Genomic DNA, 57,671 nt, shown 5'->3' with positions numbered 1-57,671 from the left:
GGTGATGGTTCCAACCCTGTCCTCACCCTGATCGGTCGAGGCATCGGGCATTTGCCGGGCTTTTATCGAGATTGCGTCGAGGCGCGCCAACCAGGGCGAGGTATCGTCCAGCGCTCCCGGCTTGGCGGCCAGTTCGCTGACAAGAGCCTGCAGTTCCGAGCGTACCGGGATGAGCGCCGCGTTTTTCGGAGCTGCATGCGAATGGAGCGCGCGCGCCGCCGAAAGGGCGGAGAGCAGTTGTCCGATGGTGCGCCGTACCGGATGCGCGCGCGGCGCGAAGCTCGGCGCTTCGAGCCTGGCATAGGCGCGCATCTCGCCAAGCGTCTGGGTGTCGGCGACAAGCTTCCGGTGCAGGCCGATCAGCGTTGCCCGATCGCCGCCCGAGAACGCGCCGCCGGCATAGGTGGCGAGGTCGAGAATGCAGCGTTTCAGCCGCGAGATGATGGCGTCGCTGGCCAGTTTCGGCAGGATCAGCCGGCTGGTGAGGCCGGCGCAGACGATGCCGAGCACGATCTCGGCACAGCGCGCGACCGCGAGATCGACGACCAGGTGCGGTTGGCCGAAGGCGGGAAGGCCGATGATCATGGCGGTGTAGCCGGCAAGGGCGGCGCCATAGGCTTCGGGATTGCGCAGCAGCGACGAGACGAAGGTGCAGATGCCAATCCAGACGGCAAGCACCGTCACCAGAATCCAGGGGCCGGTGCCGAACGCCGTGGTGATGCCGATTGCCGCGACACCCCCGACAAGCGTGCCGAGCAGCCGGTAGAAGCCTTTCGCCAGCACCATGCCGGCAACCGGCTGGGCGACGATGAACACCGTCATCATCGCCCATTGCGGGTGGTCGAGCTTGAGCGCGTAAGCGGCCAGCAATGCGATCAGGCCGGCCGAAACGGTGCGCAGCGCGAAAATCCAGTCCGAGCGCGTCGGTTGCGTCACCCCGGCCAGGCTCGTCTCGAAATTGGTTTTCAGCCGCGCCCAGGTCACATGCTGGTCTCCATGTCAGGCACGCAAGCTAAACTGGCCAGCGGCTAGATATCCAGCACTTCCGTCTCGGCGAATTCGGCACGTTCCTGGATGAAGCGGAAGCGGGCTTCGGGCTTCGTGCCCATCAGTGCGTCGACCGCATCCTTGGTCGCCGCCTCGGCGTCGATCACGTCGACCCTGAGCAGCGTGCGCTTTCTCGGGTCCATGGTGGTCTCCTTGAGCTGCGCGGCCATCATTTCGCCCAGGCCCTTGAAGCGGCCGAGTTCGACCTTGCCGCGGCCGGTGAATTCGGTGCGCAGAAGCTCGTCCTTGTGCGCATCGTCGCGGGCATAGGCGACCTTGCCGCCTTGCCTGATCGAGTAGAGCGGCGGCACCGCCAGGTAGAGATGGCCGCCGCGTACCAGCGCCGGCATCTCCTGGTAGAAAAAAGTGATCAGCAGCGACGCGATGTGGGCGCCGTCGACGTCGGCGTCGGTCATGATGATCACACGATCGTAGCGCAAATCCTCGTCGCGGTACTTTGACCGCGTGCCGCAGCCGAGCGCCTGGATCAGGTCCGATATCTGCTGGTTGGCGGCCAGCTTGTCATTGCCGGCGCTGGCGACGTTGAGGATTTTGCCGCGCAGGGGCAAGACGGCCTGGCTGGCACGGTCGCGCGCCTGCTTGGCCGAACCGCCGGCGGAATCGCCTTCGACGATGAAGAGTTCGGCACCCGCCGCCGCGTTCTGCGTGCAGTCGGCGAGCTTGCCAGGCAGGCGCAGCTTGCGCACCGCGCTTTTGCGCGACACTTCCTTTTCCTGGCGCCGGCGCACCCGCTCATCGGCGCGCGCGATCACCCAGTCGAGCAGCTTCGAGGCTTCCTGCGGATTGTCGGCCAGCCAATGGTCGAACGGGTCGCGGATCGCGGTCTCGACGATGCGAATCGCTTCGATCGTCGCCAGCCTGTCCTTGGTCTGGCCGACGAATTCCGGTTCGCGGATGAACACCGACAGCATGCCGGCGGCCGAGATCATGACGTCTTCCGATGTGACGATCGAGGCGCGCTTGTTGCCGACGAGATCGGCATAGGCGCGTAGGCCGCGCGTCAGCACGTTGCGGAAGCCGGCCTCGTGCGTGCCGCCTTCACCGGTGGGAATCGTGTTGCAGTAGGAATTGATGAAGCCGTCGCCGCCGAACCAGGTCACCGCCCATTCCAGCGACCCATGGCCGCCCTGTTTCTCGCTCTTGCCGGCGAAGATTTCGCGGGTGACCTGGAAGTCGTCGCCGAGTGATGCCTTGAGATAATCCTTGAGGCCGCCTGGGAAATGGAATTCCGCCTTGGCCGGCGTCTGGTCCTTTTCCTTGATCAGGGAGGGATCGCAGGTCCAACGGATCTCGACGCCGCCGAACAGATAGGCCTTGGAGCGCGTCATGCGGTAGAGCCGCGCCGGCTCGAAGGCGGTGCCCTTGCCGAAGATCTGCTCGTCGGGATGGAAACGGATCCTGGTGCCGCGGCGGTTGTGCACCTCGCCGAGGTGCTCCAGGCCGCTTACCGGAACGCCACGTGAAAAGCGTTGGCGATAGAGCTGGCGGCCACGTGCGACTTCGACCTCGAGATGGTCGGACAGGGCGTTGACGACGGAAACGCCGACGCCGTGCAGGCCGCCTGATGTCTCATAGACCTTGGAATCGAATTTGCCGCCCGAATGCAGCGTCGTCATGATGACTTCGAGCGCCGGCTTCTTGAATTTCGGATGCGGGTCGACCGGGATGCCGCGTCCATTGTCGGTGACAGTGAGATAGCCGTCGGCGGAAAGCTCGACATCGATGAAGGTGGCGTGGCCGGCAACCGCTTCGTCCATCGAATTGTCGATGACCTCGGCGAACAGATGGTGCATCGCCTTGTCGTCGGTGCCGCCGATATACATGCCCGGCCGGCGGCGCACCGGCTCGAGGCCTTCGAGCACCTCGATATCGGCGGCGCTGTAGCCCTCCGAACCGTCACGGATCGCGGCCGGACGCTTGGCCGCCGCTTGCACCAGCGGATCCGCTGGGCGCGCCGACGCGCGAACCGGCTGCGGCTGTTTCTCCAGATTGCCGAAAAGATCGTTGTTGTCGTCCATGCCTGCCATAGCGCCCAAGCTGCGAATCACCCCGTCGATACTGCCACGCTTTTCAGCGCCAAGCGACGGAGGTTCCTGTTACGTTCGGGGATTTAACCCCCTCTTATCCTAAAACCATTCGATAACCAAGCCGGCGGAAATCGGGCGTACCGGCGGCCGCAAGATTCCTGATTCTTTAACAATGCGGCCTAGCGTGAGCCCAACATAACAAGAAACGACGGGCATCAGGGGTTTCGGCGTGAGGGGCAAGGCCATAACGATGATCGGCATCGCCGCCGTTTTCGGCGCGATCTCGATCTTTGCCGCGGATTTCTGGGTCAAGAGCCAGGCCAAGGCGGACGCCGAGGAGAAAACGGCTTCGATCGCCGCTCCGGCCGCACCCAGGATCGACTTCAAGACGATCGTGGTGGCGAGCGCGCCGTTGCGTTACGGCATGGAGCTCGACCGCGCCAAGCTCAGCGAGATCCCATGGCCGCAGGATTCCCTACCGCAGGGCGCCTTTGCCACCATCGATGGGTTGCTGGGCGAGGGTGGCCGGGTCGTGCTGTCGCCGATCGACGTCAACGAGCCGGTGCTGCTCACCAAGCTGTCGGGACCGAACGGCCGCGCGACGCTGTCCAACATGCTGACGCCGGGAATGCGGGCGGTTACCATCCGCACCGACGAGATCGCCGGCGTCGGCGGCTTCGTAACGCCGGGCGACCGTGTCGATGTCGTGCTGACCCGTGACGCCGGCGAAATCCAGGAAGTCGCCAAGAACGCGCAAGGGGCGTCCGGTTCGACCATCACCTCGGAGATCGTCGTTGCCGATGCCAAGGTGCTGAGCGTCGGGCAGGGCGCCGACGAGCGCCAGACGACGCCGCAGGTGGCCAATTCCGTGACCCTGGAGGTGACGACCGAAGGCGCGCAGAAAGTGGCGCTGGCGCGCACCGTCGGTACGCTGTCGCTCTCGCTGCGCTCGGCCAGCGAAGGCGGGGACGGCAAGAACGGCGTCACCACCATCTCATCCTTCGGCGGATCGGTGGCTTCCAAGACCCAGGCCGCGGCCGGCTCCTTGTTCGATGCTATCGCCAAGGAGCCGGAGAAGCCGAAATTCAAGACGGTTATCGTGACACGGGGCACGCAGGCCGAGGAATATCAGGTTCCTTCGCGGGACCAGAAGTAAGGACCGGTGGGGACCGGGCGGGACGGGATCATGGTGATGCATACGCACTATCGAATGACGGGTCGGTTGCGTTTCGTGCGCGCTCTGGCGGTGGCGGTTTGCCTGGCCGCGAGCGGCATGCTTGCATTCGCCGGCGCGGCCAAGGCGGACAACGACATCGTCTATGTCTCGTCGACCAAGAACGCCTCGATCAAGGTCGCCAAGGGCAAGCCCAAGACGATCATGACGAGCGCCGCCTTCTACCAGATCGTCATCGGCGATCCGGAGATCGCCAACGTCAATCCGCTGACCGACAAATCCTTCTATGTGCTGGGCAATAATCTCGGCACCACCGGCATCGCGCTGTTCGACCAGAACAAGCAGCTTGTCGGCACCGTCGACATCGAAGTGACGCTCGACACCGACCAATTGGCCAGTACCATCCGTGCCAGCGTGCCTGACGCCAAGATCAAGGTCGGCTCGGCCAATGGCCGTGTCGTGCTTTCGGGCGAGGCCGATGACGCCGTCGCCGCCGAAAAGGCAAACAAGATCGCCACCCGCTTCTCCGGTAATGAGGAGGTGATCAATTCGGTCAATATCTCCTCGTCGCAGCAGGTCCAGCTTAATGTCCGCTTCGTCGAGATCAATCGCCAGGCCGGGCAGGACCTGGGCGCGAAATACAGCGCCAATTTCGCTTACGGCTTCGGCGGTCGCGATGTCTCTCTCGATCCGGGCACGGTGCCGGGGGCAGGGACCGGTGAAGCCATAGGCCGGCTGCTGTCCAACGGCGTTTCGATCGATATCGCGATCAAGGCGCTGGAGGAGCGCGGCCTTGCCCGAAGGCTGGCGGAACCGAACCTCATCGCGCGGTCCGGCGAAACGGCGAGCTTCCTTGCCGGCGGCGAATTCCCGATCCCGGTTTCGGAGGACAATGGCAAGATCTCCGTCAGCTACAAGAAATACGGCGTCAGCCTGGATTTCACGCCGACCGTGCTGAAGGACGGGCTGGTGAGCCTCGACATCGCGCCGGAAGTTTCCTCGATCGACGCGTCGGCATCCTACAATATCGGCAGCATCTCGGTGCCGGGCTTCATCGTGCGCCGCGCCAAGACCTCGGTCGACCTGAAGAACGGCCAGAGCTTCATGATTGCCGGGCTGCTGCAGTCGCAGAACGACATCACCACATCGCGCATTCCGGGCCTCGGCAAGATGCCCGTGCTTGGGGCGCTGTTCTCGTCGAAATCCTACCAGCGGCGCGAGACCGACCTGGTCATCATCGTTACGCCCTATCTGGTCAAGCCGGTCGATCCGTCGAAGAAAATGGCCGAGCCGACCGATGGGACGCAGCCCGCCAGCAATGCCGACTATTTCCTCAACAACACCGAGGAGGTGAAGGGGGCGGACACCAACCGTGCGCTGGCATTGGCCGACGGCGGCGCCGCGCGGGGCGCTTCCGCCACCAAGGTCGGTCATTTCCTCGACCTGCCGAAGGACTGAAGCCATGCGTCTGATCCTGAGATCGAGCATCGCCCTGCTTCTTGCCGGCCTGGCAAGCGGCTGCACCAGTGACGACTACCTGCGCAGCGAAGGGGTGACGTCCGGCGCCGGCGAGGCGCAGGCCGCCAACACCGTCAAACAGATGGTCGATCCGTGGAAGTACGGCGTCCAGAACACCAGGCTTCTCGTGCCTGCCAAGCGCGGGACCGCCGGGCCGGTCACTCCCGATCAGGCGGCCGGTGCCAAGGCAGCGCAAACGACCACGGGCAACTGATCCAGACGGCGATCGACCTCACAGGCGGCGAGAATGGCAAACAGCACCAAGAAGATCCTGCTCATATCGACAGACCGGACATTCGCGCAGGACACGAAGACGGCCTTTGCCGCCTCCGAGATCATCCAGATCGTGACGGTGGAGAAGAGCATCACCGAGCTGCGCGGCGAGGTCCAGGAGGCCGAGTTCGGCGTCGTCATCGTCGACATGGACGCGGCGAAACTGGAAGAAATCGAGTCACTGCAGCGTGTCATGCGCCGGCTCGAGGGCAAGGCGCCCGTGGTCGTCGTCACCCAGGAGTTCAACGCCGCCGCCGTGCGCATCCTGGTGCAGCTCAAGGTCGCCGACTTCCTGGTCAAGCCGATCACCACCGCCGATCTCGTGCGTTCGGTCGTGCGGGCGTTGCAGGGACCCGGGCGCGAGGAAAACACCGAGTCGCAGATCTATACCTTCATGCCCGCCGCCGGCGGCGTCGGGACCACGACACTGGCGCTGCAGACGGCGTTCCAGCTGCACCACTCGGTGACGCGCGGCGCGTCGACCTGCGTGGTCGACCTCAATTTCCAGCAGGGTGCCTGCGCCGAATATCTCGATCTGGAGCCGCGTTTCGATATCACCGAAATCGAGAACCAGCCCGAGCGCCTCGACCGGCAACTGCTCGATGTCATGCTGTCCAAGCACGCCAGCGGCCTTTGCGTGCTGGCGGCGCCCGCGCATCCGGCCGAGATGCGCTCGTTCAAGACCGATGTCGTTGTGCGCATGCTGGACCTCGTTTCGGCCTATTTCGACAATGTCGTCATCGATATGCCGCGCACCTGGTTTCCGTGGACGGAGACGGTGCTGCTCGGTTCCAACAAGCTCTACATCGTTGCCGAAATGACGGTGCCGTGTCTGCGCCACACGCAGCGGCTGATCCAGGCCGTCTACGAGACCGCCGGCAAGGAAGTGAAGCCGAACGTGATCGTCAATCGTTTCGAGCAGAAGATGTTCGACAACGGCATCAAGCAGGCGGATGTCCAGGAAATCCTCGGTGAGCATTTTGTCGGCGGCATCGCCAACAACTACCGGCTGGTGCGCGAAGCGGTCGACCGCGGCGTGCCGTTGCACGAGATCGATCCTAACGCCAATGTCGTCAACGACCTGAAGAGGATCATTCTTCCGGAAGAGGCGGTGGCGACCGCGAGCAAGTCGAAGTCGCTGTTCGGTCTCGGCAGGGGCCTCCTGAAGAGGAAAGCCGGATGACCAGCCGTTTTTCGACCCTGCAGAACCGCGATGCGCGTCCTCAACGTCCGGCGGAATCGACGCCGGTCGCGCATCATGCGGTGGTCATCCCGACCAGCCGAAAAGTCTTGCCGGCGAAGCCGGAAGCCGCACCGGCAAAGAACGCCAACAAGGTGCTCGATGCCCGCGTGCGCATCCACCGGATGCTGCTCGAGGAGATCAACCTCGTCGCACTGGAGCGCTTGCCCAAGGACGAGATGCGCCGGCAGGTGCATGATTTCGTCTCGGAAAAGACCCGCCAGGAGCGGATGGCGATCAACACCGCCGAACTCGACGCGCTGGTCGACGACATCGTCGACGAAATGGTCGGCCTCGGCCCGCTCGAACCGCTGCTCAAGGATCCCGACATCAACGATATCCTGATCAACGGCCACCAGAACTGTTTCGTGGAAAAGAAAGGCAAGCTGCAGCAGGTCCATATCCCGTTCAAGGACGAGGCGCATCTGCTCCGGATCGTCAACAAGATCGTCGCCGCCGTTGGCCGCCGCGTCGACGAATCGCAGCCGATGGTCGACGCGCGCATGCTGGATGGCTCGCGCTTCAACGCGGCCATCCGCCCGGTGGCCGTCGACGGCCCGCTGGTATCGATCCGCAAATTCTCCAAGAACAAGCTTGGCCTGCACAGGCTGGTCGAATTCGGCGCCATCACGCAGAACATGGCCGAGGTGCTGGCGGCGGCCGTCCATGCCCGCAAGACGACGATCATTTCGGGCGGCACCGGCACCGGCAAGACGACGATGCTCAACGCGCTGTCGGCCTTCATCCCGGAAGACGAGCGGCTGATCACCATCGAGGACGCGGCGGAACTTCAATTGCAGCAGCCGCATGTCGCGCGCATGGAGACGCGCCCCGCCAACATCGAGGGCCATGGCGAGCTGAAGCAGCGCGACCTGGTCAAGAACGCGCTGCGCATGCGCCCCGACCGCGTCATCCTCGGCGAGTGCCGCGGCGAGGAGGCATTCGACATGCTGCAGGCGATGAACACCGGCCATGAAGGGTCGATGGCGACCATCCACGCCAATACGCCGCGTGACTGCATTTCGCGCCTGGAGCAGATGCTGGGCATGACCGGCATGCCGATGACGGTGCAGTCGATCCGCAGCCAGATCGCCAGCGCCATCGACATCATCGTCCAGCTGACCCGGCTTTCGGACGGCAAGCGCAAGGTGACCAGTGTCGCCGAGGTGACCGGCATGGAAGGCGATGTCATCCAGATGCAGGAGATATTCCGCTTCGTACGCACCGGTATGGAGGCCGACGGCAAGATCCTCGGTTATTACGAGGCGACCGGCATAAGGCCGCGTTTCCTGGAGGATCTGCGCGCCATGGGCATCGAGTTTCCAGGACGCTATTTCGAACCCGGCCGGCCGCAGGAGTAGCCGGATGTTCGACGGGTTCAGCGCGATCTATGTCGTCTATGCCGGAGCCGCGCTGACCGGCATCATGATCGCCGAGGCCGCCTATCTGCTCTACGCCGGCCGCAGCGACAAACGCACCGCCATCAACCGGCGCATGAAGTTGCGGGAAAACAAGATCAGCCAGGAACAGGTGCTGATCCAGCTGCGCAAGGAGCGCGGCCTCGATGCCGGCACCCCGCTGTTTTCTCCCGACCGGTTCCGGGCGCTGCGCACGCAGTCGGGAATGATCATGCCGCTGTCGAAATTCCTGATGATCACCTGCGGCGTGGCGATGGCCGCGACCCTGTTCGCGATCTCGCGCGGCTTGCCGCTGTTGATGGGGCTCATCCTTTTTGTCGTGCTGGCGCCGTTGCTGCCGGTCATGGCGATGCGCTCCATGCGCAAGCGCCGGCTCAAGCGTTTCGGCATGCAGTTGCCGGAGGCGCTGGAGCTGATCACGCGCGGCCTCAAGGCCGGTCATCCGGTACCGGTGGCTATTGCCATGGTGTCGCGTGAGATGCCCGATCCGATCGGCACCGAATTCGGCGTCATCGCCGACGAGGTGACCTATGGTTCCGACCTGGTCTCGGCATTGAATTCGTTGTTCGACAGGGTCGGCCACGAAGACCTGCCGCTGTTCGTCACCGCCGTGTCGATCCAGACCAGCTCCGGCGGCAATTTGCGCGAAATCCTTGATGGGCTGTCCACGACGATCCGCGAACGCGGCAAGCTGCGCCGCAAGGTGCGCGCGATTTCGACGGAGGGCCGGCTGTCGGCCTACATTTTGACGGCCGTGCCACTGCTGCTGTTCACCGCCATCATGGCCATGATGCCGGGATATTACAGCGACGTCTGGGGCGTGCCGAAGACATGGTACATGATCGGCGGCTCGGTTACCTGGCTGATGCTGGGCAATCTGATCATGTTCAAAATGTCGAACTTCAAGTTCTGACATGCAAAGCGTCGTTGAATTCCTCGCCTCGCTCGCGCCGACGTCGCTGATGCCGGTGGCTGTCTTGCTGCTGGCCGTGGGCGCTGCCGCGTTTGCCTGGCCGATGGTCGTGGCAAAGGGCGACCGCAATGAAGTCAAGCGGCGGCTCAAGGTAGACCACGGTCCGGTGGTGGCCAAACCCGAACCGGTGCAGAAGAAGAATAGCGGCGTCGTGCGCGAAAAAGCGGTGAAGCGGGCGCAGGAGTTCTATGCCAAGAGCGATCCCGAGAATGTCGCCCGCCTGCGTTTGAAGCTCATCCAGGCAGGCTACATGGAGCCGCGCGCCGTCGGCATGTTCTTCCTCATCCGGTTCACGGCGATGATCGGCACGGCGATCGGAGTCTTCGTGCTCAACCGGTGGATGGCCAGCCCGGACGCGACCATGACCAGCCGGTGGACCTTCATCATCCTGTCGGGCGCTGCCGGCTACTTCCTGCCGGGTCTGGTGCTGACCCAGAAGGTGCGGGAAAAGATGCGCGAATACCGCAACGGCTTTCCCGATTTCATGGACTTGATGATCGTCTGCTCCGATGCTGGCATGAGCATGGAAGCGGGCGTCGAGCGGGTTTCGAAGGAACTCGCCAAGACTTATCCGTCGCTCAGCCAGAATTTGCAGCTCGTGTCGCTCGAGCTTCGGGCCGGGCGCAGCCTCGACGACGCGCTGAAGGCGCTGGCCGATCGCCTCAGCCTGGACGAGGTGCGCTCCTTCGCCACGCTCCTGCAGCAGTCGAAGGAACTCGGCACCAGCCTGTCGGGCGCGCTCAGGGTGTTTTCGGACGAGATGCGCCACAAGCGCATGTCGCTGGCCGAGGAGAAAGCGCATGCTTTGCCGGCAAAGATGTCCGTGCCGGTGGTGGTCTGCATCCTGCCGGTGGTGCTGATGATCGCGGTCATTCCGATCATCGTCAAACTGACGGGCCACTAAGGCGCGCCGCGTCCAGACGGATTTAAACGTTCCGTCGACGTGGTACATCGGGATCCCAGAAGCAAATTGTGAGAAGCCCATGCGCATTCTGTTGCCCGCCCTTTTGCTGGGCCTCGCCGCGGCGAGCTTGTCGCCCACCAAGGCCGAGGCTGGCGATTGCGGCGATGCCGCCGCATTGGTGCAGCAGGCCTATCCGAAGGCGCGAAAGAGCGCTGACGGTGCCTCATTCACGCTCGAGCCCCATACCAGCATCTCCTTGGCGCCTCCGGACAGCGATTCGCCATTCGGCCTGGTCTGCAAGGTCTGGCCCGCGCATGACGATCTGTTGCTGGTCGCGGTGCCGCTGACCGACAGCGCCCAATCCAGCGACGACGGGCATGTTGGCGATATCGAGCTTCTGGTCGTCGACAGTAAGAGCATGCAGGTGCGCCAGCGCCTGCTGCAGCCCCGGCTGATGACCGATGATGCCATCGCCATCCGCAAGATCGAATTCGATACCGGCCGCTACGGGTTGGCGCCCGGTGTCGCCGCCTTCGGCCTGCGTATCGAGATGGCAAATCACTCGCAGGCCAATCCGTTCAGCGAAACCGACCTGCGGCTCTATGCCGTCGCCGGCGACGCGCTGCGCATGGTGCTCGATGGTCTTGTCGTTGCCGGCAATGGCGGCGAAGGCGATACCAATTGCGCGGGATCCTTTCATTCCAGTCGGGTCAGCCTGGCAATGAGTTCGGCGCGTCACCACGGCTATCGCGACATCACCGCGGTCGAACGGACGGATACCGACGAGCCGTCCCCCGACCAGGATGGCGAGTGCCAGTCCCATCCCGGCAAGTCTGTGAAGCGGACCTACCGGCTGCGCTATGATGGCAGCCGCTATCCGGTTCCGGCTGCGCTCAAGGCCATGGGGCAGTGAGAATGCCGCTCGTATCCGGCGGGATCGAGGCGCCGCGGCGCCGGTGGTTAATGGCCGGTATCGCGGAAACCAAATCTTAGCCGCATTTCGGCACCGAAGCTTAATGGCTGTGCTGTAGTGTCTTTGCCAGAGAACGACCCGGCAAATCGGGCGACGGGGCAGGGCATGCGTCAGACGAATTTTTCGGCGGTGGCCACGATGGCCGCCGTCCTGATGATCACCGGGTGCACGACGAACAGCAACGTCGACACGACCAAGACCACCGCCATTCAACCAGCTGCCAAGGAGGTCGCCACGTCCGACCTGGCGGAAGGCAAGGCACAGTTTCGCGACGCCAATTACGGTCTTGCCGAACAGCATTTCCGCAAGGCCGTCGAGCTGAAGGCCGACAATGCGGAGGCCTGGATGGGGCTTGCCGCGTCCTATGACGAACTCGGCCGCTTCGACTTCGCCGACCGCGCCTATGGTCAGCTGCTGAAGGTCGCCGGCCGCAAACCGCGGATCGTCAACAATATGGGCTATTCCCAACTGTTGCGCGGCAACAAGAAGAAGGCCCGGTCGCTGCTGCTGGAAGCCAGGGCCGGCATGGCCGATCCCACCGTCGTCGACGCCAATCTTGCCTTGTTGAACAAGGGCTGACGTCAGCCCCGTTCCCGCCATGGTGCGGTTTCGGCACAGGGGGCATCGACGCTTTGTAAACCCTATCCGCAGGTTCGGTCGGGAGATCGCCTGAAAACCATGTCCGAGGGCTGCCGCTGACCTAGAATGCGGCGCAACCGCCGACGTTCGAGAGGCCCCCGCCCGATATGCTGGATTTCAGTTCGCTCCTGCTCGCAGCCGCGCTGTCGGGCACCTGTCTGGCCGCCACCATGTTTGCGATCTGGTTCACCGCGCCGCGGGCACGCTTCGTGCTGACGGTGGCATGCGGCATTCTCGTGCTCGTCGCGCATGTGATCGTCTTCTGGCGCTACACCAGGGAGCCCGATCCACTGCTTTGCCAAATGGCACTGGCGCTGCTCAGCCTGGGCTTCCTGATCATCTGCATTTCGGCCATGCAATATCTCGGTGTCCCGGACCACAGGCGCGCGATCGCGCCGACATTTGCCGCCATGGCTGTCTGCGCGGCCGTGACCTTCATGGGCCTTGACGGTATCGGCTTCGTGATCACCTACGCGACGGTCACCGCGCTGCTCTCGACGATCGGGGCCATGTTCTGGATCAATGGCAGTCACGATCGCCGCATCCTGCTGGTCGTTTCGTTCCTGAGCGGCAGCTGTGCGCTTTCGTTTGCCCTTTGCGGCGTGGTCCTGATGGCCAATGGGCAGTGGACGCTCGGCGTGGCGCCCGACAACTGGGCTGAACGCCTCAACTCGGTCGTGGCGGTGGCCTGCATGACGGGCCTCGGCGCCTTGACGCTCTCGCTTCATCATTTGCAGGCGCAGATCGAACTCAAGGCCGAGACCATGACCGATCCGTTGACCGGCCTGATGAACCGTCGGGGTCTGACGTCGCTTTACGGCGAGCGCACCTTCGGTCCGTTCATGGCGATCGTCATGTTCGACCTCGATCACTTCAAGTGCACCAACGACATCTATGGACACCCGGTCGGGGACCAGGTCCTGTGCCGCTTCGCCGCCGTCATCCGGAAATATGCCAGGACCGGGGTCGACGCCTTTCGCCTGGGTGGCGAGGAGTTCGCGATCGTCATGTCGCGCATGACGGAAGAGCGCGCCCATGATCTCGCCAGCAAGATCGGCGTTGCCTTCGGCACGGAAGTCGTGCCCACCCCGCTCGGCCCCTTGCGCAGCACGGTCAGCGGCGGGATCGGGTTCGGCGAGACCGACGGCAGCACCCTCGACGAGGTGCTGGCCAGGGCCGACGCCACGCTCTACGCCGCCAAGCGCGCGGGGCGAAATTGCGTCATCGGCCGCAAAAGGCCGGGCAAGGCCGACCCGGTCAAGCCGGCCTTGCGCTCCGCATAGCTATTCGGCCGCACCGAGATAGTCGGACAGCGGCGGGCAGGAGCAGACCAGGTTGCGGTCTCCCGCGACATTGTCGATGCGCGATACCGGCGGCCAGTACTTTGCCGCCGTGTCGGCGTCGCCGGCGGGATAGGCCGCCTCCATGCGCGAGTATGGATGGGTCCATTGACCGGCCAGCGCCTCGGCCGAAGTGTGCGGCGCGTTGACCAGCGGATTGTCGGCCAAGGGCCATTCGCCTTTGGCGACTTTCGCCGCCTCTCCGGCAATGGCGATCATGGCCTCGCAGAAACGGTCCAGCTCGCGCTTGGGCTCGGACTCGGTCGGCTCGACCATCAGCGTGCCGGCGACCGGGAACGACATGGTCGGCGCGTGGAAACCGTAGTCGATCAGGCGCTTGGCGATGTCCTCGACACCGATGCCGGCGCTCTCCTTCAGCACGCGGGTATCGAGGATGCATTCATGGGCGACGCGGTCGCTCCTGCCTTTGTAAAGCAGCGGGAAATGCTGCGCGAGGCGCGTCGCCACGTAGTTGGCCGAAACGATCGCCGTCTCGGTCGCCTGCTTGAGGCCGGAAGCGCCCATCATGCGGATGTACATCCAGGTGATCGGCAGGATGGAAGCGCTGCCGAAGGGGGCGGCGGCCACGGCGTGCGCCGAGCCCTCGGTGACATGACCGGGCAGATAGGGCTTCAGATGCGCCCTGACGCCGATCGGACCGACGCCCGGTCCGCCGCCGCCATGCGGGATACAGAAGGTCTTGTGCAGGTTCATGTGGCAGACGTCGGCGCCGATGTCGCCGGGACGGGCAAGTCCGACAAGGGCGTTGAGGTTGGCGCCATCGAAATAGACCTGGCCGCCATGCTCATGGATGAGCGCGCAGAGATGGCGCGCGCCTTCCTCGTAGACGCCATGCGTCGAGGGATAGGTGAACATCAGCGCCGCGAGGTTCTTGGAGTGCTCGTTGGCCTTGGCCCGCATATCGTCCATGTCGATGTTGCCGTCTTCCAGGCAGCGCACGACGACGACGCTCATGCCGGCCATCGCGGCACTCGCCGGGTTGGTGCCATGCGCGGAAGAGGGGATCAGGCAGACGGTGCGATGGCCTTCACCGCGCGAGCGGTGATAGGCGCGGATGGTCAGCAACCCGGCATATTCACCCTGGCTTCCGGCATTGGGCTGCACGGTTACCGCGTCGAAACCGGTGATCTCCGCCAGCCAGCCTTCCAGTTCGCCGATCATGGCGCGATAGCCGGCCGAATGGCTGGCCGGCGCGAAGGGATGCAGGTTTGCGATGCTTGGCCAGCTCACCGGCATCATTTCCGCCGCGGCGTTGAGCTTCATGGTGCAGGAGCCCAGCGGGATCATGGCGCGGTCGAGCGCCAGGTCCTTGTCGGCCAGCCGGCGCAGGAAGCGCATCATCTCGGTTTCCGACTTGTTCTCGTGGAAGACCGGCTGGGTCAAAAACTCCTTGCCGCGCGGCTTGCCGGGCACCGTGCTGTCGGAGGACGAAGCAGCCGTGGCGCCGAACAGGGCCGCGATCGCGTCGAGATCGGCATCGGTCGAGGTCTCGTCGAAACTGATGCCGACATGATCGGCGTCGAGCACACGCAGCAGCCGGCCGGTTTTTTCGGCGGCGGCCGCGATCTGGGTGGCCTTGCCCTTCGCCTCCACCGTCACCGTGTCGAAGCGGCTGGAGCCGAGCACCGGTACGTCCGCCGCATCGAGGCCGCTTGCCAGGCGATTGGCCAGCGCATGGATGCGCCCGGCGATCGCCTGCAGGCCGGCGGGGCCGTGCCAGATGGCGTAGGCGGTCGCCATATTGGCGAGCAGCGCCTGCGCGGTGCAGATATTGGACGTCGCCTTGTCGCGGCGGATGTGCTGCTCGCGCGTCTGCAAGGCGAGGCGGTAGCCCGGCCGGCCCTTGCTGTCGGTCGACTGGCCGACAAGGCGGCCCGGCATCAGCCGCGTCAGCTTGTCGGAGACGGCGCAATAGGCGGCATGGGGGCCGCCAAAGCCCATCGGCACGCCAAAGCGCTGCATCGGTCCGACGGCGATGTCCGCGCCAAGCTTTGCCGGAGCATCGGTCAGCGTCAGGCCAAGCGGGTCGGCGATGAAGACGACCAGCGCGCCGGCGGCGCGAGCCCTGGCGATCGCCGCCTTGTGGTCGCCATAGACGCCAAACGTGTCAGGCCAGGAGACGAGCAAGGCGGCGGTGTTGTCGTCGATCTCCTCGCCGTCGATCTCGATGCCGAGCGGCTCGGCGCGGGTGCGCACCACGTCCAGCGTCTGCGGGTGCGGCGTGCCGGCAAGCGCCACCTTGGTGCGCTTGTCGCGATGGTGGCGAAGCGCAATGCCGACCGCTTCGGCGACCGCGGTCGCCTCGTCGAGCAGCGAAGCCGACGCCACCGGCAGGCCGGTCAGTTCCGCGACCAGCGTCTGGAAGTTGAACAGCATTTCGAGCCGGCCCTGGCTGATCTCGGCCTGGTAGGGCGTGTAGGCGGTGTACCAGGCCGGATTCTCGAACAGATTGCGCTGGATCACCGGCGGCACGTGGACGCCGTGGTAACCGGCGCCGATGAAGCTCTTCAGCACAATGTTCTTCGCCATGGTCGCGGACAACTCGGCGAGCGCTTCGGCTTCGCTCGCCGGTGCCGGCAGGGCCAGCGGCTGGTCGAGGCGGATCGATCTCGGCACGGCCTGACTGATCAGCGTCTCCACCGAGGGAACACCGATGACGGCGAGCATGGCTCTGACATCGGCAAGGCCGGGTCCGATGTGGCGGGCCGAGAAGGGGTAGGGTGTAGCGGTCATGTCGATGCGTCCTGATATCAGCCGATATGGGCTTTGTAGGCGGCCTCATCCATGAGGCTGGCGAGCTGGCTATCGTCGGCGAGCTTCATCTTCCACAGCCAGCCGGCGCCGGTCGCGGCCGAGTTGACCAGCGATGGGTCGGACGACAGCGTGCCGTTGGACTCGGTGATCTCGCCGTCGACCGGCGCGTAGACGTCCGAGGCCGCCTTGACGGATTCGACCACCACGGCGGTTTCGCCCTTGGCGAGCTTGCGGCCGGCCTCCGGCAGTTCGACGAAGACGAGATCGCCGAGCTGTTCCTGGGCGTAGTCGGTAATGCCGACGGTGGCGATGCCGCCCTCGACGCTCAGCCATTCATGATCTGACGTGAAATAGATCTTTGCCATGGGGTCTATCCTTTGCGGTAGCGATGAGGTGTGAAGGGCAGGGGATTGATATCGATGGGTATTTTCGTGCCGCGCACGTCGGCGAAAAGGCGTGTTCCGGGCTTGGCCAGCGGGGTGGCGACATAACCCATGGCGACCGGATGGCCGGCGGACGGGCCGAAGCCGCCCGAGGTGACATGGCCGGCCGGGTTGCCGTCGGCATCGAAAAGCGCCGCGCCCGCCCGTACCGGCTGGCGGCCCTCGGGTTTCAACCCGACGCGCTTTTGCGCGGGACCCCGCTCCACGACCGTGCGCAAGGCATCGGCGCCGACGAAGGTACCGGAGGCACGGATCTCTCTCGGGATCGCCCACATCAGCGCTGCCGCGGCCGGGTCGGTCTCCGGCGTGATGTCCTGGCCGTGCAGGCAAAGCCCGGCTTCCAGCCGCAGGCTGTCGCGCGCGGCAAGACCGATCCAGAGCACGCGTTCATCTTCCAGCAGCTTGGTGGCAAGGTCGCGCGCGTCGGCTTCCGGCAGGCCGATCTCGAAACCGTCCTCGCCGGTGTAACCGGAGCGGCTCATGAACCAGTTTTTTCGCGGTTCGATGCCATGCATGAACAGCAGCGAACCGGTCTCGAGGCCGGCGCGGGAAAGTGCCGCCCAGGCCTCCGGTCCCTGAATGGCGAGGAAGACACGGTCGAGCGGCTCGACCTCGGCGTCGAAATCGGTTGCCAAGGCGCGCAGGTGCTTTTCATCGGCGACAGCATTGCCGGCATTGGCGACCACCATGAAACGCTCTTCGCCGAGCCTGGTGACGATCAGGTCGTCGAGGATGCCGCCGGCCTCGTTGAGGAAGAAGCTCAGCTTGGATTGCGAGATTTCGAGCGCGCCGGCGTCAAGCGGGCAGGCGCGGTTCAACAGCGTCACCGCCTGTGGTCCGCTGACCTCGAACAGCTTCATATGCGAGATGTCGAACAGGCCCACATGTTCGCGGGTGTGCAGATGCTCTTTCATGACGCCGGCCGGATAGGTCAGCGGCATCGACCAGCCGGCAAAGGCGCCGAAGCGCGCACCGGCGGCCGCATGGATGTCTTCGAGGGGAAGGTGTTTGTCGTTGTCGCCCGTCATGTCGTCTCCAGAGTCGCACGCAATCGGCCGCTGATGGCGACCAGTCCGTGCCCCTCTGTCTGAAGCCTGAGAGACTCGCGCAGCCGGAACTCTGTCAGCGGCGCTTACACCTTCGGCGCGGGGGCAAGCCCCGACTTTCCAGAGTGTCTTTCCCGTCCACGGTTCTTTTGCCTGAGAGATTTCGGGCGATTTCCCCTTCGGCGGCAGCTCTCGCTGCTCTCTCCCGCAAACAGGTAGGACTCAAAACCTGAGTCCTCGACGCGCCATCCATAGCCCGTGCGCGACGGCTTGTCACCTGTCAGCGACATCTAAGCGCGTCTCGCACTCTAGATCTTTGTTGATGCATGTCGTTCTCCCAAAACCGCTGCACACTTTTGGGCGACATGCATCGTTCCGACAAGTCTTCGCTAACCACGCCGTTTGCCGGTTTTTCAAGACACGGCTGATATTGTGACGGGGTGTTGCGCCTTGGGGCTGGCGCCGGATGAGACGGGAAGGGCGGAAAATGGGCGAATTGATCATGAGCGCTCCGGTGGCGGGGCTGACGTCGAAGAACCGCATCGCGTCGGAGGATGTGGTGATGCTGCGCCGCGACGTCTTCGCCGACGGCGTGGTAACCCGGGGCGAAGCCGAGGCCTTGTTCGCGCTCGACCAGACGGCGCGGGACAAATGCGCGGAGTGGGCACCGTTCTTCGTCGAGGCGGTCACCGACTACATCGTTCACCAGGAAAAGCCGGCAGGCTACATTTCACAGGAGAATGCCGACTGGCTGGTCCGCACGATTTCGCGCGACGGCATGGTCGACAGCCGGACCGAGCTGGAATTGCTGGTCCATGTGCTGGAAGAGGCGAAATCCTCGCCGAGCCGGCTTTGCGTCTACGCGCTGGAGCAGGTCGCCCACGCCGTCGTCGACGGCAAGGGGCCGCTGATGCTGGGCGGCGCGCTGGTGCCCGGGCTGATCGCCAAGGCGGAAGTCGAACTGCTGCGCCGTATCCTCCATGCCCATGGCGGCGATGGTAACATCGCCATCACCCGGGCCGAGGCCGAGGTGCTGTTCAGGATCAACGAACGGACGGCCCAAGCCAACAACGACCCGTCCTGGAACGACCTGTTCGTCAAGGCGATCGCCAATTTCGTCATGTGCTCGGCCGGTTACGAGGCGCCCACCCGCGAGGTGGCGCTGCGCCACGAAACCTTCCTCGATCGCGCCGATCCGGAAATCGGCGGTTTCTTCAGCCGCATGGTCTCCGGTGGCCTCGCCGGCATCATCGAGGCCTACCGCTCTCCTGACGACATAGAGACCGAATGGGAGGCCAAGAACAGGGCCGCCGAGGCGCTGGCCCGCCGTGCCGAGACGGTCGATGCCGGCGAAGCCAGATGGCTGGTCGAACATATCGGGGTGAACCGGCCATTGTACGAGAATGAGCGTGCACTGCTGACCTTGATCAAGCATGCCTCGCCGGAAATCCATCCGGCGCTGAAGCCGCTGCTCGACAAGGTTGCCTAAGCCGCGCCGGCCGCCGCTACCGTTTTACCGAGCGCGATATTGGAATGGCCTTCTGGCCATTCCACGAGTTCGGCTATGCGCGCGAAGCCGGCCATTTCGTACGGGCGGCCATCAAATCCCGCCATACCAGTCGTAGCCATTGTCTTCCCAATAGCCGCCACGGCCGCCGCCGACATTGGCGAAGCCGTCGACCAGTTCGATCTTGTAGAGATATTTCGGCATCTTGTAGCCGAGCTGGCGCTCGACACGGACGCGCAGCGGCGCGCCATTCTCGACCGGCAGCGGCTTGCCATTCAGGCCATAGGCTAGGATCGTCTGAGGATGGCGGGCATCGATCAGGTCGATCGTGCCGTAATATTTGACGTCGCCCGACAGGCTGCGGTCGATCGTGTCGAGGCAGTGGAACATGACATAGCGCGCTTGCGGCTTGACCATTGCCTGGTCGAGCAGCAGGGACAGCGGCGTGCCCGTCCATTTGGCGATGCAGCTCCAGCCCTCGACGCAGTCATGGCGGGTGATCTGGGTGCGGCTCGGCATGTTCATCAGCTGCTCGCGGGTAAGTGACAGCGGCTTTTCGACGAGGCCTGAAACCTCCAGGCGCCAATCGGCGAAGTTGTTGGCGAGCAGGGCCTTGTATGCGTCGTCATCCGGCGCGGTGACGCCGTTCGGCCGCATGGGCTGACGGATATCAGCTTCGGTGAATTCCGGCGCCAGCGAATTGCCGCCGCCGAGCAGCCTTTGCGCCCTGTGGGTCAGGCCATTGACGTTTTCGAGGAAACTACGCAGGCCGCTGCCGATGCTGAGCTGGCTGTCGAAGGCGTCGCAACCCGACAGCATGATGCCTGAAGCGCCGAGGCTGGCGGCGGTGAGGAATTTCCGGCGGCTGATCTCAAATTTCGCCATGTCAGGCACTCCTCTCGGATGTGTTGTCGTCATGCGCCGGAGGATCGGTGCGGTACCAGCCGGTGATGATCGAACGCAGCTCATTGATCGGGCCGGCGGCCAGAATCATCAGGATGTGAATGATGAAGAAGGCAACCAAAAGAACCATGACGGTGAAATGAATAGTGCGTGCCGTCTGCCGCCCGCCGAGCAGATCGTTGAGGAAGGGCAGCACCGAATCCATGCTCGGCGACATGGCCAGGCCGGTGATGATCATCAGCGGCAAGAGCACGAACAGCACGCCGCCATAGGCCATTTTCTGCAGGGTGTTGTATTCGCGCGTGTGGTGGAATTTGAGCCTGGCGTGATTGGCGATGTCCTGTGGCAAGCGTTTGAGATCATCCAGGCGCGGCGCCAGATCGCGGCGGATGTGACCGTTGATCAGGCTGGCGAGCAGCCAGACCAGCAAAGTCGTGGTCAGGATCCAGGCAAAGAAGAAATGGATCACGCGGGCTGTGCCGAGATCATAGTAGGAAGGGATCGTCGCCCAGGACGGAAATCCGCGCGCCGTCTCGTTACCGGCCGGGCCCGACCAGCCGAGGACGCCTGTGGTGTCGAAGCGGTGGCCGAGGATTTCGGTGTAGCCGCGCGGACCGGCATTGGTGTTCTCGGCGCCGATGGCGAGAACGGTGTTGTCGTAGCCGAAGCCGGATTGCTTGCCGATGTAGAGTTGCGGCCGGGCATTGAAAATCTGCAGGCCGGATAGCAGCATGAAAAACAATGAGATGGCCCAGAGCCAGTGCGTCAGCCGCGTCCATCGCGACTGCCGGTAGATCAATGGTTTCTCTTTTGAAGCGGGGACACCCGGTCCAATTTCGGATTGGCTTCTGGCAACCGATTCCATCTTGTCTCGTCTCCCGGGCCTCGAGGCTTGGCCACGCGTTCATTGTCCTTCTGATACGTCGCGATCCAAACCGATGTTTCATCCGATCACGGATTTATTACGGACCGCCCAGGCTGACGGCGAGATTGACGGCCGCGGCGACGATGACGGTGTTGAAGAAGAACGACAGGATCGAATGGACAAGCACGACGCAGCGCATATGCGTGGTCGAGATGTTGGTGTCGGCGGTCTGCGCCGTCATGCCGATGACGGTTGAGAAATAAAGGAAATCCCAGCCCTCGGGGCGTTTATCGCCAGGGAACAGCAGGCCGCCGACCGGGATTTTCTTCTTGGTGCCGGCGTCGACCGCGTCGCCGTCCATCCAGTAGACATGGGCATAGTGGAGCGCCGCCATGGCATGAATGGTGAACCAGCCGAGCGGGATCGACAGCAGCGCAAAGCCGAGTTCGATCGGGTGATCCCCATCTTTCCGATTGATCAGCAGGAACAGGGAGACAAGGGCAACGCCGACGACGACGAGCGTGACCGCGAAGATGACCAGAACCGGCTGATCGGTGGCGCGTGCATTCTTGCTCAGGTACTTGCCGGTGAATTTCGGCATCTGGCTGACGACAAGAATGACGTAAGCGGCGAAAAATGCGTTGGCGCCGATCGAATAGGCGAGAGGGGCATGCAGCAGCAACGCCACGAGCAGCGCAAACGCCCCGAGACACGCCGATACCGCGAACAGCATATGGCGCTGCATGGGGTTCTTGATCGGGGTTTCGGCGACCATGGCGGTCTCCACCTGGATGGCGCTTTGTTGCTAGCCCGGTGTGGCGGATTTCAGAGCGCGCCGCAAGATGCGGTCGAGTTCGCCGAGGAACCGGGAGCGATCCTGCGGCGCGAAGCTGGCATTGTAGCCCTTGCTTTCGCCGGTCTCGCGCAGATGCTGCTTGAGATCGCGCATCGCCACCGCCATGCCGATCGTCTCGGGCGTGAAAGGACGTCCGGTCGGCCCCAGCACATGCGCGCCAAGCGCCACGGTGCGGGCGGCAAGCGGAATGTCGGCCGTCACCACGATGTCGTTGGATTTGGCGTTCTCGACGATCCAGTCGTCGGCGGCATCGGCGCTCTTGGAGACGACGACATTGCGGATCATAGGGTCGCGCGAAGGGCGCAGGCCGCCATTGGAAACGTAAGTGACCACGACGCCATGGCGCTCGGCGACCTTCTCGACCTCGGCCTTGACCGGGCAGGCGTCGGCATCGACGTAGATGGCGGGTGCGGGCATTGTTTCTCCAGAACGAGCAGGGGCCGGAAACATATCCGGCCCCTGCCAGAACTCTTACAGCTGTCAGGCCGGCAAGGCACCGGACTTCTTGGCTGTCCAGGTGGCGATGTAGTCCATCAGGCCAGGGTTGAGGCAGTCATAAGGCTCCAGCCCGATCGATTTCAGTTGGGCGCGAATGCCATCCATGCGCTTGGGGTCGACACCCGATTCGATGATCGACGAGACAAAGGCGGTGAAGCCGGGCGGCGACCAGCCGTCCTCCTCGAAGCGCTCGGGGTGGATGAAGGACAGACCCTTGAACGGATGGTCGCGCTCGACCGGTCCATGCATGTGGACGCCGCAACCGGTGCAGGCATGACGTTGGATCAGTGCGCTGGGATCGACCACCTTCAGCTTGTCGCCGTTCTCGGTGACGGTGACGTCGCCGGTGCCGGCAACCGCCACCACCGAGAACACCGCGCCGTCAGGCTTCCAGCATTTGGTGCAGCCGCAGGCGTGGTTGTGGGCGATCTGGCCCTTGACCTTTACCTTGACCGGCTTGCTGGTGCAGGCGCAGACCAGCGTGCCGCCGGCAAAGCCAGCACTTTCCCTGGGCAGCCCATTGTCGATTTTCGGATGCAGTTTCTCCGCCATTGTTATTTCCTCCCATGTTTTACCACAGGGGTCGCTGGCCGGATGGCCGGCGGCGTGTGGCCGTCTTCAGTAAACCACGACACTCCGGATCGACTTGCCCTCATGCATGAGGTCGAATCCCTTGTTGATGTCTTCCAGCTTCAGCAAGTGCGTGATCATCGGATCGATCTGGATCTTGCCGTCCATGTACCAGTCGACGATTTTCGGCACATCGGTGCGGCCGCGCGCGCCGCCGAAGGCGGTGCCCATCCAGCTGCGTCCGGTGACCAACTGGAACGGCCGGGTCGAAATCTCCTGGCCGGCGCCGGCGACGCCGATGACGACCGATTTGCCCCAGCCGCGATGCGAGGCTTCAAGCGCCTGGCGCATCACCTTGGTGTTGCCGGTGCAGTCGAATGTGTAGTCGGCGCCGCCGATCTGGTCGGCGCCGCGCTTGGTCATGTTGACGAGGTGCGGGACGATGTCGCCCTCGATCTCCTTCGGATTGACGAAATGCGTCATGCCGAACCGCTCGCCCCATTCCTTCTTGTCATTGTTCAGATCCACACCGATGATCATGTCGGCGCCGGCAAGCTTCAGGCCCTGGATGACGTTGAGGCCGATGCCGCCGAGGCCGAAGACGACAGCGGTGGCCCCTTGCTCGACCTTGGCCGTGTTGATGACCGCACCGATGCCTGTGGTCACGCCACAGCCGATGTAGCAGATCTTGTCGAAGGGCGCGTCGGGATTGACCTTGGCGACCGCGATCTCGGGCAGCACGGTGAAGTTGGAGAAGGTCGAACAGCCCATATAGTGAAAGATCTTGTCCTTGCCGATCGAGAAACGCGAGGAGCCGTCGGGCATCAGGCCCTGGCCCTGCGTGGCGCGGATGGCCGTGCAAAGATTTGTCTTCCTCGACAGGCAGGACGGGCACTGCCGGCATTCCGGCGTATAGAGCGGGATGACGTGGTCGCCCTTCTTGACCGAAGTGACGCCCTTGCCGACATCGACCACCACGCCGGCGCCTTCATGCCCGAGAATCGCTGGAAACAGGCCTTCGGGATCGGCGCCCGACAGGGTGAACTCGTCGGTGTGGCAGATGCCTGACGCCTTGATCTCGACCAGCACCTCGCCCTCGCGCGGGCCATCGAGGTCAACCTCCATGATCTCCAACGGCTTTCCGGCGGCGACAGCGACAGCGGCGCGGGTTTTCATCAGGCAATTCCTCCAGAGGCGATTTTTGAGGCCAAGTTTTCAGGTTTTGGGCTGCTCATCAACTCTCAGATGAGACGAAATGTCGGCTTTGTTGACGCAGATAGCACAGCGCTCGACAAGCAGCGACAGGGAGCGCCATGGCGCGTCGGCAGGGGAGACTTTCACGTCGTCCACCGCGGTACTTGAGACATGGCGACATAGTCCATAGAACTGAATCGTCTGCCGGAGGGGAATTCTGCCCGCATGTTCACCAAGATCCTGATCGCCAACCGTGGCGAGATTGCCTGCCGCGTCATCAAGACGGCGCGCAGGATGGGCATCGCCACGGTCGCCGTCTATTCCGATGCCGATCGCGATGCGGTGCATGTCGAGATGGCCGACGAGGCGGTGCATATCGGACCGTCGTCCGCCGCGCAAAGCTATCTCGTGCCGGAAAAGATCATTGCCGCCTGCAAGGAAACGGGCGCGCAGGCCGTGCATCCCGGCTACGGCTTCCTGTCCGAGCGCGCGGCCTTTTGCGAAGCGCTGGAAGCAGAAGGCATCGTCTTCATCGGCCCGAAGCCCAAGGCGATCAAGGCTATGGGCGACAAAATCGAATCGAAGAAGTTCGCCAACGCCGCCAAGGTTTCCACCGTGCCCGGCTGGCTGGGCGTCATCGAGGACGCCGACCACGCGGAGAAGATCGCCGGCGAAATCGGTTATCCCGTGATGATCAAGGCCTCCGCCGGCGGCGGCGGCAAGGGCATGCGCATCGCCTGGGACCAGTCGGAGGTGCGCGACGGCTTCGACCGGGCACGCTCGGAGGCAAAAAGCTCGTTCGGCGACGACCGCGTCTTCATCGAAAAATTCGTCGTCGATCCGCGCCATATCGAAATCCAGGTGCTGGCCGACGCGCATGGCAACGCGCTCTATCTCGGCGAACGCGAATGCTCGATCCAGCGCCGCAACCAGAAGGTCGCCGAGGAGGCGCCGTCATCGTTTCTCGATGCCAAGACCCGAAAGGCGATGGGCGAACAGTCGGTGGCGCTGGCCAGGGCCGTCGACTACCAGAGCGCCGGCACGGTCGAATTCATTGTCGACAAGGACAAAAACTTCTATTTCCTTGAAATGAATACGCGATTGCAGGTCGAACATCCGGTGACGGAGCTCGTCACCGGCATCGACCTGGTCGAGCAGATGATCCGCGTCGCCGCCGGCGAAAAGCTTGGCCTGAAGCAGACCGATATCAAGCTGAACGGCTGGGCGGTGGAAAGCCGGCTCTACGCCGAGGATCCCTATCGCAATTTCCTGCCGTCGATCGGCCGGCTGACGCGCTACCGGCCGCCGGAGGAAGGGCAATTCGGCGACATCGTGATCCGCAACGACACCGGCGTCACCGAAGGTTCGGAGATTTCGATGTTCTACGATCCGATGCTCGCCAAGCTGTGCACCTGGGCGCCGACGCGGCTCGAGGCGATAGACGCCATGTCGGAAGCGCTCGACAGTTTCGCCGTCGACGGCATCGAGCACAACATCCCGTTCCTGGCGGCGCTGATGCAGCATCCGCGCTGGCGGGAAGGGGCGATATCGACCGGCTTCATCGCGGAGGAATATCCCGACGGCTTCGCGCCAGTCGCGCCGAATGGCGAGGAAAAGGCCGTACTGGCCTCGATTGCCACCGCGGTCGAACTGCTGCGCCGCGACCGGCTGGACCGGCTGGGCGGACGGCTGGCGCCGCATTCGGGAGCGCTCAAGCGCGACTGGGTGGTCAAGATCGGCGAGGACTATTTGCCGGTTTCGATCCTTGAAGGCATGATTTCCATTCCGATGGAGATCGACCTGTCCCTCGACGGCGGCAAGGCGCTGACCGTTTCGTCAGACTGGCGGCCTGGCGACCTCATCTGGCGGGGTACGGTCGGCAAGCGCAGGGTTGCTGCCCAGATCCGGCCCGTCGCCAACGGCCTGCGCATCGCCTGGAAGGGCATGTCGGTGACCGCGCGCGCCATGCTGCCGCGTACCGCCGAGTTGGAAAGGCTGATGCCGGAAAAGGTGGCGCCGGACACCTCGAAACTGCTGCTCTGCCCGATGCCCGGCCTTGTCGTCTCGATCGCCGTTGTGGAAGGCCAGGAGGTCAAGGCCGGCGAGACCTTGGCCGTGGTCGAGGCGATGAAGATGGAAAACGTGCTGCGCGCCGAGCGCGACCTTGTCGTCTCGAAGCTCAACGCCAAGCCGGGGGACAGCCTGGCGGTCGATGCCGTCATCATGGAATTCGCTTAAGCACGCTGGAAGCCTGTGGCCGGCAGTCGTTTGTGCTGGACTGGTATCGCCCGGTCCCGGACAATACATCTCCATCGACTCAGGTCTTACGGACAGCACGAGAAATCATGGCGGATGACAGACTTCCACGCGACCCCTTGAAGCGCGAAGCAGCGATTGCCGCGGCGCGGCCTGAGATACCAGCGCGGCCGTTCGTCCATCTGCGCGTGCACTCGGCCTATTCGCTGTTGGAAGGTGCGCTTCAGCTTGGCAAGATCGTCGGCCATGCCGTTAAGGACGAAGCGCCGGCCATCGCCGTTACAGACACCAACAATCTGTTCGGCGCGCTGGAGTTCGCGCAGAAGGCGGTGAAGGACGGCATTCAGCCGATCATCGGCTGCCAGATCGCGCTCGCCTTCTCCGGCGAGAACAGCGATGGCCAGCGCGACCGCCGTCGGCAAGGTCCCGACATGCGGCCGGTCGTGCTGATCGCGGCCACCGAAGCTGGCTATTCCAATCTGGTCAGGTTGGTCAGCCGCGTCTATCTCGAGACACCACCCGGTGAAGCGGTGCACCTGACCACCGAAATGATGGACGGCCAATGCGACGGCCTGATTTGCCTCAGCGGCGGTCCGCGCGGACCGATCGGGATTGCCCTGAAGGAAGATCGCCGCGATCTCGCCGAGGCGCGCCTGCTTACGCTCAAGACGATGTTCGGCGATCGCCTCTATGTCGAGCTGGACCGGGTTTCGGGCTATGATCGCATGATCGAGAAATCCTCGATCGATCTTGCCTATTTCCATGAATTGCCGCTTGTCGCCACCAACGAGGCCTTCTTCTCGTCGCGCGACGAGTACGAGGCGCATGACGCGCTGATCGCCATCGCCGAGGGTTCGGTCGTCGCCGTCGACACCCGCCGCCGGCTGTCCCCGGACAATTTCCTGCGCAGCCAGGCCGACATGGCGAAATTGTTCGCCGATCTGCCGGAAGCCATTGACAACACGGTCGAGATCGCGCTGCGCTGCTCCTATTATCCGAAAACCCGCAGCCCGATCCTGCCGCGTTTCACGGGCGGCGACGCCTCCGACAAGGACGCCGCCGAAAAGGCCGAGGCCGCCGAACTTGCTCGACAGGCGCGGGAGGGGCTCGATGCCCGGCTTGCCCTGCACGGGCCGACACCGGGCTATACGGTCGAGCAATATCGCGAGCGGCTCGAATTCGAGCTCGGCATCATCGAGAAGATGAAATTCCCCGGCTACTTCCTGATCGTGGCCGACTTCATCAAATGGGCGAAGGCGCAAGGCATTCCGGTCGGGCCCGGGCGCGGTTCGGGCGCCGGCTCGCTGGTCGCTTATTCCACCACCATCACCGACATCGATCCGCTGCGCTTCTCGCTGCTGTTCGAGCGCTTCCTCAATCCAGACCGCGTGTCGATGCCCGATTTCGACATCGACTTTTGCCAGGACCGGCGTGAAGAGGTGATCCGCTACGTCCAGCAGAAATACGGCCGCGATCAGGTCGGCCAGATCATCACCTTCGGTACGCTGCAGGCGCGCGCCGTGCTGCGCGACGTCGGCCGTGTGCTGCAGATGCCCTATGGCCAGGTCGACAAGCTGTCGAAGATGGTGCCGCAGAACCCGGCCAATCCGGTCAAGCTCGCCGACGCCATCGCCAACGAGCCGCGCTTTGCCGAAGAGGCGGAGAAGGAGCCGATCGTCCAGACGCTGCTCGACATGGCGCAGAAGCTGGAAGGCCTCTACCGCCATGCCTCGACGCACGCCGCCGGCATCGTCATCGGCGACCGGCCATTGTCGGAACTGGTGCCGATGTACCGCGATCCGCGCTCGGACATGCCGGTCACCCAGTTCAACATGAAATATGTCGAGCAGGCCGGGCTGGTGAAGTTCGACTTCCTCGGCCTGAAGACGCTGACCGTGCTGGAAACGGCGGTCAAGCTGATCCGCCGCCGCGGCATCGACATCGATCTCGCGACCATCCCGCTCGACGATCCCGAGACCTACGCGATGCTGTCGCGCGGCGAAGTCGTCGGTGTGTTCCAGGTGGAAAGTGCCGGCATGCGCAAGGCGCTGATCGGCATGCGGCCAGACTGCATCGAGGACATCATCGCGCTGGTCGCTCTCTATCGGCCTGGCCCGATGGAAAACATCCCGACCTACAACGCCAGAAAGCATGGCGAGGAGGAGATGGCCTCGATCCATCCCAAGATCGACCATCTGGTGAAGGAGACGCAAGGCGTCATCGTTTACCAGGAACAGGTGATGCAGATCGCGCAGGAGCTGTCCGGCTATTCGCTCGGCGAAGCCGACCTTCTGCGCCGCGCCATGGGCAAGAAGATCCGCGCCGAGATGGACAAGCAGCGCGAACGTTTTGTCTCTGGCGCGGTCGAGCGCGGCGTCGCCAAGCCGCAAGCCGACTTCATTTTCGACCTGCTGGCCAAGTTCGCCGACTATGGTTTCAACAAGTCGCACGCCGCCGCCTACGCAGTCGTGTCCTACCAGACCGCCTATCTCAAGGCGCACTATCCGGTCGAGTTCTTGGCGGCGTCGATGACACTCGACATGGGCAACACCGACAAGCTCGCCGACTTCCGCCAGGATGCGCTGCGCCTCGGCATCGAGGTCCTGGCGCCCTCGGTGATGACGAGCTTTCGTGCCTTCGAGGTCGGCGAGAACCGCATCTATTACTCGATGGCTGCCCTCAAGGGTGTCGGCGACGCCGCGGTGGAGCATATCGTCGCCGTTCGCGGCGAAAAGCCGTTCAAGAGCCTGGCCGATTTCTGCGAGAGGGTCGACCCTAAGATCGTCGGCAAGCGTGTGTTCGAAAGCCTGATCATGGCCGGCGCGCTCGACTGCTTCGGCCATGATCGCGCCCAGATGTTGGCTGGCGTCGAACGGATGATGGGGCTGGCGTCGCTCGCCCAGCAGAACGCGGTTTCCGGCCAGGCCGATATTTTCGGCGCCTCGCTGGGCGCCCAATCGCAGGCGCTCAATCTGCCGGCGACCGATCCGTGGCTCGCCGCCGACCGGCTGCACCGCGAATTCCAGGTCGTCGGCTTCTATCTCTCGGCGCATCCGCTCGACGAATACAAGGCGGCGCTGCAGAAGATGCGGGTGCAGAACTGGGCGGAGTTCTCCGCCGCCGTCAAGCGCGGCGCTTCCGCCGGCCGGCTTGCCGGCACCGTGACCAGCAAGCAGGAGCGCAAGACGCGCACCGGTAACAAGATGGGTGTGGTGGCCTTTTCCGACACCTCCGGCCAGTACGAGGCCGTGCTGTTTTCAGAAGGATTGGCCCAGTACCGCGACCTGCTGGAAGCCGGCCGCTCGGTTGTCATCACCGTCGCGGCGGAGGACAGGCCCGAGGGTGTCAATCTGCGCATCAACTCCGTGCAGTCGCTGGAAGACGAAGCAAGCCGCATCCAGAAAGCACTGCGCATTTTCGTCAGGAACGATGGCCCTGCGTCGATCATCCAATCCCAGCTTACCCAGCGCGGTGAAAGCCAGGTGAGCATCATCGTGATCAAGGACGAGGCGCAGGGCGAGGTCGAGATTGCCTTGCAAGGCGGCTATCGCGTCTCTCCGCAGATCGCCTCGGCGATGCGCGCCGTCCCGGGCGTGGTCGAAGTGGAACTGGTGTGACCAGCTTGGTTGCCAGTCGGCAATCCGCGCGAAAGCAGTCGCCCCTCGCACCGTTGCAATCCGCATGAAAGGCGCGGGCGGCAAGGCGCCGCAGAGCTTGTCCGCAACGGCGCGGCTGCGCGACACACTGCGCAGGCTCTATCATGGGCGCTCGCCGGCCGCGTTCCGGTTCCAACTGGTGGCTGTCATCATCGACCTCGCCATTATCGCCTTTTTCATCGCCACGCCGGTCATCCAGCAATCGGCCTCGTTTCTGTGGCTGGATTATGCCGTGGCGGCTCTCGTCGCCGCCGATCTCAGCGCCAGGCTGCTGGCCTCGAATGACATGTTGCGCCTGACGAAGCAGCCGACCTTCTGGGTGGACGCCTTCATCCTTCTGACGCTGCTGATGCCGACGGCGCTCGCCAATCTCGGCTTTCTGCGCATCCTGCGGCTGTGGTCGCTGTCGCGCAGCGGTTCGATCTGGCGGCATTTCGAGATGCGCGGCCTGCGGCCCTGGCGCGAGGCAAGCCACGCGGTCATCAACCTGTTGACTTTTCTCTTCGTCATCACGGGCTTCGTCTACACCTTCTTTTTTCGCAACGGCGCCGGCCTGGAAAATTACATCGACGCGCTTTACTTCACCGTCGCGACGGTCACGACGACCGGCTTCGGCGACATCGTGCTGCCGGGCATCGCCGGCAAGCTGACGGCGATCGTCACCATGATCATCGGCATATCGCTGTTCGTCAGGCTGGCGCAGGCGATCTTTCGGCCGGCCAAGGTGTTCTTTCCATGCCCGCAATGCGGGTTGCAGCGGCATGAGCCCGACGCCGTGCACTGCAAGGCATGCGGCCACGTTCTGAACATACCCGACGAAGGCGACTGATCGGCGGCGGTTTTACGAAGCCGCCACTTCCGCCGGCCTTGCCGGTTTCCGCTGCAGGTTGAGCAGGTTGCCCATCAGGATGAGCAGTGCGCCGCCGGCGGTGAAAGCGTCGATCTGCTCGCTGTAGAGCAGCCAGCCGATCAGCGCCGACAACGGCACGCGCAGGAAATCCATCGGCGAAATGACGGTGGCGTCGGCGTAGCCAAGCGCGCGGGCCATGCAGAAGTGCGACGACATGCCGGTGAAGGCAATCAGCACGATCCACGGCCACAGGTCCAGCGGCGGGTTGCGCCACTCGTAAAGGGCTGGAACGAGGCCGACCACCGACTGGATGATCAGCATCCAAAAGATGATGCGCACGACGCTGTCCGTCCGCGTCAGCGACTTGACCATGACCACCGAGATGCCGAAGCAGACCGCCGCGCCGAGGACGACGAGATGGCCCGAATCGACCGAGCCCACGCCGGGCCGAACGATGACCACCACGCCGATCAGGCCCAGCACGATCGCGGCAAGCTTTGGCCGGGACAGTCTTTCACCAAGAAAAGTCACCGCCAGGATAGCCGTCCAGATCGGTGTGGTGAATTCGATCGAAATCAGCACGGCCAGCGGAATCAAGGTCAATGCGTAAAGCCATGCCGCCTGCCCGGTATAGTGGATGACGTTGCGGGCGACATGGGCGAGGGGACGCTGCGTGCGCATCGCCGCGAACCCGCCGCTCGCAAACACCAGCGGCAAGAGGATAAAGAAGCCGATGACCGAGCGCAGTTCCAGCACCTGGAAGACGTTGAGTTCGGCTGTCGTGGCACGGCCGGCGACCGACATCGCCAAGAACGACGCGATCGACAGCGCCATCCAGAACGCGGCCTTGGGGATCGAGGGAGTCGGTGCCATTTCAGCTATGTCGCAGGCCGCGATTGCCGGAGCAATCGCTAGTCCGGTGTATTCGTCTGGGCCAGTTGCGGCGAGGGCGTTTCAGATCAGTCATGCCGCAGGCGGAACCTGATACGGCGAGGGGCGTTGAGCCCCTATATTGTCCGTGGTTTTGCAAACGTGCGTTTCCAATGTCGACAAGGAGAGTTTCCATGAGACCATTCGCGCAAGTGGCGCTTGCTGGCTGCCTGGTGGTCGCCGCCGGCGCGGCTCACGCCGACGAGACCAAGTTTCTCCAGTCGTTCAATGGTAATTTCGCCGGCAAGGGCACTGTCCAGGTGACGACGGATGTGCCGAACGTCAGTGTCTCTTGCAGCTTCAAGTCGAACGCGACCTCTGCCTCGCTCTCGCTGGATGGCAATTGTCGCGGTCTCGTTGTGGTTTCGCGAGCCATCAGCGCGAATTTGAAGGTCTCCGGTGCGAAATACAGTGGCGTTTATGTAGGATCCCGCACAGGGCCAGCACAGCTAAACGGCAGCCGTTCGGGCAACACCATCAATCTTGGCATCCGCTGGGCGAAGGACGTCAATGGCGATCGCAAGGCGCGAATGACGGTTGAGAAGCGAGGCGAGAACGGCATGCGGCTCACGGTCATCGACACGGATCCGAAAACCGGCAAGAGCGTGGTGACGAGCCGGATCGACCTGCAGCGCTCCTAGTTCACTCTTCGATCGGCTCCGGCGGATGGGCGTCACGGCCCCTGCCGAAGGTGTAGCCGGTTTCGACGGCTCTGCGGCCGAACTTGTCGCGCAGCGCATCGATGGCGCCCTCGGCCATGGCGCGCTTGCGCGACTGGACATCGACCAGATCCGGCGGATCGGCCTTGTCGTCGTCGGAAAGGTCGCTGACGCCGATGCCGAGCAATCGAAATTTCGTCCCGTCCGTCTCCTTGCGGAGAAGGTCCACGCCGGTTGAAAAGATGCGGTCGGCGAGCCGGGTCGGGTCGCCGAGCTGACGGTTGCGCGTGCGCAGCTTGAAATCCTGGGTCTTCAGCTTCAGCACCACGGTGCGCCCGGCAATGCCTGACTTCTTCAGCCGTGCCGAGACCTTTTCCGAAAGGCCCCTCAGCACCGAGACAAGCTCGTCCAGCGAGGCGATGTCGGTGTCGAAAGTGGTTTCGGCCGATACGCTCTTGGCATCCTGGTCGGGGTCGACGCGGCGGACGTCCTCACCGCGCGAAAGCCGGTAGAGCCGTTCGCCCATCACCCCATAGCGGCGCATCAGGTCGCCACGCTCCATCTTCTGCAGCTGACCAATGGTGCGGATGCCATCCTGTTCGAGCGTCGCGTTGAACGCCTTGCCGACACCCCAGATCATGGTCACCGGCTGCGGTGCCAGAAAATCGATCGCCTCGGCCTCGCCAATGACGGAAAAGCCGCGCGGCTTGCGGAAGTCCGACGCGATCTTGGCGAGGAATTTGCAGTAGGAAAGCCCGGCCGACACGGTGATGCCGATCTCCTTCTCCACGGCCAGCGCGAAGCGCGCCAGCACCACCGCAGGCGGCAGACCGTGCAGCCGCTCGGTGCCGGCGAGGTCGAGAAACGCCTCATCGATCGACAGCGGCTCTACCAGCGGCGTCAACGCCTGCATCATGGCGCGCACTTGCCGGCCGACGGTCACGTATTTTTCCATGTTGGGCGCGATCACCACCGCCTCGGGGCAGGCTTCGAGCGCCTTGAACATCGGCATGGCGGAACGCACGCCGCGGATGCGGGCGATGTAGCACGCCGTTGAGACCACCCCGCGCTTGCCGCCGCCGACGATCAACGGCTTGTCCTTGAGCGCCGGGTTGTCGCGCTTTTCGATGGCGGCATAGAAGGCGTCGCAATCGATATGGGCCAGATGCAGCCGGTAGAGCTCGGGATGACGGGCAAGGCGAGGGCTGCCGCAGCGTTCGCAGCGGCGCGTCTCACCGCGCTGAAACGTCAGGCAGTCACGGCAAAAACCGTGATCGGGATTGTTGACAGGAGCCGCCATTTCTGCGAACATAAAGAGAACAAACGCAATGGTACGACAGTGCAGGGTCAGCGACAAGCTTGGCCTGGGGAGAACTCATGAGCACGACCATAGTGCCGTTGGCGCCTGAGCTCTGGCCTGAATTCGAGGATCTTTTCGGCAAGCAGGGCGCCTGCTACGGCTGCTGGTGCACGCATTTCCGGCTGGCGCCGGCGGCGCGGCGCGAGAGCAGCCGCGAACGCAACAAGGATCACATCAAGGCGCGCATCGAAGCCGGCCCGCCACCCGGACTGCTGGCCTTCGAGGACGGCAAGGCGGTCGGCTGGATGCAGATCGGGCCACGCGCCGACGTGCCTGAATGGAACAACAAGGGCAGGGGCTCGGCGCCGATCGATCCCGCCGACGCTGCCGATCCCGCCGTTTGGGCGATCTCCTGCTTTTTCATCCGCGCCAAGGCCCGTGGCACGGGCATCACGCACCGCCTCGTCGAAGGCGGCATCGATTTCGCCCGCGGGAACGGCGCGCGGCTTGTCGAGGCCTGCCCGATCGACCTGTCCCGCGATTCGCGATCAATCGGCCTGTTCGTCGGCTCGTCTCAGGTGTTCGAGAAGGCCGGGTTCGAGAGGCTGGTTGAGCGCAAGGCGGGCCGACCGCTGATGCGGCTGGTGCTGAAGCCTGCTACCTGACTGTCATCGTCTTGCAGTCGTGATGGTATTTCCCTACCAGAGGTACGAAACGATTTTTGCCTCTCGACCGAACGGAGAATTCCCGTGAACCGTGTGTTGCCACTTGCCTTTTCCGCGCTTCTGCTCAGCGCGCCTGCTTTCGGCCAGACCGTCGACAGCCAGGGCGCCAAGCAATTGTCGGATGATCTGTCGCGCTATGTCGGCAAACAGGCGCTCGACAAAGGCATTCTGAAGGTTTCGGCCGAAGGCGACGCCTACAAGATCGTGTTTGATTTCAAGGCGCTTGCAGCAAGCTTTCCCGACCAGAAGCTGGTGAAATTCGACTTTGCGCCCTACGCCCTGCTGGTCAAGCCGCGCAGCGACGGATCCTGGGATGTCTCGATGGATTTTTCGCAGAGCGCCTCCTTCGAATTCAACGGTCCCCAGGGAAAGCAAAACACGCAATTCTCGATCAAGGACGGCAAGGGCAGCGGCGTCTACGACCCCAAGCTGGCCGCCTTCACCAGCGCCACCAGTTCGATGGCCGGAATGACGATGTCGTCGCAGGACGCCAAGCAGCAGATGGATATGACCGCCGGTGCCGGTACCGCGACGCTGTCCGCCACCAAGGCAGCCAATGGCGGCGTCGATTTCACGACCTCGCAAAAGATTTCGAACTTCGTGGAAACGATAAAGTTCAGTGATGCCGAGAGCGGACTGAATTTTCCCGTTACCGTGAAGTCGCCGGAATTGTCGGTGGAGGCCAGCGGCAAGGGCGTGCAGACCAAGCCGCTGCTCGATCTCCTGGCGTTCGCCGTGGCCAATGAGGACGAGAAGACGCTGAAGGCAGACCAGGCACAGCTCAAGGCGCTTCTGCTGGCGGCGCTTCCGGTGTGGGAGCGTATCGACGGAACCTACGGCTTCAAGGATTTCGCGGTCGACAGCCCGATCGGCACGTTCGGCGCCACGCAACTCAGCACCGCGTTCGGTTCCGACGGTGTCGCCCAGAACGGCAAGGTCAACTATGGCATCAAGGCATCGGGGCTGACCGTGCCGCATCAGCTCTTGCCGAGCTGGAGCGTCGCGCTGCTGCCCACCGATATCGACCTGAACTTCGGCGGCGCCAATATCGATCTCGACAGCATGGCGAAGAAGGCGATCGAAGCCTTTGATCTCAATCAGGATCCGCCGCTGTCGGCCGAGTTCGGCGACCAGCTCAAAGCCGACTTCCTGGCCAAGACGCCGAAGGTCGTCATCGGCCACAGCACCGTCAAGAACAAGGACATGGAGATCGCGCTCGAAGGCGACATGACAAGCTTCGGCCAGAAACCCGACGCGAATCTCACGGTCGATGTCGCTGGCTTCGACAAGATCATGGAGCACCTGCAGGAAGCGGCGAAGGCGGAGCCAGAGGTCGGGCAGTACGTGCCTGTCGCTCTCATGGCGAAGGGTTTTGCCAAGACGCTGCCGGACGGCAAGCTGGAGTGGGTCATCAACACCAAGGCCGACGGCTCGGTGACCGTCAACGGCGTCATGCTCAAGCCCGCCGATCCGGCGGTGGACGACAGCGTCGACGATGGTGACGGCGCGGACAATGACGGCGTCGATAGTGGCGGCAACGCCAACGAAGGCAATGGCGGCGGCAGCGACGACGGCGGCAGCGATAATGGCGGGTCAGGGGCGAAGCTGAACCCTTGAGGGGGCCTCGAGCAACTTTCGGCAAACTGTAAAGGGTCTTCCCGGGGAAAGCGCTTGGCGCTTTCCTTTTTGGGACTTACCTCAACGCGCGCCGAGCCCCAGCGCATTCGCTATCTTCGGCGCGGCTTCATGCCAGTCCTGGACGACGACGACATCGTCCGAGACCGGCGGCAGGAACGCGCGCAGCGAATTGTCGGCCATGAGATGGAATAGATTTGCGTCGGCGACCGATTCCCGCACCGACGCCAGATTGTGCGGCTGATCGTCGACGAAGACCACCGGCCGGCCGCTCTTGCCGCGCAGCTTGGCCACCGCCGGCCCCTTGGCCATCTCGGTGGTCAGCAGCGGATAGCCTAGCCCCAGCGCATCGAGATGTGCGCGGCGCACCGCATGATGCCGGTGCGGCATGGCCGTCAGCAATATGATTTCCGCGCGGTTTCCAAGCCCCGCCAGAGCGTCCGCGGCGCCATCGGTGATGCTTTGCCAATCGGCCTGCGCGTCGAAGAAATCGCCCAGCAGCGCCGTGACTTCGGGTTGTTCGATCAGCCTGCCGCTGGCCGTTTCGGCGATGTTGCCGGTCAGCCGAAAGGACGCCAGCGTCAGGCCGTAACCGCGCGCCTTGAGGAAGTGCGGGAAGGGGCGGATGAATTCGAGCACGACGTCATCGACATCGAGCACCAGTAGCGGCCGGTCGTCGGCCGCCAGTTCCTCGATCTGGCGCGCGGTTTCGGGATCATCGCTCATGTGGAACGCTCATGATTGTCGTCGCCGAGCGGCAGTGCGCGCAACGCCTTGCCGACAGCGGCCGGCGGCGTGCCGGTCTCTTCGGCGAAGCGCATCAAGGTCGGCTCGTGGGCCAGGATGAATTGCAGGACGCCGGCCAGGAAACCCGGCTCGCCGGCGGCCCGGCGGATCGAATGCGCCTCTATTCCCGTGATCGCCAGAAAGCGCGGTAGAAGCTCCGGATCGCCGGCAACGAAGCCCAATGCCTTCACGGCAATGGTTTCGGCCTCTTCGCGCATTGACGCTGCGTTTGCCATCACTACCTTCGGTGTGTGGAATGAGTCTCTCCCGCAGTAATGGCAAGAGTTGCTTGCGGCAAGCCATTAGCGTGTGGCGCGCCTTTTGGACGCGCTGGGAGGCGAGGCGGAATTCGTGCTGCTTTGCAGGCTGCGGGTTTCCGTTTCGTCAATCATATTGCCGTATAGTGAAGCAGGGTTTGGTGCGTTCAAGCAAAGGGCGCATGACGGTCACCTCCGGGCGGAGGACGGCCGGGACGGGATATCGATGCCTAAGAAGGTCATGATCGTCGAGGACAATGAGCTCAATATGAAGCTCTTTCGGGACCTCATCGAAGCAAGCGGTTACGAGACGGTGCGCACCCGCAATGGTCTTGAGGCGCTCGACCTGGCGCGCCAGCACCGGCCGGACCTCATCCTGATGGACATCCAGCTGCCCGAAGTGTCGGGACTGGAAGTGACCAAATGGCTGAAGGAAGACGATGATTTGCACGTCATCCCGGTCATTGCCGTGACTGCCTTCGCGATGAAGGGGGATGAGGAGCGCATCCGCCAGGGCGGCTGCGAGGCCTATATTTCGAAGCCGATCTCGGTGCCGCGCTTCATCGAAACCATCAAATCCTATCTGGGCGATGCCTGATGTTCCCTTCCAGCCGAGCCGGAGCCTTGTGAAATGACCGCGCGGATCCTCGTCGTCGACGACATCCCTGCCAATGTGCGGCTGCTGGAAGTCCGGCTGCTGGCCGAATATTTCGAGGTGCTGACCGCCAATAACGGGCCCGATGCGATCGAGACCTGCGAGAACGGCAAGGTCGATGTCGTGCTGCTCGACGTGATGATGCCGGAGATGGACGGTTTCGAGGTCTGCCGGCGCCTGAAGAGCGATCCGGCGACGTCGCACATTCCGGTGGTGATGATCACCGCGCTCGACCAGGTTTCCGACCGCGTGCGCGGGCTGGAGGCCGGCGCCGACGATTTCCTGACCAAGCCGGTCAACGACCTGCAGCTGATGACGCGCGTCAAGAGCCTGGTCCGGCTGAAGTCGCTGACCGACGAGCTCAGGCTGCGCGCCTCGACCACCCGCAACATCGGGATCGAGGAACTCTTGAGCCGCAATTTCGCTTCCGAGGACACGACGCCGAAAGTGCTTCTGATCGACGAGCGCAAATCGTCGGTCGAGCGCATCCAGAAGATGCTGCGCGACCGTGCCGATCTCGACGTCACCGGCGATCCGCATGCCGGGTTCTTCCAGGCGGCCGAAACGCCCTATGAATGCGTGATGATCTCGACGGCCTTCGCCGATTTCGATCCGCTCAGGCTGTGCTCGCAACTGCGCTCGCTCGATCGCACCCGTTTTGTACCGATCATCCTGCTGGCGGAGGAGGGCGAGGAAGAGCGCATCATCCGCGGGCTGGAGCTCGGCATCAACGATTATCTGATGCGGCCGATCGATCAGCAGGAACTGACGGCACGGCTGCGCACCCAGGTGCGCCGCAAGCGCTATAACGACCAATTGCGCGCCAGCGTCACCCAGACCATCGAGATGGCGGTGACCGACGGCCTGACCGGGCTGCACAACCGCCGCTATCTCGACAGCCATCTGCAGACGCTGTTCGACCGCGCCGTGGCACGGCGCCGGCCGCTGTCGGTGATGATCACCGATCTCGACCGCTTCAAGTCCATCAACGACGCGCACGGCCATGACGGCGGCGACGAGGTGCTGCGCGAATTCGCGCGGCGGTTGCGCAAGAACGTCAGGGGCATCGACCTTGCCTGCCGGTTCGGCGGCGAGGAGTTCGTCGTGGTCATGCCGGACACCGATGGCGTCGTGGCCGAGAAGGTGGCCGAGCGCATCCGGGCCGAAATCGCCCAGAAGCCGTTCGCCATCGGCGCCGACGGCAAGACGATCGAGGTCACCGTCAGCGTTGGCGTGTCCTCGGTGCTGAAGGGTGTGGACACGGTGGCGGCGCTGATGAAACGCGCCGATCTCGCGCTCTACGAAGCCAAGAGTGGCGGCCGCAACCGTGTCGTCGCCAAGGCGGCCTGACGGTCCAGGGCCTGATTATCCGGTCAACCCAACAGGGTTACCCATTTACCTTAATCCAAGCGATTCGCGAGCCTTGGTTAAGAAACTGTTGATTTTCATAAGCTCTTGCGCAAATGTGCAGGCCACGACGAAGCCGGCACGAGGGTAGACAGCCGGCTCGATACCCGAATACCCCATGATGCTCAGGTCCGCCGCATCTCCTGGGTCCGTGGGGTCGGCCGGCCGGCGCTGGCACATAGTGGCCTCCTCGTACCGCTGCCAAACGCCGACCGGCCCCCTTTGTCTCACATGACATCAAGAGTCCCTGCCAAGCCCCGAAGTTCGGGGCTTCTTTCATGCGCGGAAAAACGGAATTGGCCGCTGGGTTTGTTCCGGCGTCTGTCGGCCAGTGGCGCTTCGCGCTTGCCGGCTGGGAGGGCGAAGGAAAGGCGCTATCCCTTCCATTACATACATATGGCGCACAAGGGGCTTGCGGCAAGACCTGGCTCCTCCCGTACAACCGCACCCTGGCCAACGGAAACGGGAGTAGCAAAAATGCCGGTATCGATGCCGACTGACGGACCGCGACGGGATCATGCTGTGCTGATCGCCGGAGGAGGGCCGACAGGGTTGATGTTGGCGGGGGAACTCGCACTGGCAAATGTCGACGTGGCCATTGTGGAGCGGCGGCCCAACCAGGAACTCATCGGTTCGCGCGCGGGAGGCCTGCATGCCCGCACCATCGAGGTGCTCGACCAGCGCGGGATCGCCGACCGGTTTGTCTCCCAGGGACACCCGTCGCAGTCGGTGGGCTTCAACATGGTGAAGCTGGACATCGGCGACTTTCCCAGCCGGCACAATTATGTGCTGGGGCTGCGGCAGAACCACATCGAGCGCATCCTGGCCGACTGGGTCAGCGAACTGAGGGTGCCGATCTATCGCGAGCGGGACGTCACCGGTTTCGCGCAGGACGATGGCGGCGTCGACGTCGAGCTATCCGATGGCCGGCGCCTGAGGGCGCATTATCTCGTCGGTTGCGACGGTGGACGCAGCACGATCCGCAAGACCGCGGGCATTGCGTTCGACGGATGGGATCCGACGATGAGCTGGATGATCGCCCAGGTCGAGATGGCGCAGGAACCGGCATGGGGCTTTCGCAGCGATGCCTATGGCGTTCACGCGATGGGCAAGATGGAGGAGGGCGGCCGGGTGGGTGTCGTGCTGACCGAGAGGCAGATGACTATCGGCGGCGAACCGACCCTGCGCGATCTCAGCGAAGCGCTTGTCGCTGTCTACGGCACCGACTACGGGGTCTACAGTCCGACCTGGATTTCCCGGTTCACCGATATGACGCGCCAGGCTGCCGCTTACCGCGACAGACGTGTGCTGCTGGCCGGCGACGCCGCGCATATCCATCCGCCAATGGGCGGGCAGGGCCTCAATATCGGCGTGCAGGACGCGGTGAACCTGGGATGGAAGCTGGCCCAGGTGGTCAAGGCGACGTCCCCTGCAACCCTGCTCGACAGCTACCATGCCGAACGCCATCCGGTTGCCGCGCGCGTGCTGCGCAACGCGATGGCGCAGGTCGCGCTGCGTCGCATGGATGCGCGCACCAAGGCTCTGGGCGATACCGTTGCCGAACTGCTCGCCATGGACGAACCGCGCAAACGGATCGCCGGGGAGATGTCCGGGCTGGGCGTCCACTACGACCTCGGGGAGGGGCACGCGCTGCTTGGGCGGCGAATACCCGACCTCGATCTGCTCACCGCCAACGGGCCGTTGCGGCTGTTCCGTCTGCTGCACGGCGCGCGGCCGGTACTCCTTAACCTGGGCGAGCCAAGCAGATTGGAGATCGCGCCCTGGGCCGATCGTCTCCGGCGGATCGACGCCAAGTATGCTGGGGCCTGGGAGCTTCCGGTCATTGGGGCGGTCGCCGCCCCAACCGCGGTATTAATTCGGCCCGACGGATATGTACCCTGGGTCGGAGACAAGACTGATCTTGGGCTGGCCGAAGCGTTGGCCGTCTGGTTCGGCCCGCCTTGAGCGGCTTCGCACAGCCTCGGGTAAGCTGTTGATACATATGGCGTCGTCCTTCGCGGCGGCGCCACCTCCTGACAAGCGATTGACAGCAGGCTTTATCTATGCAGAAATTGGTTGGACCATTGGACCACTTGGAGGAAGCGTGGACCAGAACAGCCTGCCACCCATTCAGACGACGGCGCGCGATGACGCCGTGCTGAAGGCATTGGTGGGCTTTGTCAGCGCCGAGGCTTTGCGGCCCGGTGAGAGACTGCCGACCGAGCGTATCCTGGCCGAGCGGCTCAAGGTCAGCCGCAACACGGTGCGCGAGGCGCTGACGCGGTGGGAAGGACTGGGTCTGGTCGAACGCCGGCAAGGCAGCGGCACCTATCTCAAGGCGGCCGTCTCGCCCGACATGCTGCATCTGCCGCTGACGCTGGCGGGCGGCAATGATTTCACCAGCCTGATGCACACGCTGGAAATCCGCCGCGCACTGGAGGCGGAGGCGGCGGCACTCTGCGCCGAGCGGGCAAGCCCCGCTGACATTGCCGAGATCGAACGCAAGCTCGATATCATGGAGCAGGCGTTTCGCACGCGCGACGGCATGTCATCGGAAGAGGACTGGGAATTCCACCAGGCGATCTACCGGGTCTCCGGCAATCCCTTGTTCGAGCAGATCATCGCGGCGATGCATGAGCTGTTCCACCGCTTTTGGGAGCATCCGCTTGGCGTCCGAGACTTCGGGCAGGCCAGCTTCCCCTACCATCGAACCGTCTACGAACGGATCGCCGCTGGCGACCCTGAGGGCGCACGTGCTGAAGCGCTCAAGTTGATCGCCACCGTCGAGGACGATCTGAAGCGCGGTGACGCCAAACTCAAACTTTTGGACCTTTCATGAACGAGCATCCAACCGGTTTCGACCACGATTATCTTGCCGAGGCGGCGACGCTTTTGGCGCATGACGAGCCGTTCCCCGGTGGCGCTGTGGTGCCGCCGATCTACCAGACGTCGCTGTTCACCTTCGCCAATTATGCCGAAATGGCAGATACGTTTGCCGGCAAACGAAAGCAGCCGATCTATTCGCGCGGCGACAATCCCACGGTCATGGAGTTCGAGGCGCGTGTCGCCGCGCTCGAGGGGGCCGAGGCCGCGCGCGGCTTTTCCAGCGGCATGGCGGCGATCAGCGCCACCGTGCTTGCCTTCGTCGGGGCGGGCGAGCGCATCGTGGCGGTGCGCAACTGCTATGGCGATGCCTACCGGCTGTTCGAGCGGCTCCTGCCGCGGCTCAACATCAAGGTCGATTATGTCGATGGCTCTGATCCGGATGCGGTCGCGGCGGTATTGCCCGGCGCCAAGCTGCTCTATCTGGAAAGCCCGACCTCGATGATGTTCGAACTCCAGGACCTGCCGCATCTGACCCGGCTGGCCAAGGAGCAGGGCATCATTACCACCATCGACAATTCCTGGGCGACGCCGGTGTTCCAGAAGCCGATCTCGCACGGCGTCGACCTGGTGCTGCACTCGGCCTCGAAATATCTCGGTGGCCATAGTGACACGGTCGCCGGCGTGGTGGCTGGCTCGGCAGCGCACATCAAGCACATCAACGAGCAGACCTATTCCTATCTCGGCGGCAAGCTGTCGCCGTTCGAGGCCTGGCTGCTGCTGCGCGGCCTGCGCACTTTGCCGCTGCGTCTGCCGCACCACATGAAAAGCGGTCTCACCATCGCCGAGCGGCTGAAGGCGCATGGCAATGTCGAGCGGGTCAACCACCCCGTCTATTCGAACCATCCGGGCAAGGCGACGCTTGCCGGCTATGGCGGGCTGTTCTCGTTCGAGGTGACGGACGATATCGACATCCCCGTCTTCGTCGACGCGCTGAAGTTTTTTCGCATCGGCGTCAGCTGGGGCGGGCATGAGAGCCTGGTCGTGCCGGCCAAGGCGTCGCTGGAGCAGACGCCGGGACTGAATTCGATGGCGCGCTTCGGCGTCAGCCCCCGAACCATCCGCTTCAATGTCGGATTGGAAAGTGTCGAAGACCTATGGGCCGATGTGGCCCAGGCCTTCGAAAAAGCCAGAAAATAACAAGCGGGTTCAAAATGGGAGTCTTGAACATGAAGAAATTGACCGTCATGCTTGCCACCGTCGCGGGGCTGGCGATTTCCGCCGGGAGCGCATTGGCCGATTCGACCCTGAAAATGGTCGAAGTGATCACCAGTCCGCCACGCACGGAATTTTTGAAGAAGCAGATCGCCGAATTCGAGGCGGCCAATCCGGGCGTCAAGGTCGAGCTGGTCTCGTTGCCCTGGGGCCAGGCATTCGAAAAGTTCCTGACCATGGTGCAGGCCGGCGATACGCCCGATGTGGTCGAGATGCCGGAACGCTGGATGGGTCTCTACGCCAATAACGGTCAGCTCGAGGATCTCGGCCCCTATATGGCCAAGTGGGACGACGCCAAGACCTTGGGTGACCGCGCCAAACAGTTCGGGTCCACGGTCAACAACACGCAATACATGATCCCGTACGGCTACTACATCCGTGCCCTGTTCTGGAACAAGAAGCTGTTCAAGCAGGCCGGCCTCGACGGCCCGCCCGCGACGCTCGACGAATTCGTCGCGGATGCCAAGAAGATATCCGCGATACCCGGCAAATACGGCTATTGCCTGCGCGGCGGGCCCGGCTCGTATACCGGGGTCAACATGTTCATGAACATCGCTGCCGGCAATGGCGCTGCCTTCAACGCGGACGGAACCTCGACAGCGAATGCGGAGGGCTCCGTCAAAGGCCTGCAGATGCTTGCCGACCTTTACAAGAACGGCTACGCGCCGAAGGACAGCGTGTCCTGGGGGTTCAACGAAATCGTCACCGGTTTCTATTCAGGCACCTGCGCGATGCTTGACCAGGATCCGGACGCGCTGCTCGGCATTGCCGACAAGATGAGCGCTGATGATTTCGCGGTGGCGCCGATGCCGGTCGGGCCAACAGGCAAGTCGTACCCCACGCTGGGCTATGGCGGCTGGGCGATGTTCGCCAATTCGCAGCACAAGGACGACGCCTGGAAGCTGATGGCGACCCTTTTGTCGCCCAAGGACAATCTTGACTGGGCCAAGGAAGTCGGTGTCATTCCGATCCATAATGGCGCCGATCAGGATGCTCACTTCAAGACCGAGCAGTTCAAGGGTTGGTTCGAGGAACTGAACAACACCAGCAAATACGAACTGGTGACGCCGCCGACCCACCTGGAGAATCTCGGCAACTTTGTCGACCAGGTCGCCATCAAGAATTTTCAGGAAGTGCTGCTCGGCCAGAAGACGGCCAAGGACGTTGCCGACCAGTGGGCTGCTTTCCTGACCAAGGAGCAGCAGGACTGGATGGCCAAGAACAAGAAGTAAGCGCAGGCTTTTCCCTTCTCCCCGTTTCACGGGGAGAAGGTGTCACGAAGTGACGGATGAGGGGCCGCGCTGAGTTCTCAGAAGCTGGCGCTGCCCCTCAGCTGCCTGCCCGTCCTCCGCAGCAGCTGCGCTGCAGCTACGGAGGGTGAACCGGCATCTTCTCCCCGTATCGTGACGGGGAGAAGGACGCTGCCCCCCAACGCCGCTCCAGGGAGCCGTTCCACAGCCATGACCTATGCCGTCCCCGAAATACGATCCGCCGGCGTTTCGCGCCGCAAGCGGCTGTCCTATGCGGCGGTCGAGCCCTGGCTTTACCTCAGCCCGGCGATCGTGCTTCTGATCGTCGTTCTGTTGGTGCCGCTCATCATCGGCATCAGCTATTCGTTCCGCAAATTCTCTGCTTTCAAATCCGAATTTGTGGGCCTTGGCCAATACCACGCCATGCTGTCCGATGCGGCGCTGGGGCAGGCGCTTGTCAACACGCTGTGGTGGACGGTCGCCAGTCTTTTCTTCCAGTTTTTCCTCGGGTTAGGCTTGGCCTTGCTTCTCGACAAACCATTCATCGGGCGAAAAGTCGTCCAGGCAGTGGTGTTCCTGCCCTGGGCGGTCCCGTCCTTCCTGTCGGGCCTGACATGGGCGTGGCTGTTCAACCCGATCATCGGGCCGCTGCCGCACTGGCTTTTCGTGTTGGGGCTCAGGTCTGATCCGTCCACCAGTATCCTTTCCGACCCGGCCACCGCCATGTGGGGGCCGGTCATCGCCAATATCTGGTTCGGCATTCCGTTCTTCGCCATCACGCTGCTCGCGGCGCTCAAGTCGATCCCCTCCGAACTGCATGAAGCGGCGGCGATCGACGGCGCCTCGCCATGGCAACGCTTCAGCAAGGTGACGCTGCCATTCCTGGCGCCGACCATCATCATCACCGTCATGCTGCGCACGATCTGGATCGCGACCTTCGCCGACCTGATCTTCGTGATGACGGCAGGAGGCCCCGCCGGGGCGACCAGCACGGTGCCGGTCTACATCTATGTCAGCGCCTTCAAATCGCTGGACAAGGGCTATGCTTCCGCGGTGGCGGTACTGTTGCTCGCGCTGCTCATTGTCTACGCCATCGCGCTGATTGGCATCCGGCGCTCGCTCGTGAGGCATGTCTGATGATCGCCGGTCGCTCCACCTCTTCGCGCATCGTCAGCGGCATCGGCCTCTACGGCGCCATTGCCGCCTATATGATCTTCGCGCTGTTCCCGATCTTCTGGACGCTGAAGATATCGGTCACGCCGGAGCGCTTGCTCTATTCCGAGGGCATCACGCTATGGCCGTCGCAGACGACGTTACGGAATTTCTACACCGTGCTGGAAGCCTCTGATTTCCCGCGCTATTTCCTGAACAGTGTCATCGTGTCGGTGGCGACGGCGGCCTTGGTGACCGTGATCGCCACACTGGCCGGCTATGCGATGTCGCGCTTCACCTTCCGCGGCAAGGCTGCACTGGCTCTCATGTTGCTGCTGACCCAGACCTTTCCGCTGGTGATGGTCATTCCGCCGATCTACCGCGTGATGGGCGAGATCGGCCTGATCAACAGCCTGACCGGGCTGATCATCATCTACACTGCCTTCAACACCGCCTTCGCCACCTTCCTGATGCAGTCCTTCTTCGACGGCATACCGAAGGATCTGGAAGAGGCGGCGATGATCGACGGCTGCACCCGCGCCCAGGCAATGCGCAAGGTGATCGTGCCGCTGACGCTGCCCGGGATGGGCGCGACGCTCGGTTTCGTCTTCACCGCCGCCTGGAGCGAGCTTCTGTTCGCGCTGATGCTGATTTCCAGCGACGACAAGAAGACCTTCGCCGTCGGCCTGCTGACCTTCATCGGCAAGTTCGCCGTCGACTGGGGGCAGATGATGGCCGCGTCGATCCTGGCGCTGATTCCGGTCTGCATCTTCTTCGCCTTCCTGCAACGCTATCTCGTCACCGGCCTGACCGCCGGCGCTGTCAAAGGATAGATCGATGGCCTCTGTCACGCTCGAAAAGGTCCGCAAGGATTACGGCGCCGTCCGCGTCCTGCACGCGGTCGATCTCGAGATCGCCGACGGCGAGTTCGTCGTCCTGGTCGGCCCGTCCGGCTGTGGCAAGTCCACGCTTTTGCGCATGATCGCCGGCCTGGAGGAAGCCTCCGGCGGCGAAATCCGCATCGGCGAGCGGCTGGTCAACGACGTGGCGCCCAAGGACCGCGACATCGCCATGGTGTTCCAGTCCTATGCGCTCTATCCGCATATGGACGTGTCGAAGAACATGGGCTTCAGCCTGATGCTGCGAAAAGCCGAGAAGCCGGCGATCGATGCGCGCGTCGACGGTGCGGCCAAGCGGCTGGGGCTCGATACGTTCCTGCAGCGCCTGCCCAGGCAATTGTCCGGCGGCCAGCGCCAGCGCGTCGCCATGGGCCGCGCCATCGTGCGCGATCCCAAGGTTTTTCTCTTCGACGAGCCGTTGTCGAACCTCGACGCCAAGCTGCGCGTCCATATGCGCGCCGAGATCAAGGCGCTGCACCAGCAGTTGAAGACCACTTCGGTCTACGTCACCCACGACCAGATCGAGGCGATGACCATGGCCGACCGCATCGTCGTCATGCATGACGGGCTGATCCAGCAGGTCGGCGCCCCGCTCGATCTCTACGACCGGCCGGCCAACATGTTCGTCGCCGGCTTCATTGGCTCGCCGGGCATGAATTTCCTGCCGGCAAGGGTGGCGAAGGGCGGCAAGGTGGACGCCGTGTTGTCCGATGGCCAGAAGCTTCGGCTGCCGGACGGCCTGCCGCTCAGGGATGGTGAGGTCATCACCGTCGGCCTGCGCCCGGAGCATATCAGGCTGGCGGACGACGGTGCGCTGCAAGGCGAGGTCGGGGTAGTGGAGCCGCTCGGGCTGTCGACGCAGTTCTATGTCAAGCTGGCCGGCCAGCAGCTTTGCGTCTTTGCCATGGGCCGTGCCGGCGTGAAGCCCGGCGACATGGTGCGGCTGGCGGCCGATCCGGCATCGCTGCATTTGTTCCACGAGAAGAGCGGCGACCGCATCGGATAGCTGTTCACGGCCAAGCACCGGATAAGCAGGTGGACCGTGGCCTGAGTCGCTGCTTCGCTACTCGTTGCTGAGTGTTGTTATGAACCTTTGGCTCTTTGCGGCTTATTTTTTCCGTGCCCTTTCGCTTGCCGCCATCATCCGAGCCAGTCGGTCTTGCACGGCCGGCGGTTCATTGAAAACGTAAAGTCCGCTAAGGGCGGTGTAGAGCGCAACATCAAAAGGCAAGTAGGCCTCGAGGCGATCAAGCAACCAGTCGCTCATCATATCTTCAAAGGGACCGACGCCTAGTTGAGCCACGGCCTTAGCATGCTCTGGTAGGCGGGCTTTCGCTAGAATGGCCATCACACGTTTGAGCTTGATCTCGCGCGGCTCGTCATGCGTGGACCAATGCCATTCCGAAGGATCGGCAAGATAGCTCTCAATGTAGGTTTGCGTATCCAACGGCACATTGCCCTGTGCGTGCCTCCTGAAGTCAGCAGGCACCCAAGAGAGATCTTCGCTGAGATCGAGGCGAGTAAAACGGCTCATAGGATGACAACACCACAAAAGTCGGGAATTGCGACATCACAAAAAATCGGTAACTGCGACGATCGGCAGCCGCCACCGTGGAGAGCTGTAAGCGAAAAACGCCGCCCGATGGGCGGCGTTTCGGCATTCCAAAAGGGAAAAAACCCAGACTACTTGATCTTGGTTTCCTTGAATTCGACATGCTTCTTGGCGACCGGGTCGTACTTGCGGAACGACAGCTTGTCGGTCTTGGTACGGCTGTTCTTGCTGGTGACGTAGAAGAAACCGGTGTCGGCGGTCGACAGAAGCTTGATCTTGATGTTTGCGGCTTTGGCCATGATCTCAGTCCGTTATGTTCGTGGGGTTTTGGCCGCTGGAGCACGGGAAAAACACCCGGACGCGGGAAACTTGGCGCGACACATAAAGAACGTGCCTGGAAAGTCAAGCCCGGCGGACCCGATGTGGCCCGCCCAAGCCGCCCGGAATGGATAAATCAGACGGTTTCCGGCTCCGGTGCCGCGACCTTCTTCCAGTCTCCGGTCGTGTTCCACCAGCGATTCGGATTGGCCCGGTCGTCCAGCCCCTTGGAGCGGCTGGCAAGGATCGGCTGGATGCGGATCACCGGCTCCTGATAGGAATGCGCCTGGAAAATAGCCTCGACGACGCGGGCCGCCAGCTCTTGGTCGTCGGGCAATTCGAAGGAAACCTCGACTGTGCCAGGACGGCGGCGCAATTCGCTTTCGGCGCCCGCCGCGGCCCCCTCAAGCGGCCTGTAGCGCTCGATGCCGTGCGCCGACTGATAGGCATTGCGGTCATACTTGCCCATGGCAAGCGGTGCGATCGCCACAACCGCGTCCATGATGCGGTCGACGTCGGCGGCCGGAGCCTGGAAGCTGACGAGCAGCAGGAGCATCATTCGCAGCGAAGTGGTTTCAAAGCCGCTGTCGATCATCGGAGTGTCCTCGGTTCAGGGTGTTTTAGGACACCCTTTTAACCGGTGGCTGCTGACACGGTTCTGTCAGCAGCCTGCCGCTGCGCAGCGTCGATAACGACTGGGTGGCTCTACAGCAGGATCTTGCGAACGAGCCTGAAGCAGACCAGGGCGATGTAGGCGGCGAAGAACAGGCCGAGCGACCAGCCAAAGCCGGAGGGGCCGAAACTGTCCATGCCGATACCGATCGCCTGCGGGCCGAGTACCATGCCGACGCCGTAGCACAGCACGAAAGCGGCGTTGGCCGACGCCAGTTCGTGGCCGGAGAGCTGCGAGCCGAGATGGGCGAGGCCGATCGTGTACATGGCGGCAACGACACCGCCCCAGACAAACAGGAGCGCGGCCATCAAGTGCCAATTGGCGGCAAAGAAGGGCATGAATATCGTGCCGACGAGCCCGACCGTGGCGCAGGCGAGCAAGAGATAACGCCGGTCGGAGACGCGGTCACTGATCATGCCGATCGGGATCTGCAACAGGACGTTGCCAAGGCCGATCATGGTCAGCAGCAGCGCCGCGTCGGCCTCGGAATAGCCGATGCGGTTGCCATAGACCGGGAACAGCGCGAAGCCGCCGGTCTCGACCGCGCCGAACACAAGCACGGCGAAAGTCGCGGTCGGCACCAGCCAGATGTAGCGCAGGAAGTGGCTGGTCTCGCTCTCAGCCACGATGGTGGGGCTTTCGTTGCGGGCGGCCAGCACCGGTATGGCGGCGAGCGTCACCAGGGCGATGATGACGCCGAACGGCCTGAAGCCGGAACTGCCAAGATGGGCGAACAGCCACGGTCCCGCGGCAAAGCCGAGCGACAGGACGGTGGCGTAGATGCCAAGCACAAGGCCGCGACGCTGCGGCGGCGCCGACGTGCTGATCCAGAACTCCGACAGGATGAACAGCACCGTCAGCGCGATGTGCAGCACGATGCGCAGCGGAAACCACATCCAGAAATCGGGCGCGAAATGGAAACCGACGAAAGCCAGCGCGCCGGTGGCGATCATGGCGATCATCGTCCAGGCGACGCCAAACCGCATGGCAAGCGGCGTGGCGAGCGGCGCCCCGGCGATCGAGGCCAGGCCGGCAACGGCCGTGTTGAGCCCGATCATCGAGGCCGAATGGCCGCGTGTTTCCAGGATAACGCTGAGCAAGGGCATGCCGAGGCCAATGGCGATGCCGACGACGCTGATCGACGAGATCGCCGCTACCATCGGCAGCCAGTGTACGCGTTCGTCGCCCTGTGGTTGGGTATCGACCGTCATGAGATGCTGAATACTCTGTCTTTTTGAGATTGCGCAATTCCTGTGGGAAACCGCATCACACTTTTCGTGGAATTGCTCTAGAGAAGTTCGCGGGTGAAGCGGTTGCGGACAAGCCGGTAGAAGGGGACGGGACCGCCCGGTCGCAGCAGCGGATCATCGGCGAGCCGCTTTTCCAGCTCGTCCAGGATCATTCGGGTGATGTCGGGTATGTCAGCCTGCCTGGCCTTGGCGAGCGGCAGCCAGACCAGTTCCTCCAGTTCATTGGTCGGGCCGCCATCGGACAATTCGATGGCGACGTCGTCACGCCAGGCGCTGAAGAAGCGGGTGTCGAAGCGGCGTACCCGGTTCGGCGGCGTGATGGCGCGCGCGATGAAGCGCAGCGCTTCCAGCGATGGCGCCACACCATGCTCGACGAAACCCTGCCAGTCGCGCTTGGTCGTGGCGAAAGCACCCTTGCGGCCGATCAGTAGGCCGGCTTCCTCGTAGGTCTCGCGGACGGCCGACAAAGCGATTGCGCGGGCGCGGGCATGGCCGGTGCGGCCGGGGCCGGCCGTCAGCTTGGCTTCTTCGTGCGGGTCAAGTGCGGTCGCTGTCGGGATGCGACTGTCCGCTGGGTCGGTTCGGCCGCCCGGGAAGACGAATTTCCCTGGCATAAAGGCGTGCGCGGCGTGGCGGCGGCCCATCAGCACCAGGACGTCATCGCCCCTGCGGTCGAGCAGGATCAAGGTCGCCGCGTCACGCGGACGCAAGGGCCGGCCGCCATGGGCGGCAAGGCCCTTGTCGAGCTTGTCGACGTCCGCCTTGGTCATTCCGTTCATACGCTCGACCTAGCGGAAACTTCTTGCATGCGAAAGTGGCCTTAGCGATTGGCGTGTTGCGCCAGTGGCGCGTCACGTGCCGGCATGCGGCTCGACCTCGTCCTTTTCGCCACCAAACCCGTGCATATAGAACGCCCATTGCAATCCGATGACGGCGCCTTTGACCGGTTGCAGCAGCGCCACCGAGAGCAGGATGGTCAACGGCACCCAGATGAGGATGTGCTGCCAGCTGGACAAGGTCGACGTCGCCTCGACGCCCATGAAGGCACCGAGAACGATATGGCCGACAATGACGATGACCAGATAGGCAGGCAAATCGTCGGCGCGATGGTGATGGATCTCCTCGCCGCAGACGCTGCAGGTTTCGACGGTCTTGGTGAAGCCACGGAACAGCTTGCCTTCGCCGCAATTGGGGCAGCGGCCCAGCAGGCCGCGTTTCATCGCCGTCCACAAAGGGCGTGCAACCCGGCCCGAATGATGTTCGCCGCCAAAAACCTGTTGTTCCATCACCGTCTCCTGCCGCGCGATCCCGGTCGCGATTGCGACGCGCGGGCGCGGCCCTTAGCCTTGTGAAACGACCTGCTGGAGCCTGGCAGGGGCTTCGGGTCGGTCAACATCTCGAAGCGCATCGCGCCGGCCATCGGCGCCACCTCGACCAGCCGGACCTCGACGCGGTCCGCGAGCTGATAACCCTTGCCTGAACGTTCTCCGAACAGGGAGCGGGCCGTCTCATCGTATATATAGTAATCGCCGCCCAGAGTTGACACCGGTATGAAGCCATCGGCGCCATATTGCGGCAATTGGACAAAAAGTCCTGATTTGGTGACGCCGGAGATGCGGGCGTCGAAGCGGTCGTCGATGCGCTCGGCGAGGTAGGCCGAGATCAGCCTGTCGACCGTGTCGCGCTCGGCGGCCATGGCGCGGCGTTCCGTGCCGGAGATCAGCACCGCAACGTCTTCGAGGCGGGCCTCCTCGTCTTGCGTCAATCCGCCCGGACCGAGGCCGAGCGCGGCGATCAGCCCGCGGTGCACGATCAGGTCGGCGTAGCGGCGGATCGGCGAGGTGAAATGCGCGTAACGCCTGAGGTTGAGGCCGAAATGGCCGATGTTCTTGGGTGAATATTCGGCCTGGCTCTGTGAGCGCAGCACCACTTCGTTGACCAGCGCCTCATTGTCGGCGCCGCGCACGCGCTCCAGAATGCCGTTGAACTGGCTGGGCCGCATCTGGGCGCCGCGCGCCAAGGACAGGCTGAGCGTCTGCAGGAATTCACGCAGCGATTCCTGCTTGGCCAGCGACGGCGCGTCGTGGATGCGGTAGACCAACGCCTGCTTCTTGCCCTCCAGCGTTTCGGCGGCGGCGACATTGGCCTGGATCATGAACTCTTCGATCAGCTTGTGGGCGTCGAGCCGCTCCGGCACGATGACGCGGTCGACCGTGCCATCATCTTTCAGCAGGATCTTGCGCTCCGGCAGGTCGAGTTCGAGCGGCTGGCGGCCGTCGCGACCGCGCTTGAGGATCGCATAGGCATCCCAGAGCGGCCTCAGCACCGTCTCCAGGATCGGACCGGTCTTGTCGTCGGGAACACCGTCGATCGCTGCCTGAGCCTGCGGGTAGGCGAGCTTGGCCGCCGACTTCATCATGACGCGGTGGAAGGAATGCCGGATCTTGCGGCCGTCGGCGGAGAAGGTCATGCGCACGGCGAGCGCTGGACGGTCCTGGCCCTCGCGCAGCGAACAGAGATCGTTGGAGATGCGCTCCGGCAGCATCGGCACGACGCGATCGGGGAAATAGACCGAATTGCCGCGCTTCAGCGCCTCGCGGTCGAGCGCCGTGCCGTAGCGGACATAGGCGGCGACATCGGCGATGGCGACGGTGGCGATCACGCCGCCGGGATTCTTCTCGTCGAGGTCAGGGGTGGCGAAGACCGCGTCGTCATGGTCCTTGGCATCGGCCGGGTCGATGGTGACCAATGGCAGGTCGCGCCAATCCTCGCGATGATCGAGCGTCGCCGGCTTCACGGCTTCGGATTCGGCTATGACATCGGCCGGGAAGATGTGCGGAATGTCGTGCGCGTGGATGGCGATCATCGAGACCGCCTTTTCGCTGGTTAGCGAACCCAGCACGTTGAGCACCTTGGCGCGCGGCAACCCATAGCGGGAAGCGCGCGCGGGCTCGACCTCGACAAGGTCGCCGTTCTTCGCGCCGTTCTGGAATTCCTTGTCGACGATCAGCTCGGGCTGGCGCCGCTCCACCGGCTCGATGCGGAAGCTGCCGTCCTGAAGCACACGGAAGACTCCGAGCACTGCGTCGGTGCGCTTCTCGAAAATCTTCATCACCCGGCCGGTATAGGCAGGCCCTGACGGATCGTCGGTCGGGAAGGTCTTGGCCAGCACGCGGTCGCCGATGCCCGGCGCAGGGCCGTTGCCGCCGCGCGACACGCGGATCGAGACGACCGGCGGCTCGCCGCCACCTGTCGACTCGGTCGGATGCGCCAGCAAGATGCCATCGCCGTCGCGGCCAAAGATGTCGAGCACGGCGACATGGGGCAGGGCGCCGACGCGGGCCAGCCGCTTGCGTTCCCGGGTCAGGACGCCTTCGTCCTGCAGGTCGCGCAGGAGATCCTTCAACCAGATGCGGTCGTCGCCACGCAGCGCGAACGCCTTGGCGATCTCGCGTTTGCCGGCGCGATCGGGGTTTTCGGCGATGTAGCGCAGGATTTCGTCACGCGAGGGCCGATAGTCGTCCTTGACCTTGGCCCTGGTGTCGGCGGTGCGCGGATCGCCGTGGCTTCGTCCGGAGATCCTGCGCGCCACGCCGTCCTACCCTTTTTTCTTCGCGGCCGGTTTTTTGGCCGCCGTTTTCTTGGCTGCGGGTGCCTTGGCCGCCGCTGCCTTGCGGAACGGCTTCTTGCCGCCACCGTCCTTGGCTTCCTTCTCGGCAATCAGCGCCAGCGCATCCTCGATCGTCACCGATTGCGGATCCTTGCCCTTGGGCAGCGTGGCGTTGACCTTGCCGTAGTTCACGTAAGGGCCGTATTTGCCGTCGCGCACGACGATCTTGCCGCCGCCATCGGGATGGTCCCCAAGCTCCTTCAGGGCAGCCGGCGTGCCGCCATTGCGTCCACCCTTGCCCTTGGACTGCTTCTCGGCAATCACCGTGACGGCACGGTTGAGACCGATCGAGAACACGTCCTCGATGCTGTCGACATTGGCGTAGGTGCCATCATGCAGCACGAACGGGCCGTAGCGGCCGAGACCCGCCGAGATCATCTTGCCGCTTTCGGGGTGTTTTCCGACGTCGCGCGGCAGCGACAACAATGCCAGCGCCTTCTCATGGTCGATCGACTCAGGCGTCCAGCCTTTCGGCAGGCTTGAGCGCTTGGCTTCCTTGCCGTCGCCGCGCTGGATGTAGGGACCGAAGCGGCCCGAGCGCAGCGTGATTTCCTCGGCAGTGTAAGGATCCTTGCCCAGCAGCCTGGTGCCTTCCTCGCCGCCGCCATTCTCGCCATTGGGGTTGGCGGCGTCGCCGAGCTGGCGGGTGAAGGAGCATTCGGGATAGTTGGAGCAGCCTACGAAGGCGCCGAACTTGCCGAGCTTGAGCGACAGATTGCCGGTGCCGCATTTCGGGCAGATGCGCGGATTGGAGCCGTCCTCGCGGGCGGGGAAAACCAACGGCGCCAGCTCCTCGTTCAGCGCATCGAGCACGTCGGTGACGCGCAATTCCTTGATGTCCGCGACGGCGCCGGAGAAATCCTTCCAGAAGTCGCGCAGCACGTCTTTCCAGGCGAGCTTGCCGTCGGAAATCTCGTCGAGCTTTTCCTCCAGCGATGCGGTGAAATCATATTCCACATAGCGCTCGAAGAAGCTTTCCAGGAAGGCCGACAGCAGGCGGCCCTTGGCTTGCGGCACCAGCCGGCGCTTGTCGATCGTGACGTAGTCGCGGTCTTCGAGCGTCTTCAGGATCGCGGTGTAGGTCGAGGGACGGCCGATGCCGAGCTCTTCCAGCTTCTTGATCAGCGACGCCTCGGAGTAGCGCGGCGGCGGCTCGGTGGTGTGCTGGGTGGCGTTGATCGCCCGGCGGGCGAGCTGCTCGCCGGCGCGGATTTCCGGCAGGCGGCGATTCTCCTCGTCTTCGGCGTCGTCGTCCTTCTGGTCGGTGTAGGCGGCGATGAAGCCGTCGAAGCGAACGACCGAGCCGACGGCACGCAATTCGGCGGTACGGGCGCCATTCACCGCCTCGATCTCGACAGTCGTGCGCTCGATTTCGGCCGACTGCATCTGGCTGGCGATGGCGCGCTTCCAGACCAGTTCATAGAGCCGCATCTGGTCGGCATCGAGATATTGCCGGACCGACGCCGGGGTGCGCATGAAATCCGTCGGCCGGATCGCCTCGTGCGCCTCCTGGGCGTTCTTGGCCTTGGTGGTGTATTGGCGGGGCTGATCCGGCAGATATTTCGGGCCGAATTCCTTGGCGATAGCATCGCGTGCGGCCGAGATCGCCTCAGGCGCCATCTGCACGCCGTCGGTTCGCATATAGGTGATGAGGCCGGTGGTCTCGCCGCCGATCTCCATGCCTTCATAGAGCCGCTGCGCGACCTGCATGGTGCGGGTGGCGGAGAAGCCGAGGCCCGACGAAGCGGCCTGCTGCAACGTCGAGGTGGTGAACGGCGGCCCGGGATTGCGCCTGGTCGGCTTGGCTTCCACCGACAGCGCCTTGAAGGCGGCGCCCTCGAGCATCGCCTTGATGTCATCGGCCTGCGCCTTGTTGGCAATGTCGAGTTTTTGCAGCTTCTTGCGCTCGAACGCGGTCAGCCGCGCCTCGAAAGTCTCGTTGCGCGGCGTGCCGAGGATTGCCGCGATATTCCAGTATTCCTCGCGAATGAAGCGCTCGATCTCGGATTCGCGGTCGCAGACCAGGCGCAGCGCCACCGACTGGACGCGGCCGGCCGAGCGGGCGCCCGGCAGTTTGCGCCACAGCACCGGCGACAGGGTGAAGCCGACGAGATAGTCCAGCGCCCGGCGGGCGAGATAGGCATCGACGAGAGGCGCGTCGATCTGGCGCGGATTGGCCATCGCTTCCAGCACCGACGACTTGGTGATGGCGTTGAAGACGACGCGGCTGACAGGCTTGTCCTTCAGCGCGCGCTTCTGCTTCAGCACCTCCAGCACATGCCAGGAGATAGCCTCGCCTTCGCGATCCGGGTCGGTGGCGAGGATCAGGCCGTCGGCATCCTTGACCGCGTTGGCAATCTCGGTGAGGCGCTTGCCCGAAGCGGTGTCGACCGCCCAGGACATGGCGAAATCCTCATCCGGGCGCACCGAGCCGTCCTTGGCCGGCAAATCGCGGACGTGACCGAACGAGGCCAGAACCTTGTAGTTCCTGCCCAGGTATTTGTTGATTGTCTTCGCCTTGGCCGGCGATTCGACGACGACGACGTCCATGAGGTCTCATATCAGCTATGATGCGGCAGAAGAATTCCGCTGCGCGCGACGAAATCTCGGTTCTGTTCGTCGCTCACATGGCCGCGCTTTTGCATCCGGTCAAGGGCAAGCGGCCAAAATGCGGGGATGCCGGCAGCAATACACTCTTAGAGTGTATGGAGAAGACCACATATTTTCGGATGGGCAGGCGCCGGCCTCGGAAGATCGGGAGAGGCTCAATTTGTTGCCAGTCCAGTCGGCATGAATGTGCCAGGTCGAGTCCGCTACGACCAGGCCGCCGGACTTGGAGGGATGCCCGGCGGCCAATGGGAGATCCCGTTTGGCGGAAATCCCGACGGAAAAATCAGTCAGCCTTGACGATATGCCAGACCTCGCCGACGCCATCGCCGTTCACATCGCCGGCCTTCTTGTCCTTGATGAAGGTATAGACGGGCTTGCCGTCATAGGCCCACATCTTGGTGCCGTCGGTACGGTCGACAACGCTCCATTCGTCATCGGCCTTGGCGCCGGCCTCGGCTTTCAGCGGCGGCCAGTTGGTGGCGCATTTGTCGTAGCAATTGGTCTTGCCCTTCTCGTCCTTGTCATAGGTGTAGAGCGTCATCCCCATGGCATCGGTGTAGATCTTGGTGCCGTTGACCTCGGCTTCCTTCCAGGCTTCGGCGGCAAAGGACGCGGCGCTGCTGAGCAGCAGTGCGGCCAGCCCTGTGGCTATCGTTTTCATGGAAATCTCCTTGATGTCTGAAGACGCGCGGAAAAATCGCGGCCTCCTTGTGTCAACGCTCCGCTGACGTGCTTTCTTCCCGAGCCGCGATGACTTGGCCGCGACGACTTGGCCGCGATGACTTGGCCGCGATGACTTGCCACATGATGGTGATTGGCGGACAAACCCGCGTGCCGCTATATCGTCGCCAGAACAGTCGGAGCTTTGGAATGGCATTG

The 57,671-nt window shown here is 63.5% G+C and carries 52 protein-coding genes and 1 riboswitch (2 of these 53 running past the window's edge); of the genes, 28 read left to right on the top strand and 24 right to left on the bottom strand.

Going from position 1 to position 57,671, the window contains the following annotated elements; all coding sequences use genetic code 11:
- Positions 1-984 carry the start of an FUSC family protein gene (locus LB564_RS03715; protein ID WP_224535028.1) on the bottom strand. 1,086 nt of this gene lie to the left of the window's left edge, so the window shows 984 of its 2,070 coding nt (coding positions 1-984); the start codon lies at positions 982-984; its stop codon lies beyond the left edge, outside the window.
- A gap of 44 nt (positions 985-1,028) precedes the next feature.
- Positions 1,029-3,086, bottom strand: coding sequence for a DNA topoisomerase IV subunit B (gene parE, locus LB564_RS03710; protein WP_224535025.1), 2,058 nt, complete (start codon positions 3,084-3,086; stop codon positions 1,029-1,031).
- A gap of 238 nt (positions 3,087-3,324) precedes the next feature.
- Here parE and cpaB point away from each other — a divergent pair, with 238 nt between their 5' ends.
- The 10 genes from cpaB (at position 3,325) to LB564_RS03660 (ending at position 13,490) form a co-directional block, all read left to right on the top strand.
- Complete coding sequence (gene cpaB, locus LB564_RS03705) at positions 3,325-4,251, top strand: Flp pilus assembly protein CpaB (RefSeq protein WP_318012758.1); 927 nt, start codon at positions 3,325-3,327, stop codon at positions 4,249-4,251.
- Between the two features lie 30 nt (positions 4,252-4,281).
- Positions 4,282-5,727, top strand: coding sequence for a type II and III secretion system protein family protein (locus LB564_RS03700; protein WP_224535023.1), 1,446 nt, complete (start codon positions 4,282-4,284; stop codon positions 5,725-5,727).
- A gap of 4 nt (positions 5,728-5,731) precedes the next feature.
- Positions 5,732-6,001 (top strand): hypothetical protein, encoded by a 270-nt coding sequence (locus LB564_RS03695; protein WP_140701552.1) that lies wholly within the window; start codon positions 5,732-5,734, stop codon positions 5,999-6,001.
- 33 nt (positions 6,002-6,034) lie between these two features.
- Entirely contained in the window at positions 6,035-7,243 is a 1,209-nt protein-coding gene (locus LB564_RS03690; protein ID WP_224535022.1) for a CpaE family protein, read from the top strand.
- Entirely contained in the window at positions 7,240-8,661 is a 1,422-nt protein-coding gene (locus LB564_RS03685) for a CpaF family protein (protein WP_140701550.1), read from the top strand. Before LB564_RS03690 ends, LB564_RS03685 begins: the two co-directional genes overlap by 4 nt.
- Before the next feature lie 4 nt (positions 8,662-8,665).
- Positions 8,666-9,631, top strand: a complete 966-nt coding sequence (locus tag LB564_RS03680) for a type II secretion system F family protein (protein ID WP_140701549.1) — start codon at positions 8,666-8,668, stop codon at positions 9,629-9,631.
- Between the two features lies 1 nt (position 9,632).
- Complete coding sequence (locus LB564_RS03675) at positions 9,633-10,595, top strand: type II secretion system F family protein (protein ID WP_140701548.1); 963 nt, start codon at positions 9,633-9,635, stop codon at positions 10,593-10,595.
- Between the two features lie 79 nt (positions 10,596-10,674).
- On the top strand, positions 10,675-11,508 hold the full coding sequence (locus LB564_RS03670) for a hypothetical protein (protein ID WP_224535020.1): 834 nt from the start codon (positions 10,675-10,677) through the stop codon (positions 11,506-11,508).
- A 165-nt stretch (positions 11,509-11,673) separates the two neighbouring features.
- Positions 11,674-12,147, top strand: coding sequence for a hypothetical protein (locus tag LB564_RS03665; RefSeq protein WP_140701547.1), 474 nt, complete (start codon positions 11,674-11,676; stop codon positions 12,145-12,147).
- A 167-nt stretch (positions 12,148-12,314) separates the two neighbouring features.
- A complete protein-coding gene (locus LB564_RS03660; protein ID WP_224535018.1) occupies positions 12,315-13,490 on the top strand; it encodes a GGDEF domain-containing protein in 1,176 nt (391 codons plus the stop codon).
- On the opposite strand, the gene gcvP is transcribed toward LB564_RS03660, so the two are convergent.
- The 3 genes from gcvP to gcvT are packed head-to-tail and all read right to left on the bottom strand — an operon-like array spanning position 13,491 to position 17,793.
- Positions 13,491-16,301: an aminomethyl-transferring glycine dehydrogenase gene (gcvP, locus tag LB564_RS03655; RefSeq protein WP_224535016.1), complete on the bottom strand. Its 2,811-nt coding sequence runs from the start codon at positions 16,299-16,301 to the stop codon at positions 13,491-13,493.
- A 17-nt stretch (positions 16,302-16,318) separates the two neighbouring features.
- Entirely contained in the window at positions 16,319-16,687 is a 369-nt protein-coding gene (gcvH, locus tag LB564_RS03650; protein ID WP_140701544.1) for a glycine cleavage system protein GcvH, read from the bottom strand.
- 5 nt (positions 16,688-16,692) lie between these two features.
- Positions 16,693-17,793 carry a glycine cleavage system aminomethyltransferase GcvT gene (gcvT, locus tag LB564_RS03645; protein ID WP_224535014.1) on the bottom strand — a complete coding sequence of 367 codons (1,101 nt, stop codon included), beginning with the start codon at positions 17,791-17,793 and terminating at the stop codon, positions 16,693-16,695.
- Positions 17,794-17,942: 149 nt separating this feature from the next.
- A riboswitch (glycine riboswitch) is annotated at positions 17,943-18,029 on the bottom strand.
- Between the two features lie 269 nt (positions 18,030-18,298).
- On the opposite strand from gcvT, the gene LB564_RS03640 reads away from it, so the two are divergent.
- Positions 18,299-19,300: a hypothetical protein gene (locus LB564_RS03640; protein WP_224535013.1), complete on the top strand. Its 1,002-nt coding sequence runs from the start codon at positions 18,299-18,301 to the stop codon at positions 19,298-19,300.
- Positions 19,301-19,411: 111 nt separating this feature from the next.
- Here LB564_RS03640 and LB564_RS03635 read toward each other — a convergent pair whose 3' ends face one another.
- The 6 genes from LB564_RS03635 to LB564_RS03610 form a co-directional block, all read right to left on the bottom strand.
- On the bottom strand, positions 19,412-20,203 hold the full coding sequence (locus LB564_RS03635) for a molybdopterin-binding protein (RefSeq protein ID WP_224535010.1): 792 nt from the start codon (positions 20,201-20,203) through the stop codon (positions 19,412-19,414).
- A gap of 1 nt (position 20,204) precedes the next feature.
- On the bottom strand, positions 20,205-21,086 hold the full coding sequence (locus tag LB564_RS03630) for a cytochrome b/b6 domain-containing protein (RefSeq protein WP_224535008.1): 882 nt from the start codon (positions 21,084-21,086) through the stop codon (positions 20,205-20,207).
- Between the two features lie 97 nt (positions 21,087-21,183).
- Positions 21,184-21,861 (bottom strand): DUF1345 domain-containing protein, encoded by a 678-nt coding sequence (locus LB564_RS03625; protein ID WP_224535006.1) that lies wholly within the window; start codon positions 21,859-21,861, stop codon positions 21,184-21,186.
- A gap of 30 nt (positions 21,862-21,891) precedes the next feature.
- Positions 21,892-22,359, bottom strand: a complete 468-nt coding sequence (locus LB564_RS03620; RefSeq protein WP_140701537.1) for a YaiI/YqxD family protein — start codon at positions 22,357-22,359, stop codon at positions 21,892-21,894.
- Between the two features lie 63 nt (positions 22,360-22,422).
- Positions 22,423-22,992, bottom strand: coding sequence for an S-(hydroxymethyl)glutathione synthase (gene gfa / locus LB564_RS03615; protein WP_140701536.1), 570 nt, complete (start codon positions 22,990-22,992; stop codon positions 22,423-22,425).
- Positions 22,993-23,058: 66 nt separating this feature from the next.
- Positions 23,059-24,186, bottom strand: a complete 1,128-nt coding sequence (locus LB564_RS03610; RefSeq protein WP_224535004.1) for an S-(hydroxymethyl)glutathione dehydrogenase/class III alcohol dehydrogenase — start codon at positions 24,184-24,186, stop codon at positions 23,059-23,061.
- A 243-nt stretch (positions 24,187-24,429) separates the two neighbouring features.
- Between LB564_RS03610 and LB564_RS03605 the strand changes: the two genes are divergently transcribed.
- From LB564_RS03605 to LB564_RS03595, 3 genes are all read left to right on the top strand, one after another.
- Entirely contained in the window at positions 24,430-26,442 is a 2,013-nt protein-coding gene (locus LB564_RS03605) for an acetyl/propionyl/methylcrotonyl-CoA carboxylase subunit alpha (protein ID WP_224535002.1), read from the top strand.
- A 107-nt stretch (positions 26,443-26,549) separates the two neighbouring features.
- A complete protein-coding gene (dnaE, locus tag LB564_RS03600) occupies positions 26,550-30,077 on the top strand; it encodes a DNA polymerase III subunit alpha (protein WP_224535000.1) in 3,528 nt (1,175 codons plus the stop codon).
- A 64-nt stretch (positions 30,078-30,141) separates the two neighbouring features.
- Positions 30,142-30,945, top strand: coding sequence for a potassium channel family protein (locus LB564_RS03595; RefSeq protein WP_224534998.1), 804 nt, complete (start codon positions 30,142-30,144; stop codon positions 30,943-30,945).
- A gap of 12 nt (positions 30,946-30,957) precedes the next feature.
- Here the strand turns inward: LB564_RS03595 and LB564_RS03590 are convergent, their stop codons facing one another.
- Entirely contained in the window at positions 30,958-31,839 is an 882-nt protein-coding gene (locus LB564_RS03590; protein ID WP_224534996.1) for a DMT family transporter, read from the bottom strand.
- Between the two features lie 191 nt (positions 31,840-32,030).
- On the opposite strand from LB564_RS03590, the gene LB564_RS03585 reads away from it, so the two are divergent.
- Positions 32,031-32,537: a hypothetical protein gene (locus LB564_RS03585; RefSeq protein ID WP_224534994.1), complete on the top strand. Its 507-nt coding sequence runs from the start codon at positions 32,031-32,033 to the stop codon at positions 32,535-32,537.
- Between the two features lies 1 nt (position 32,538).
- On the opposite strand, the gene LB564_RS03580 is transcribed toward LB564_RS03585, so the two are convergent.
- A complete protein-coding gene (locus LB564_RS03580) occupies positions 32,539-33,867 on the bottom strand; it encodes a DNA polymerase IV (RefSeq protein ID WP_224534992.1) in 1,329 nt (442 codons plus the stop codon).
- Between the two features lie 65 nt (positions 33,868-33,932).
- Here LB564_RS03580 and LB564_RS03575 point away from each other — a divergent pair, with 65 nt between their 5' ends.
- A complete protein-coding gene (locus LB564_RS03575; protein ID WP_224534990.1) occupies positions 33,933-34,520 on the top strand; it encodes a GNAT family N-acetyltransferase in 588 nt (195 codons plus the stop codon).
- Between the two features lie 84 nt (positions 34,521-34,604).
- Positions 34,605-36,197 (top strand): hypothetical protein, encoded by a 1,593-nt coding sequence (locus LB564_RS03570; protein WP_140701527.1) that lies wholly within the window; start codon positions 34,605-34,607, stop codon positions 36,195-36,197.
- Between the two features lie 81 nt (positions 36,198-36,278).
- Here LB564_RS03570 and LB564_RS03565 read toward each other — a convergent pair whose 3' ends face one another.
- Together LB564_RS03565 and LB564_RS03560 are read right to left on the bottom strand one after the other, a co-directional pair.
- Positions 36,279-36,941 (bottom strand): DUF2608 domain-containing protein, encoded by a 663-nt coding sequence (locus LB564_RS03565; RefSeq protein ID WP_224534988.1) that lies wholly within the window; start codon positions 36,939-36,941, stop codon positions 36,279-36,281.
- On the bottom strand, positions 36,938-37,237 hold the full coding sequence (locus LB564_RS03560; protein WP_224534985.1) for a DUF3572 domain-containing protein: 300 nt from the start codon (positions 37,235-37,237) through the stop codon (positions 36,938-36,940). The genes LB564_RS03565 and LB564_RS03560 overlap by 4 nt, the downstream gene beginning before the upstream one ends.
- Before the next feature lie 247 nt (positions 37,238-37,484).
- Between LB564_RS03560 and LB564_RS03555 the strand changes: the two genes are divergently transcribed.
- The 10 genes from LB564_RS03555 to LB564_RS03510 all read left to right on the top strand — a co-directional run bounded on the left by LB564_RS03555 (position 37,485) and on the right by LB564_RS03510 (position 47,725).
- The gene (locus tag LB564_RS03555; RefSeq protein WP_006334976.1) at positions 37,485-37,856 is read left to right on the top strand and encodes a response regulator; all 372 of its coding nucleotides are present in this window, start codon (positions 37,485-37,487) and stop codon (positions 37,854-37,856) included.
- 33 nt (positions 37,857-37,889) lie between these two features.
- On the top strand, positions 37,890-39,263 hold the full coding sequence (locus LB564_RS03550) for a PleD family two-component system response regulator (protein ID WP_140701524.1): 1,374 nt from the start codon (positions 37,890-37,892) through the stop codon (positions 39,261-39,263).
- Between the two features lie 335 nt (positions 39,264-39,598).
- On the top strand, positions 39,599-39,820 hold the full coding sequence (locus LB564_RS03545) for a hypothetical protein (protein ID WP_224534984.1): 222 nt from the start codon (positions 39,599-39,601) through the stop codon (positions 39,818-39,820).
- The gene (locus LB564_RS03540; RefSeq protein ID WP_224534982.1) at positions 39,798-41,285 is read left to right on the top strand and encodes an FAD-dependent monooxygenase; all 1,488 of its coding nucleotides are present in this window, start codon (positions 39,798-39,800) and stop codon (positions 41,283-41,285) included. Before LB564_RS03545 ends, LB564_RS03540 begins: the two co-directional genes overlap by 23 nt.
- A 139-nt stretch (positions 41,286-41,424) precedes the next feature.
- Complete coding sequence (locus LB564_RS03535) at positions 41,425-42,159, top strand: FadR/GntR family transcriptional regulator (protein ID WP_224534980.1); 735 nt, start codon at positions 41,425-41,427, stop codon at positions 42,157-42,159.
- A complete protein-coding gene (locus LB564_RS03530; protein WP_224534979.1) occupies positions 42,156-43,343 on the top strand; it encodes a PLP-dependent transferase in 1,188 nt (395 codons plus the stop codon). Before LB564_RS03535 ends, LB564_RS03530 begins: the two co-directional genes overlap by 4 nt.
- 29 nt (positions 43,344-43,372) lie before the next feature.
- Complete coding sequence (locus tag LB564_RS03525) at positions 43,373-44,650, top strand: ABC transporter substrate-binding protein (protein WP_224534977.1); 1,278 nt, start codon at positions 43,373-43,375, stop codon at positions 44,648-44,650.
- Between the two features lie 228 nt (positions 44,651-44,878).
- On the top strand, positions 44,879-45,805 hold the full coding sequence (locus LB564_RS03520; RefSeq protein ID WP_224534975.1) for a carbohydrate ABC transporter permease: 927 nt from the start codon (positions 44,879-44,881) through the stop codon (positions 45,803-45,805).
- Positions 45,805-46,653 (top strand): carbohydrate ABC transporter permease, encoded by an 849-nt coding sequence (locus tag LB564_RS03515; protein WP_224534973.1) that lies wholly within the window; start codon positions 45,805-45,807, stop codon positions 46,651-46,653. The genes LB564_RS03520 and LB564_RS03515 overlap by 1 nt, the downstream gene beginning before the upstream one ends.
- Positions 46,654-46,657: 4 nt before the next feature.
- On the top strand, positions 46,658-47,725 hold the full coding sequence (locus LB564_RS03510) for an ABC transporter ATP-binding protein (RefSeq protein ID WP_140701517.1): 1,068 nt from the start codon (positions 46,658-46,660) through the stop codon (positions 47,723-47,725).
- Between the two features lie 102 nt (positions 47,726-47,827).
- Here the strand turns inward: LB564_RS03510 and LB564_RS03505 are convergent, their stop codons facing one another.
- The 9 genes from LB564_RS03505 to LB564_RS03465 all read right to left on the bottom strand — a co-directional run bounded on the left by LB564_RS03505 (position 47,828) and on the right by LB564_RS03465 (position 57,453).
- Positions 47,828-48,253, bottom strand: a complete 426-nt coding sequence (locus tag LB564_RS03505; RefSeq protein WP_224534971.1) for a hypothetical protein — start codon at positions 48,251-48,253, stop codon at positions 47,828-47,830.
- A gap of 149 nt (positions 48,254-48,402) precedes the next feature.
- On the bottom strand, positions 48,403-48,570 hold the full coding sequence (gene rpmG / locus LB564_RS03500) for a 50S ribosomal protein L33 (RefSeq protein WP_006201775.1): 168 nt from the start codon (positions 48,568-48,570) through the stop codon (positions 48,403-48,405).
- Between the two features lie 155 nt (positions 48,571-48,725).
- The gene (locus tag LB564_RS03495; RefSeq protein WP_140701516.1) at positions 48,726-49,184 is read right to left on the bottom strand and encodes a hypothetical protein; all 459 of its coding nucleotides are present in this window, start codon (positions 49,182-49,184) and stop codon (positions 48,726-48,728) included.
- Between the two features lie 110 nt (positions 49,185-49,294).
- Positions 49,295-50,473: an MFS transporter gene (locus LB564_RS03490; protein ID WP_140701515.1), complete on the bottom strand. Its 1,179-nt coding sequence runs from the start codon at positions 50,471-50,473 to the stop codon at positions 49,295-49,297.
- A 77-nt stretch (positions 50,474-50,550) separates the two neighbouring features.
- On the bottom strand, positions 50,551-51,291 hold the full coding sequence (locus LB564_RS03485) for an NUDIX hydrolase (RefSeq protein ID WP_224534970.1): 741 nt from the start codon (positions 51,289-51,291) through the stop codon (positions 50,551-50,553).
- A 72-nt stretch (positions 51,292-51,363) separates the two neighbouring features.
- Positions 51,364-51,798 (bottom strand): DUF983 domain-containing protein, encoded by a 435-nt coding sequence (locus LB564_RS03480; protein ID WP_140701513.1) that lies wholly within the window; start codon positions 51,796-51,798, stop codon positions 51,364-51,366.
- Positions 51,798-54,104 (bottom strand): ribonuclease R, encoded by a 2,307-nt coding sequence (gene rnr / locus LB564_RS03475; protein WP_224534967.1) that lies wholly within the window; start codon positions 54,102-54,104, stop codon positions 51,798-51,800. The genes LB564_RS03480 and rnr overlap by 1 nt, the downstream gene beginning before the upstream one ends.
- Positions 54,105-54,110: 6 nt before the next feature.
- Complete coding sequence (gene topA / locus LB564_RS03470; RefSeq protein ID WP_224534965.1) at positions 54,111-56,732, bottom strand: type I DNA topoisomerase; 2,622 nt, start codon at positions 56,730-56,732, stop codon at positions 54,111-54,113.
- A 343-nt stretch (positions 56,733-57,075) separates the two neighbouring features.
- Positions 57,076-57,453: a hypothetical protein gene (locus tag LB564_RS03465; protein WP_224534964.1), complete on the bottom strand. Its 378-nt coding sequence runs from the start codon at positions 57,451-57,453 to the stop codon at positions 57,076-57,078.
- Between the two features lie 209 nt (positions 57,454-57,662).
- On the opposite strand from LB564_RS03465, the gene LB564_RS03460 reads away from it, so the two are divergent.
- A protein-coding gene (locus LB564_RS03460; protein ID WP_224534962.1) for a cytochrome c biogenesis CcdA family protein crosses the window boundary here: on the top strand, positions 57,663-57,671 show its beginning. It continues 738 nt past the right edge of the window; 9 of the gene's 747 nt are visible here — the first part of the coding sequence; its start codon is at positions 57,663-57,665; the stop codon falls past the right edge of the window.

Origin of the sequence: Mesorhizobium sp. ES1-6, assembly GCF_020164775.1 — a bacterium.
GTDB lineage: Bacteria > Pseudomonadota > Alphaproteobacteria > Rhizobiales > Rhizobiaceae > Mesorhizobium.
Note: the sequence above shows the minus strand (reverse complement) of the source record. Positions and strands in the feature narration are given on the sequence as shown.

Coding starts and splice junctions, on each gene's coding strand:
- parE (WP_224535025.1), bottom strand. CDS start 3,086: ATGGACGACAACAACGATCTTTTCGGCAATCTGGAGAAACAGCCGCAG.
- LB564_RS03700 (WP_224535023.1), top strand. CDS start 4,282: ATGGTGATGCATACGCACTATCGAATGACGGGTCGGTTGCGTTTCGTG.
- LB564_RS03695 (WP_140701552.1), top strand. CDS start 5,732: ATGCGTCTGATCCTGAGATCGAGCATCGCCCTGCTTCTTGCCGGCCTG.
- LB564_RS03690 (WP_224535022.1), top strand. CDS start 6,035: ATGGCAAACAGCACCAAGAAGATCCTGCTCATATCGACAGACCGGACA.
- LB564_RS03685 (WP_140701550.1), top strand. CDS start 7,240: ATGACCAGCCGTTTTTCGACCCTGCAGAACCGCGATGCGCGTCCTCAA.
- LB564_RS03680 (WP_140701549.1), top strand. CDS start 8,666: ATGTTCGACGGGTTCAGCGCGATCTATGTCGTCTATGCCGGAGCCGCG.
- LB564_RS03675 (WP_140701548.1), top strand. CDS start 9,633: ATGCAAAGCGTCGTTGAATTCCTCGCCTCGCTCGCGCCGACGTCGCTG.
- LB564_RS03670 (WP_224535020.1), top strand. CDS start 10,675: ATGCGCATTCTGTTGCCCGCCCTTTTGCTGGGCCTCGCCGCGGCGAGC.
- LB564_RS03665 (WP_140701547.1), top strand. CDS start 11,674: ATGCGTCAGACGAATTTTTCGGCGGTGGCCACGATGGCCGCCGTCCTG.
- LB564_RS03660 (WP_224535018.1), top strand. CDS start 12,315: ATGCTGGATTTCAGTTCGCTCCTGCTCGCAGCCGCGCTGTCGGGCACC.
- gcvP (WP_224535016.1), bottom strand. CDS start 16,301: ATGACCGCTACACCCTACCCCTTCTCGGCCCGCCACATCGGACCCGGC.
- gcvH (WP_140701544.1), bottom strand. CDS start 16,687: ATGGCAAAGATCTATTTCACGTCAGATCATGAATGGCTGAGCGTCGAG.
- gcvT (WP_224535014.1), bottom strand. CDS start 17,793: ATGACGGGCGACAACGACAAACACCTTCCCCTCGAAGACATCCATGCG.
- LB564_RS03640 (WP_224535013.1), top strand. CDS start 18,299: ATGGGCGAATTGATCATGAGCGCTCCGGTGGCGGGGCTGACGTCGAAG.
- LB564_RS03635 (WP_224535010.1), bottom strand. CDS start 20,203: ATGGCGAAATTTGAGATCAGCCGCCGGAAATTCCTCACCGCCGCCAGC.
- LB564_RS03630 (WP_224535008.1), bottom strand. CDS start 21,086: ATGGAATCGGTTGCCAGAAGCCAATCCGAAATTGGACCGGGTGTCCCC.
- LB564_RS03625 (WP_224535006.1), bottom strand. CDS start 21,861: ATGGTCGCCGAAACCCCGATCAAGAACCCCATGCAGCGCCATATGCTG.
- LB564_RS03620 (WP_140701537.1), bottom strand. CDS start 22,359: ATGCCCGCACCCGCCATCTACGTCGATGCCGACGCCTGCCCGGTCAAG.
- gfa (WP_140701536.1), bottom strand. CDS start 22,992: ATGGCGGAGAAACTGCATCCGAAAATCGACAATGGGCTGCCCAGGGAA.
- LB564_RS03610 (WP_224535004.1), bottom strand. CDS start 24,186: ATGAAAACCCGCGCCGCTGTCGCTGTCGCCGCCGGAAAGCCGTTGGAG.
- LB564_RS03605 (WP_224535002.1), top strand. CDS start 24,430: ATGTTCACCAAGATCCTGATCGCCAACCGTGGCGAGATTGCCTGCCGC.
- dnaE (WP_224535000.1), top strand. CDS start 26,550: ATGGCGGATGACAGACTTCCACGCGACCCCTTGAAGCGCGAAGCAGCG.
- LB564_RS03595 (WP_224534998.1), top strand. CDS start 30,142: ATGAAAGGCGCGGGCGGCAAGGCGCCGCAGAGCTTGTCCGCAACGGCG.
- LB564_RS03590 (WP_224534996.1), bottom strand. CDS start 31,839: ATGGCACCGACTCCCTCGATCCCCAAGGCCGCGTTCTGGATGGCGCTG.
- LB564_RS03585 (WP_224534994.1), top strand. CDS start 32,031: ATGAGACCATTCGCGCAAGTGGCGCTTGCTGGCTGCCTGGTGGTCGCC.
- LB564_RS03580 (WP_224534992.1), bottom strand. CDS start 33,867: ATGTTCGCAGAAATGGCGGCTCCTGTCAACAATCCCGATCACGGTTTT.
- LB564_RS03575 (WP_224534990.1), top strand. CDS start 33,933: ATGAGCACGACCATAGTGCCGTTGGCGCCTGAGCTCTGGCCTGAATTC.
- LB564_RS03565 (WP_224534988.1), bottom strand. CDS start 36,941: ATGAGCGATGATCCCGAAACCGCGCGCCAGATCGAGGAACTGGCGGCC.
- LB564_RS03560 (WP_224534985.1), bottom strand. CDS start 37,237: ATGGCAAACGCAGCGTCAATGCGCGAAGAGGCCGAAACCATTGCCGTG.
- LB564_RS03555 (WP_006334976.1), top strand. CDS start 37,485: ATGCCTAAGAAGGTCATGATCGTCGAGGACAATGAGCTCAATATGAAG.
- LB564_RS03550 (WP_140701524.1), top strand. CDS start 37,890: ATGACCGCGCGGATCCTCGTCGTCGACGACATCCCTGCCAATGTGCGG.
- LB564_RS03545 (WP_224534984.1), top strand. CDS start 39,599: ATGCGCGGAAAAACGGAATTGGCCGCTGGGTTTGTTCCGGCGTCTGTC.
- LB564_RS03540 (WP_224534982.1), top strand. CDS start 39,798: ATGCCGGTATCGATGCCGACTGACGGACCGCGACGGGATCATGCTGTG.
- LB564_RS03530 (WP_224534979.1), top strand. CDS start 42,156: ATGAACGAGCATCCAACCGGTTTCGACCACGATTATCTTGCCGAGGCG.
- LB564_RS03525 (WP_224534977.1), top strand. CDS start 43,373: ATGAAGAAATTGACCGTCATGCTTGCCACCGTCGCGGGGCTGGCGATT.
- LB564_RS03520 (WP_224534975.1), top strand. CDS start 44,879: ATGACCTATGCCGTCCCCGAAATACGATCCGCCGGCGTTTCGCGCCGC.
- LB564_RS03515 (WP_224534973.1), top strand. CDS start 45,805: ATGATCGCCGGTCGCTCCACCTCTTCGCGCATCGTCAGCGGCATCGGC.
- LB564_RS03510 (WP_140701517.1), top strand. CDS start 46,658: ATGGCCTCTGTCACGCTCGAAAAGGTCCGCAAGGATTACGGCGCCGTC.
- LB564_RS03505 (WP_224534971.1), bottom strand. CDS start 48,253: ATGAGCCGTTTTACTCGCCTCGATCTCAGCGAAGATCTCTCTTGGGTG.
- rpmG (WP_006201775.1), bottom strand. CDS start 48,570: ATGGCCAAAGCCGCAAACATCAAGATCAAGCTTCTGTCGACCGCCGAC.
- LB564_RS03495 (WP_140701516.1), bottom strand. CDS start 49,184: ATGATCGACAGCGGCTTTGAAACCACTTCGCTGCGAATGATGCTCCTG.
- LB564_RS03490 (WP_140701515.1), bottom strand. CDS start 50,473: ATGACGGTCGATACCCAACCACAGGGCGACGAACGCGTACACTGGCTG.
- LB564_RS03485 (WP_224534970.1), bottom strand. CDS start 51,291: ATGAACGGAATGACCAAGGCGGACGTCGACAAGCTCGACAAGGGCCTT.
- LB564_RS03480 (WP_140701513.1), bottom strand. CDS start 51,798: ATGGAACAACAGGTTTTTGGCGGCGAACATCATTCGGGCCGGGTTGCA.
- topA (WP_224534965.1), bottom strand. CDS start 56,732: ATGGACGTCGTCGTCGTCGAATCGCCGGCCAAGGCGAAGACAATCAAC.
- LB564_RS03465 (WP_224534964.1), bottom strand. CDS start 57,453: ATGAAAACGATAGCCACAGGGCTGGCCGCACTGCTGCTCAGCAGCGCC.